Below are 57,671 nucleotides of genomic sequence, written 5' to 3'. Positions count from 1 at the left end.
GCCAATGAACCGATATCGCCACCGGGGAAAAAGAGCGGTGAGATGACATGGCCATCCACGCTCATGACCATGCTTCCTGCAGAGACATCGAAGGCTGCCTGGTCGTTGCCTTGCCTCAGCAGCTCATTATCGAAGTGTTTGAGAAACAGCTCTTCGATCAGCTGTGCCATGGCCCGACCGCCGCTGCCATGCGTCATATCGATCCTGGCACCGCGTGTGTCGAGGCGAAGGGGAAAGCGTTTTACCACAGCATTCATCGTACCACTCCGTATTAAGTCTGTATAAATGCGGTCCGCAAATGAACGCTAATAAACGCAAATTCATTGGTAATATATTTATGTTCGTTAAGGTTCATTGGCGATCTCATTCCTAATAATTCCTATTAGTTCCCATGCTTTTGCGTGGGAACCAGGAACCCCGGGCGGTGCGGCAAGCCGCACCCTACATCTCTTTTTAAACATTTGCGTTTATTCGCGGACTGATAACGCCTAATGGCATATTCAACATCATGCGCTCTTTTTATTGGATTGACGGAAACGGCCGTAACTCCAATAGGCGGCGCAGGCACCCTCGGATGAGACCATGCAGGAACCCATGGGGTTGTCCGGGGTACAGACCGTACCGAACAATTTGCAGTCGGTGGGTCGCTTGGCACCGCGCAGGATCGCCGGACATTCACAACCCTTGACATCCTTAGCCTGGGAGACGGGTATGGAGAAGCGCCGCTCAGCATCGAGCGAGGCATAGTCCTGTTTGATCTTCAGGGCGCTGTAGGGTACTTGACCCAATCCCCGCCACTCGAAACTTCTGCGCAGCTCGAATGTCTCTGCTACCAGTTGCTGGGCCTTGCAGTTGCCCTCGCGACTGACCACTCTTGTGTATTCGTTCTCCACCACATAACGTCCTTCGTTAAGCTGGCGGATCAGCATCAGGGCCGATTGCATGACATCCAGCGGCTCGAAGCCGGCGATCACCACCGGACGCTGGAACTCCTGGGCAAAATACTCGTAGGGCCGGCTGCCGATGATGGAGCTGACATGGGAGGGCCCGAAGAAGCCGTGGATGGAGACCGATCCCAACTCCCGCACTTCGGGGGATTCGAGGATGTTCTGGATGGCCGCGGGGGTCAGCACATGATTACAGAACAGGCTGAAGTTGCTCAGACCCTCCGCCTTTGCCTGACGCAGCGCCACCGCGCTGGGAGGCGTGGTGGTCTCGAAGCCGATGGCGAAGAAGACCACCTCCCGGTCCGGATTCTCACGGGCGATTCTAAGTGCGTCCTGGGTGGAATAGACCATCCGCACATCACCCCCCGCCGCCTTGACCCGGATCAGGCTCTTACGCCCACTGGCCGGAACCCGCAGCAGATCGCCATAGGTACAGAGAATCACATCATGGGCCTCCACCAGATGGATGGCCTCATCGATACGGCCGATTGGCAGCACACAGACCGGACATCCCGGACCATGTACAAACCTCACATTGTCGGGCATCAGATCCTGCACACCATAACGAAAAATGGCATGGGTATGGCCACCGCAAAACTCCATCAGATGATATTCGCGCCCCCTGTCCGCCTCGTGGCGTATCGCATCCGCCAGCTGCCTGGCCAGTTTTTGCTGGCGGAATTCGTCAACATATTTCATGGCGTCACTCCCGCTTGAGCAAATAACCGGAGGGTCTTCTCGGCCTCCTCTTCGCTCACCTTGTTGAGTGCGTAGCCCACATGGATCAGCACAAAGTCATCCACTGAGACATCGTCGACCAGCGCCAGGGAGACCTCTTTCTTCACCTCACCCAACATCACGGTGGCGTTCTCGCCCAGCTCGTCGATGGCGACCACTTTTGCGGGTATAGCCAAGCACATGTTCGGTCACTCCTCAGTCATTTTGTCATTGCAAATAAAGCGTAATGGATGTTTTTTATCCTGCATCCTGCCGCAAATGAACGCGAATCACCGCAAATTTTCGCTAATTCTTGATCCTATATACTGTCATTACGATGTTACTGCGTCTCAACGACACCCAGATAATATTCGCGTTCATTTGCGGTGATTCGCGTCTATTTGCGGCTAGTCATCTAAGCCGGCACCGCCGGATTTCCGACCTGCGCCATCTGCCGGCTGGCGGCAATCCACTGATACCAGTTCTGCATCCCCTCACCGGTGGTGGCGGAAAGCTGCAATACCTTAATCTTGGGGTTGATGCGTTGGGCATACTCGATACAACGCTGCACATCGAAATCGAGATAGGGCAGCAGATCGATCTTGTTCAGCAACATCAGATCGGCGGCATGAAACATATCGGGATATTTGATCGGCTTGTCCTCACCCTCGGTCACGGAGAGAATCGCCACCTTATGCGCCTCACCCAGATCGAAGGCGGCCGGACAGACCAGGTTACCCACATTCTCGATAAACAGCAGACTCCCCTGATCCGGTTTCAGCGTCTCCAGGGCATGGCCTACCATGTGACCATCCAGGTGGCATCCTTTACCGGTATTGATCTGTAATGCCTTTGCCCCGGTAGCGCGTATCCGCTCCGCATCATTCGCTGTCTGTTGATCACCCTCGATAACACTGATGGCGTACTCCGCCCGCAGATCGCCGATGGTACGGGTCAATAGGGTCGTCTTGCCCGATCCCGGGCTTGAGACCAGATTGAGACTCAATATGCCGTGCTGCTGAAAGTAGTTCCGGTTGGTAGCGGCATACTGATTGTTCTTACTGAGTATGTCCTGCTCGATCTGCACCATTCTCGATTGAGAGAGTCCCGGCGCATGGGCATGGGCCGGTCCCTGACCGTAATCATGGGTATGCCCCTGACTTTCATTCTCATCATGATGATGGTGGTGGTGACCATGATCGTGTTGATGATCCTGACCCTCGATCTGTGTCTCACCTTCACCACAACCGCAAACCGTACACATAATAAACACCTCGAATAAAGAGTTTTGAGTTTTGAGTTCTTGGTTTTTAGTTAAGCGCACGCACCAAACCCTGCTACCTTCCAACTCAAAACTAAAAACTAAACACTAAAAACTAATAACTAAAAACTGGTAACTCTATGAGTTACTCGACTTCCAGCTCCTTGATCCGCATCTCGTCACCGCCGGTCACCTGCAACTGATAACTGCCGCACTCCGGACAGGCCTCATAGCGGGCCGCTACCTGAACCGGCTTACTGCACTGCATACACCAGGCCTCGCCAGGCAGATGGATTATCTCCAGTCGGGCACTGTCGGCAAGCGTGCCTTTCATCACCGCGTCGAAACCGAAACGCATTGCCTCGGGCTCCACACCCGATAGGGCACCGATCTCCAGCCAGACCCGCTTGACCATGCTGTATCCTTGCGTCACGGCTTGCTCCTCCAGCACCTGAAGCACACCCTCACACAGGGACATCTCGTGCATCAGACGATCTCAAGCCGATAACCGACACAGGGATCGACTGCGTTGATGAAAAGGTCGGCATGCCGTTTCAATGTATCGATCTCCCGTGCAGGGAGGCTCAGCAATCCTCTGGCGACCACCCCTCGGGGATGAAAATTCCACTCCGTGGGCGCCACTATCTGATATCCGGAAATCATACCCTTATCCAGTACGGCACGGTGTATCAACCGCCCGCGTGCCGCTTCCACCTGACCCAAGCCCTCATCCGCTCCCGATCCGGCCATCGGGGCGCCGCCATCAATGCGATCTTCGATCAATGCCTGCATCTGTCCGTTCAGCCTTGCCGGTATGGAAGCCAACTCCAATAACCGGGCCACCAGGCGTGTCATCAGGCCAAAGCCATACAGCTTCGTCAGTTGTCGCAACAGTGGATGGGGGGCCATTCGGGTCATTGGTGTCGTCTCGAAGACAGCGCCTTTCCACTCGGGGGCAGCAATAAATTGGTCGGCATCTTCCTCGGACAGACGCTGACATATCGCCTGCGGATCGATAGGGGGTAAAGGGTAGGAGCCACCATCCGCCAGTCGTGCCGATTGTTCGTCCCTTATCCGCCGCAACAGAGTTGATGTGGGTGTCGCTGTCTGTTCGAGCCAAACATCGAAATCCTCGATATCAGCATATGCATACCAGTCAGCAGGCGCTAGTGCAAAGACCGAATCGGCAGCTGTTTTCGCGATCTGTTCAATGACTGTGGAGAACCTTTCCTGATCCACCACCAGACGTGGCTGCAGTGTGAACAGGTCACTGTCATTGAAGCACGCATGTTTTGCCATCGGCAGCAGATTTGAGAGGGATGCGACCAAGGCGCGATCGACCGCTTTCTCGACAAAATTGGACCAGTCGATGAGGATACGCCATAAATGTTCCCGGGCGGTCTCCACCGTGACTAGCATACTCTCCGCCAACTCGATCCGGGCATTCCCATGTATACCCATCGCCTGGCGGCATGCCTGAGCCGCCGCCGATGCCTGGGCGGTGGCGCAAACACTGTAGAGCATGGGAAGCATGCTCAGCAGCTCCTTCACCGATTTACCTTCGAACAGATGGGTTAACTGCAATGGACGAGTCGAGCTAATGGCGACTTTTTCTATTCGCGCCTGCCGGCGATATAGCTTAATGTGGAGTTCACCCTCAACGTTCATGCATCTGCATCCAGGTTCTGTTTCGCCCCGCCGCGCAACAAATCACGACGACTCAGCGGTTGTTCCAGGCGCTGGCTGATCGTCGGTCTTTCCTCTTGCACTGAACCGTCTTGCCCGTCAACCGCCTGCTCATCGGGCTCACCCTTCCAGAATCGTTCGATTTCGCTTTCACGTGTTGAAATCGTATCACGATGCTCAACCCGCATAAGGGCATCCATTACAGCCTCTGCCGTGGCTACTGCCGTGGCCTGGTCGGCAAACTCGAAGACGGGTGAAAAGAGAGAACACATCTGGTAGCGGCCGATCCCCTCCTCTTCGCAAACAATAAACTCGTAGGGACCGGAGGGCATTTGGTAGAGTTGTTTATCGCCAACCTTCGTGGCTTTCCAGCTGTCCCCTTCCGGCGGCAACAACATCAGGTTCATGAACCAAGGGGTGACCAAGACACCGAGACAGAGGCCGTTCCATTCACGAAATCCCACTGCCTCCACGCGCAGGGCCGGATTGAGCAACGGTAATCCTTCCATGCGTTCCTGCTGAATCTGCCGAAACTGTTTCTCCAGGCCTTGAATGAGATAGTCGGGACAGATCACGATGTATCCCTCACTACCATGAAGTCGCGTTTGTTGCCGTCGCAATTCGGACAACTCCAGTGTGGGGGCAACTGAGAGAAAGGTGTCCCGGGTGGTATTTGCCAATAGGTATCGCCCTCGGCGGGATCGTAGATATACCAACAGATCTTGCACTCCAACCGGCTGTCATCATGGAGCTTTTGGGCATTTCCACCGTAGGAACCGGCAAAGAAGGCATCGCTCACCGGTAGGCCTCCATAATCTCATTCAGGCGCCGGGCACTCTCCTGAATGTCTTCGTTGGCGGCGGCAGCGACTGCCGGCACGTCACCGATCTCCAGGGTATTGAGAATGTTTTTATCCTGAGAGTTGAAATATTGCACCCACCAGACATTTTGCACTGCTGTGCTGGTGATGCGGCAGTTGCCGTAACCACGAGAGAGTATGGTGAGCGATCCCTCGCCCAAACGCTCAATCAGGAATGCCAGATCCTGTTCTGTCTGTGGCAACAACGTAAGATTTATGACATGACTCTCCTTACCGGGTCGATACTCAGAGACCTTGTCATTGATCTCAGCAAGCAGCGGGGGCGCATTCAAGACCCCCTCGGGTATCGACTTGAGTTGGCTATCGGCCCGATGCGCTGCCTGACTGAAGACATGGCGTCGACACAATCTGGGTACCCGCGCCACTTCAATCGTGTCTACGGTGGTTTCTTCCTGCTGATTGTAATATCTGATGCGCCAGATTCCCGCCATAACCGATTCCTGTATTCTGGCGCTGGTATCGGCACTCCGGTAGACCATGCTCACCTCGCCCTCACCGAGAACCTGATCGACCAGACTGCTGTTCTCCCTGTCCAGGTGTGTGATATCGACAACCTCAGGCTTGATGTCCCTCACTTTTGCCTGGTGTTGCAATACCTCATCCAGCTCGGTCAATGCCGCCATGCCGCTATCGAGATCCTGCACCTGATCGGGTTCCGGCATCTCAGGCATGGAGAAGGTAGACATCTCATCGGGGAGTTGCAGGATGTCGAGTGACGCCCCATCATTTTCCGCCGGCTGCGAACCCGGACCAGTGACACTCACAGGTATGTCGATTTCATTCATGGTGAATGTCACTCCAGTTAATGGCAATGCCCAACGGCACTAACGACAGGAATTCTGAAACCCGGTGTGGCAGAGGGTTGGGTGTTCAGCAGGCGTTCGATCTCAGTGAGGTAGACATCCCAGTCCTGCATGCGGGAAATCGCACCGACATAAGCACCCTCACGCAACATTACCAACGCAGGCCAGCTATCGAAGGGAAAGCGTGCATGCAATTGATGTTCACTGTCACGTTCGACGATGGCCACCTGAAAACGGTCACCGAATGTCTCCATCAGCAACGGCAACACCACTGCCACATCATTGCTTTCGGGAAACTGTACCGGATTCTCGGTGAAGAAGAGCAGACACTGTTTATGCGCTTTGACAAAATCCCCAAGCGAACGCTCATTAATCGTGGCGATACCTTTTTGCTCGATGAGGTCATTGATCAGCGGTGACGGCATAGTTCTCTCCTGCTATTTATCCAACCGAAGATGTTCCGGCAGTTGCGGTTCGCGATTCACCAGATCATCAAACAGATATTCAATCTCTGTTTCACCCTGGATGGCCAGCTCAAGAGCCTGTAATGCCTGTTTTATCTCCCTTGCCCTGGCCGGACTCAACACCTCGCGGGCGGTATCGAGAAATACCAATAACCAGGTACCAACCTGCTGCTCACCTACCAGCAAGGTATCCACCCTGCGCTGTTCACCCAACCCCTCACATACCGCTTGACCCGGTAGTGTGGAGAGGACCCGCATCGGTATACCGATACACATCACAGATCCACCTTGCTACGGTATTTATCGAGATGCGCATCCACATCCACATGAATGGCGTCCCGTTCAAGCCGAACAGGACGATAGGCCAGATCAAATTGCGATGATGTCAGAACCCTTGCATCACCGACCCGGCAGGCATGCTGTGCCGAGGGTCGTTCATTCTCATAGCGCCGGATGTCGGAAATCGCACCCTGTAAACCTATGTCCGGTGATAATGGTGTTTCTCGTCGTTGGGCCTCGACGCCGAATCCCTGAAGATAGTCCAGAACCATTGCGATCGCTGGTTCTATCTGAGCGCGTACAGGTTCCCGTAAACTGCCGCCGTAGTCCTCCAGTTCAACAGGCTGTACACCTATCAGGAGAAGATGCCTGGGATAATCACCGAGCATCTCCGCCATGGCGAGCACCTCTTGAAACCCGGTCTGATGCAGGCTCACCTTCTTGGCGCCCATAAATTTGGGTACCTCACCATCCTCCACTCGCTTGAGGCTGCCGCCGGGCAGACCGTAGTCCACCGCATCGAAGACCACCAGTATCTCCGCCTCGCGGATATGATGAACCAGATAGATACCTTGGGTGCCCCCGTCCAGGAGACGGACATTGTCAGAAAATCGATAATGACGCTGAAGTGATTCCAATGCACGGACACCGAAGCCCTCATCGGCCCAGAGCAGGTTTCCTATACCGAGGATCAGCACATTGGGAGGATTGGACATTTCAGACTCCAACAGGGATCAGTGAAACCACTATCTGCAAACCACGCGCCAAACTCATCCGCATGGATTACCTATTGTTTTCGTTGAGAATTTACCGGATGTGGGGGGTAATATAGCCTATAGCAATGGATAATTGCTTATCAGTTTAGATGATTTTTGAAATATAACTATCCAATCTTCAGGTGCAGCAAACTGAAGTTAGTGTATATTTACACAAAATAATTGAGGGTAATCTGCCAATCCGCCCCTCGATAGGTAAGCAGCTTTACACATCGCATACACCCGTTCGGTGTTTAGAATTCGACTGCGCCGGATAGATAACCCCGGGACCATTACAGAATTTCACGGGAATTTAAGGTGATTTCTTTCAGAATGTCCCATAATTTGGCAGAGTTGTTGATGTATTTAAACAAGTTTGTGGAAAGAGCATCGGTTAACAGGGCGTATTGGATTAGTGTTAACAGGCCCTAGCACAAAAAATCATGCAATAGAGAGAACAATATGCCGATCGTTACATGGAGCGAAGAATTCAGTGCCAACGTCAGAATAATAGACGACCAACATCAGGAAATGCTCAATATTGTTAATAGCCTCCACACCTCTGTGGAAAAGTGTGCTGATAAAGAGACTCTGCAAAAACTGCTGGTTGAGCTGTATGAACACACAAAAACTCACTTCTCCACCGAAGATGAGTTGATGAAAAAGCATAACTATCCGGGGTATGAGCAGCATCTACACGAGCACCATGTATTACTGCAGCATCTGAATAATCTGGTTGAGGGTGTCACTGGCGGAAAAAGCCCGACCTTTCGCTCTGATTACGATGTCTCATCCGACTGGGTGCTTATCCACATTTTTAAAAGCGATAAAGAACTCGGCACCTTTCTCAATGCACAAGGCGTCTACTGAATACAGCGGATGGTTTCACGACTGGACGATCACTCATTATGACCCGGAACATCAGCTTGAAACCAAAATATACATTTGGCATATCGGCGGCTTTTGAATCCGATCCGGGATCAAACGGAAACTAAAAAGGCGGGAGAGCAACGCTCCCCCGCCCCATCTTCTACGCAAGACCGAAGTTATCGTACTTTCACATACAGATTGATTTCGAATCCAAATCGCATGTTTTGAAACATCGGTTTTGACCATTTTTGCATCGTTGTTCTCACTCCTATCTGCTTTTTGAGGTTTATGAAAGTGTCACCCTGAATACCACCAGAGGCAACAATGATCGACTTTCAAGATACATACCAACAAAACTCCTGCAACATCCAACCATAATTTCTACAGTGATTTACCTATAAATGCCTAAATTACAGATATATAAATCTTGGGTTATCGCCTGATCCATAAACACCGTCAAAGCAACACCCACCTAAGATGTGCAGTTTCTGAACAGAAACGCGTGAAATCTGTACACTCAGGAAATCAATATCGATTTTTCTGCCGTTGCGAGCATATCCAACAGTAGTCGTTCGGATGGCGCGTCTGGCACAACAGTTCACTGTCTTGACGAACCCATGCCCGCAGGTGGCTCCATCTGCCTAGGTACCCCTTTGGTATCGAGAGAGAGTATCCACTCTATCAGCTTGACACCATCCTCTCTTTTCAAGGCCACATTCGGTGGCATATAGAGCATATTGACGTTTTGCCATATTTTTTGGTTACCCTGGGTGCCCTGCAGTATTGATTCCAGCAATCTGTCCTTATTGCCCGGTCGATCCTGGTAGTGCGCGGCCACCTCCCTGAATGATGGTGCGAGTGGAATAACACGCGACACATTGACAGGATCCATTCGATGACAGATCGTACAACCGCTTACGGTGGAGAGAGTAAGCATTCTGTCGTGATGCATAAGCCTCTTCGCCATCTGTGGATCAATATCCAGCTTAAGTATCCAGTGAACAAGCGAGGATGCATCTTCTCGTGAGACATTCACATTCGGCGGCATGAACCGCATCCCGATCTCACCCTCCCATACCTGATCCTGATAGACCGTGCCATGCAGCACCCGATCCAGTAAACGGCTGAAAGCATCTTTGTCACCTCGGTAGCGTAACGCGATCTCCTGATAACTCGGCGCGAGCGGCAGTTCATCGCTAGCTGCGTCAGGCGCTATCTTGTGACAGATAAAACAACCTGAAGCATTGGCCAGAGCCAACATTTGCTGATCCTTTGCATGCGCGGCAGAAAGCGGAAAAATCACTACGACCGCAAATAGTGTGGCTAAAGAGAACTTCAACCTTGCCATTGTTAGAATCTCCCCTGGTTGGTATGACACCGATATTTAATGAATTTGAATGAGTTAAGTAATAGCAACATTTGTGCCTGCTCTCTATAGTCATCGACATACAAGGCATCGGCTGAAAAGCCAACATCGGCAATACATCCATATCTAACGAGGCCTCACAACGACGATTGTTCAAAAAATGTCGACAATGCTCAATATATGAACACCTTTATCAGCCACACCCATGTGACAATTGATGATGAGTGACATGGGTGCAATGGAGGGAAATGGCACGGAGCATGCTTTTCATCTATACAACATGAAGCAGGATTCGATTCAACAGCGGGTACCTTGAAGTGCGACATGCCAAAACACCCTATACCTTAGTTTTACAATGGCTACTGTTATTCGGCATCTTGTCGTTCATCAGTTGGTTGTTTTGGGATCAAGGTCTGCTGCAATCCGCTTTACTGTCAGATCCCAGCCACATCACACTGATCATCCTGCTGTTGTTTGTGCTGGCGACCACTCACTGCGCTACAAGGGCACTGTTTTTATCGCATGAAAACAGTGCACTCGACCAGATCATTCAGTTCACAACCGCGAATCCACCCGGCCCGGGCAGTAATCGTTGGTGGATAGAAAACAAGCTACCCGTAAAGGATTCCCTCTCCGGTCAGTTTATTGCCGGGATAGCCGCAATGCGCGGTTCGTTGCAAGTGCATCAACCAAACCAGGACAGCCACCTGCTGGCGCAGGTGATGGCAGAGCGTTTGAGAGGTCAGCACGAAGTTGGCTGGTTCATCTGCGGACTGCTCGTAAAACTCGGCCTGCTCGGTACTGTGATCGGATTTGTCATGATGCTGGCGCCAGTGGCTGAATTGAAATCATTTGACCTGTCCGACATACAGGGCCTTCTGCAACGGATGACGACCGGCATGGGGGTGGCTCTGAACACCACCCTAATGGGACTCAGCTGCAGCATGTTGCTCGGGATGCAGTACCTGATGCTGGATCGAGCCGCCGATCGCCTGGTGGCAGAGGCCGTAGAGTTCAGCGAAACACGCTTGCTCAAAGTGGCTGACAAGGAGCAGTGATTCAGTAGCGATGTTTCGCAACAGCCGTCAGTTCGATGCGGACCCATTCACCGATCTGCTGTTCAACGCACTGCTTGCATTCACCTTTCTTTTTCTTGTCGCCTTGATGTTTTTAAATCCGCCGGCCAAGACCGGCACCATCAATCCCAAGGCCGACTTTCTGATCTCGGTAACCTGGACCGATAACAGTCCGGACGATATCGACACCTGGGTTGAGGGGCCAAACGGTGACCTGGTCTGGTTCAAGAATCCCCAGGCCAGTCTTATGCACCTGGATAGAGACGACCGAGGCATGGCCAATGATACGCTGCTGATTGACGGTAAAACGATAATAAATCCCCTCAACCAGGAGATAGTGACCATACGCGGCCGTCCACCTGGGGAGTATGTCATCAATATTCACTACTACAACAGCAAATCCCTGCAACCTGTTCCGGTAACCGTCTATCTTGCTGAGGTCAATCCCGCGCTTAAAGTTTTGCACTACGCAACCCTGATACTTGAACGGGTTGGCGAAGAGAAGACGGCGATACGCTTCACTATCGGCACTGACGGTCAAGTCAGCAATATCAACACCCTTGAAAAATCGATTGTCCAGGTAGGTAAGATATGAGTGAATCGGTACTATTGCTACTGCTCGCTTACGTGGCATTGGCCGCGCTGGTGGCCGCGGCGCTGATTGCAAGCAGTTTCCACACCCTGATAAGACTGTTTATCGTTGTATTTGCAACGGTACTCTATTTCATCAGTTATCAGGCATGGCAATCAGTGCAGGGCTGGCCTGCATGGATTGAGGTTCCGGAACGGTTTCTGCTGCATGCATCGGTGGTTGATGAACCCGATAAAACGACAGGATCGCCCGGAACCATCACTATCTGGGCCACCGACCTCAGCAGTGGTGAGCCGGCGCATGATCCGCGTGCCTACAAGCTGGAGTACAGTAAGGCACTTCACGCCGATCTGGAAGAAGCGCTGCGCAATATGCGCAACGGCATTATTCAGCTTGGCAGAAGAGCCGCAGTTACCAAAAAACCGGGACAACCACTCGACTTCACCCGTATGGGTGAACAGCGGGAGAGGATTGAAATCTACTCCCTTCCCGATCCGGCGCTACCGGAAAAATGAGATACATCCCCGTTCTTGGCCTGTTCGTCCTGGCCCTTCAATCCTGCTCGAATCAATCGCTGGACAGCTCGAGCTATTTTCCCTTGCAGGAGGGACTGCAATGGGACTATCTGGTTACCACCAGCGTCGGGGACTCAATCCGACACTCCGATTTTTCCATCCGCATGGGAGAGCAGGAGCCGATCAACAGTCGGCCCCATGCAGTACGCATAACCAGTGACGGCACCCGCTATTATATCGCCGAGAACAGCGGCGGTATCTACCGCACCGCAAAACGCACCCTGACCGAAAGTAAACCTGCTATCGATAACTCACCCCACTGGGTTCTCAAATATCCGCTCAGGAACGGTACTCAATGGAGCAATCCCACATATCCGTTCGTACTGCGTCGCGTCTATCCCTATGAAGAGCGTCTGACCCGCGGAATGAATCTCAAGATGACCTTCCAGATCATGGGCGATGATGAAACCGTGGTGGTACCTGCCGGTCGTTTCGACAACTGCATCCGGGTTCAGGGCGAGGCAAATCTCACCCTCTACGCAGACGCCCGCAGCGGATACGAGGAGATACTGATCAACACCACCGAATGGTACGCACCCGGTGTTGGCCTGGTGAAGTTGCTACGGGAAGAGCCGTTGTCGAATGATGTGTTTGCCGGTGGCGAAGTGGTTTACGAATTGAGATCTCTACGGCGCTGAATCAAGGGCTGCTACAAAAAAAAAAAAAAAACGATTGCAGCATTAACCCTTGTCACCTGAAGTTTCCGGTTAAAAGATAGGCACCAGCTTGTGTCCCTGTGTCTGCCAGCCGATGAGCGAGATGAAGCCATCCCCCACCACATCCATTTCCGGCAGAATGGTAGCGTTGTCCACCTCGAAGACACGGTTGGCGACGGCGCAGACCTCCATTCGCACCCCTTTTGCCTTCAGGGCCTTGGCACTATCCGCAATGGAATCAAGCTGCTTGCCATATTCCATGGCTAGAACGTCGTCAGGTTCGGTTGAAAGATAACGCACCGTCTCACCGATGAAGACCAAAACCATGTTTGGCGTTACGCCCTGTCTCACCAGACCCTCGTGGGTACCGCGGATGATTTCGAGATAGAATGCGGTCTTGCGCGGATTGGTGAAGTCGATGAGAAAAACACTGCGGGTCTCCTTCACACCATTCAGTGCCGCCGCGTCATCGATCATATCCGCTGCGCTGGCTAAACCCATGCTGAACAGTAGGAGACCCATCAGCAAACCACTCCACCCTCTTTTTTGTACCGACTTATCTATCATCATATGCACCTGTGATTTGATCAAATTGAACTCTGACACCATTCAGCCACAGACTGGAGTCCACAAAAAATCAGTCAAGCTTTCTTGATTCCGGCTGTAGGGTCTGCAGCTGATGCAGCAGTACTGCATCGTCCCACTCCCGCTCGCCGACCGCCCGGTAGACGATTTCACCTCGCTGATTCAGCACCAAGGTCGTCGGCAGTCCCCGAACCTGCCAGCGCTGGCTGATCCGTCCCCGGTGATCCAGCAACACGGGAAAATCGATGGGGAAGTCATAGAGGAATTCCTTGACCGCCTCCGCATCGTCCCCCAGGTTGATCGCCAGCATGGCAATCCCTTTGGGCCTCAACGCTGTCCAGGCCCGGTTCATCGACGGCAGTTCACGACGGCAGGGCACACACCAGCTGGCCCAGAAATTAACTATCAACACCCTGCCCCTGTAATCAAGAAGTTGATGGTTTCTCCCTTCCAGATCCTGCAGGCGGAAAGTGGGCGCGGGTTGCGGCCTGACTGCAGCAAGCAGGCCCTCAGCGGCCGATGCCTTCAATGCAACTGACATGAATAATGCAAACAACAGGATCGACCAGGTTAAACCGGTCAGACTGTGCCCGAGGTAGCTGAAAGGACTCGTAACCTGTGCAGCTTGCCCACAGCCATCGACCGTCCAACCCGTATGGTCGAACCGGGACAGAGAATTGAATGAATGTTCATTTCTGTCAACCATTTCACCCAGCATTTTTCTGGCTTGGTGAATCATATCAGCCACTTTCAGCCAATAACCCTCGTACCAGATCGAGAATATGCTTCGGCGGCATACCGTAGGGCACTACTGCGGTGAGCTTTCCTTTGCCGTCAATCAGGTAGAGGTTGGCCGAATGGTCGATGCTATAGCCGCCATCCTCTCTTTCGTGCCTTTTGTAATTGACACGGTATTGCCGGGCCACCTGCGCCACTTCGTCCTCGCTCCCGGTCAGCCCGACCAACCCTTTATTGAAATAGTGGACATAGTCCCGCATCACTTCGGGGGAGTCGCGCCCGGGATCGAGGGATACAAACAACCCCTGCACCCGATCCCCCTGATCATCCAGCTCATTGAGTACCGCAGCCACATTCGCCAGCTCGGTGGGGCAGATATCGGGGCAGTAGGTGTAGCCGAAAAAGAGTAGTACCAGCTTGCCCTGAAGCTGACGCAGTTCAAAGGGATTGTTGTTATGATCGGTCAGGCTGAATTCGCCACCCAGCTCCTCGGTATTGGCCCAGGTCACCGTGATCGAGAGTGCGCTGAAGATCAGTAGAAACAGCACGTGCTTAGCGGGTACCACCATTCAGCGCACCTCTACATCCGTTCCATGCACCCAGCTTGGGTCACCCTTTCCCACATCACCTACAGGCGCGGCAAAGGCATCGGCCACCAGGGTGTCCACATTGCCGCCGGTGAGGGATTGCATAAAGGTGACCAGATCCTGTTTCTCAGATTCATTTAATCCCAACGGCCTGATCAAGGGATCGAGCAACTCGTTTGCGACGCCCCCGTTGTCGTAAAACTCAACGACTTCACGCAGGGTACTGAAGGAACCGTTATGCATGTATGGTGCCGTGAGCGCTACGTTGCGCAGACTGGGTGTCTTGTACTTCCAGCGGTCGTTGGGATTTTGCGTCACCTCATAGAGGCCCACGTCAGTGGGGGCCGGTTCGCCCACCTGCTCGATGACAGATCGATCGATCTGCAGGGTCACTCCCGGCGCCACCGTCACCGGCTGCGTCTCGGGCACTATACCCATCGACTCCCTGTAACCTATGCCGGTGTTGTGCAATGCGTTGTCACTGAAAAGGGCATGTTTGTCGCCTATGTGGTGGCAAGCCACGCATCCTGCCTTGCCGACAAACAGCTCAAAACCCCGCTGCGCTGAAGCGGGGAGTGCCTGTTTATCGTCCCCATAGTACCAATGATCGAAGGGTGAGCTACCGGAAACAAGGGCGCGTTCATAACTGGCGATGGCCATGCCGAGCGTCTCCATACTCACTCCCCTGCCATCGAAAGCAGCCTCGAAGCTACCCTCATAGTCGTCGATCTTGCGGATCTTCTCCAGAACATAGCCGATCGATGGATTGGCCATCTCGTTCCTGGCCAGCAACGGGCCCCAGACCTGTTGTTCCAGCGTCTGCTCGCGCCCATCGTGAAACAGCAGGGCCGCATAGGCCGAATTGTAGATGGTAGGCGAGTTGCGCCGCACGCTGCGCCCCTCTATGCCCACCGCCATGGCCAGTTCGTTGCTGGTGAATCCCTGCTCAGGGACATGGCACATGGCACAAGAGAAGGTGTCGTTGAGCGAGAGCCTGCGGTCATAGAAGAGCTTTCTGCCGAGCTCGATCTTTTCCCGGCTGATGGGATTGTTTCCGGGCACCGGCACCGGGGGCAGCCCCAGAGGTGGCTTCTCGATAAACGATATCAGATCTGCCGCCTGACCCTGTCTCAACTCCAGATCGAGAGATCGAGTAACATAGCTCTCCTGTTCGTACCCCTGCTTATCATCCCCCGGTTTGGATAATTTTGAAGACTCAGGAAGGCTGAGGGCAGCCTTCAACAACCGACCCTGATTCTGTGCCTGCATCAGCAGTGTCTTCACATCGTTGATGATCAGATCGTGATGGAGAAAATCGACACTGTAGATATTGCGTATACGCTTTTGCGGATCGATGAGAAAGACCCGCAGCACATGGCTGTAGCCCACACTGGCCTTTCCGCTGCTGTCGACCTCCCGCTGAATCACCTGATTGTAGGATTGCAGTATGGGTTGCAGTGCCTGATGCGAAGCGGTTGTGATGAACTGCCACTCCCCCGCACTCCCGGCATAACGGAAATTGTTGGCATAGAGTTTCATCACCTCCGGCGTGTCGACTTCAGGATCGAAACTCAGACTGATCAGCTTCAGTCTGTCGGCCAACTCCGCATCCCGCTTCATCGCCGATTTGATCTTATAGAAGACATGGGAAGAGAGCGGGCATCCGTTAACGTCGCTGCAAGTACTGTAGATAAACGCCAGTAGGGCATAACGATCATTGAAGAGGTCGTGGAGACTCTGCTGTTTCCCGTCACCGTTGAGCACAGTACCATTCCCTGCCTCACCCAGAGCCGGCAGGGAATAACTGCCGATCGCCGGCAGCGTGTAACCCAACTCACCATAGCCCGGCGCCGAATCGGATAACAGATCAGCCGACGCCGACGAAATCAGGACGGCGGCAAGCCATATGGATCGTAAAAGTACATTATGCATAGGTATTCTCAGGCAGCGGCAACCCCGGCAGAGGTCTGACGTCCGACAGGGTTGCCTTCCCGCGGATGCCTGTTAGGCATCCGGGATTGCCTATATCATTTACTGATGGGCTCCAGGCTGGCCACGGAGACCTCCCTCTCCTCAGGCCTGACTGCGCCGTAGAGGGAGTAAGCGCCGAAACGCATCTGGTGGGCGCGGCCGAGTTTCTCCTTATTGAAGTCGATAGCGAACTTCTCCACCAGCTTGCTGCCGTCCCAGACATAGCTTTTGAAGAATTGTTCATTATCCTCGCCCTTCTTATCCCAGTTGGCCAACAGCGAAGAGGTGTAATAGATACGGGTACTGTCCCAGCTGGAGGAGGCCATATTGACCTGGCGGCCGATCTTCTTCTCGTAGACCTGTTTGGGATTGTGCGGATCGGTCATGTCGAAGAGCCGTGTCTTGCCGTCCATGAAGGTGTTGACCCAGAGCCGGCTGTCGTCGGAACTGATGGAGATATCCACCGGCAACGGCACCTTGGAAGGATCACCGATATCGGCCACGGCCTTGGCCTGCCACTCGCCGTTCTCATCCTCATAGATCAGGTGCAGCTTGGAGGTGAGTGCCGTGGAGGTGACACACCAGTTATGGTTCGGCTGCCAGGCACAACGGATCTCCAGCGGCGCACCGGGTACGTCGAAGACCTTTTTCGGTTTCTTGCTGTGCAGGTTCCACAAGACTACGGTGTTACCGAAGCGTTTCATCGCTTCCTTGTCCTGCAGCATCTTACCGAAGTCCATCATGTAGTTGGACCAGCCTGTGAACGAGGAGGTGAGCATGATGTTACGCCGCGGCAATACGCGCACATCATAGTTGTAACCGTCGGCGTATTTGCCGGTCTTCTCCGCGCCACGCAGGTTCTGATCCGTGGGCATCCAGTGGGTTGCCACATACTCACCCTCGTTGGTGTATTCAACCAGGGCGGTGCGGCCGCCGTGATCCTTGTTGTTGGAAAGACCGGTGATCATGATACGTCCCGGCAGGGCATAGGTGGTATGGGGACCGACCACGCCGCCACTCTTCTCCACAAAATCGGTTATGACCTTATGCAGCTTGGGCTTGGCCGGATCGCTGTGCACATCGAATATGAAGAGTTTATTGGTATCGAGACCGCCTGCCCAGAGATAGTGCCGGTCATCGGTGAAGCCGGAGTGATGGGCCTCGTTGCGACCACCCACCGACAGGCTGTGGACCACCTTGCCGTAGTTGGATGATTTCGGATTGACGTCAATGGTCACCAGCTTGTCCTGTCCGTCGCCCAATCCCTCGATGCCAAGGGTCCAGACATAGACGAAATCCTCCTGGCCGACAATCTTGGCCATGTAGGGTGACTGGCATGTTTCATCGGCTTGCAGGGGCAGAACCGCACCGAATAGGGTGGTCCCGAGAGCCAGGGCGGATGCCAAGGCAATGGATTTGGCGGGCTTTTTATTGAATGGCCTCATAATTTCAACCTCCGTTGGTATTAATTATTACTGCTATCGTGCGTTACCTCAGCCCTCCTCCTGCAGTTGGCCTAAAATGACCGTGCGCTACTCTGCACAGTCTGGAAATACTACTCATTACGCTTATTTGCCGATGATCCTCCGGCATGAAAACCGTCTTCACTCTCCCTAGTCCCGCTGCGCTACAGCAGGCAGTGAGGTACGCGGCTAAAAGGAAAAATAGAATGAATATTCATTCTTGTCAAATTTTTTACTATGCTGGGTATAATTGCCGACAAAATATACCGATAGGAACCCACATGCCGCATCTTAAAAAAATCACCCCGGCCAACGCCCCTGTGGACTGCCGTATTTTGAGCACAGCCCTCGACCTCTTTGTCGAAAGGGGCTTTCACAACGTCTCGATACACGACATCCAGAAACAGGCCAACGTCAGTATCGGCTCTATCTACAACCATTTCGGCGGTAAAGAGGGCGTTGCCAAGGCGCTCTTCTACCATCTGATCAGGGAGATGGAGGAGTTGGTGGAGGATGTCATCGCTGAGGATCTGAGTTTTCGGGAGAGCTGCAACCGTATCATCTACCTGCTCTTTGAATACACCGAAACAAAACGCAATATCGTCTCCTACGTACTACATGCCAAACACCATGAGTTCCTGCCCGATGAACCCCCGATCTGCAGCTCCACCCCTTTCAAGACAATGCGGGACATCGTGCAGAAGGGGATAGAGTCGGGCGAGATCCGGCGAGGTGATCCTTGGGTCGTCGCCTCCAACATCTTCGGCGGCGCCATCCGCTTGATCCATCTGCGTCTTGACGGTGTGCTTAAGGAACCTCTGCCCAATCTGTATGACGAACTGATCGACTGTATGTGGCACGGCATGATGCCGACCTCGGTGAGCGAGATAGTGGCAATAAGACCTACGGGTTGTGCCTGAAATTCACCACTCGTCATAGCTCGTGATTCATTTGGCATAATCGCCCCCACTCACGCGCCGCGATTTGCGCTTTTTTTAAGGCAACAGGACCAATAGGATTAGTGTTTACAGGCCCTAGGAATTACCCGTCATTTTTCACTCAATTTGAAAGGGACCGGAACGCCGGGGACGAGTTTCAATCCCGCCTCATGCCATCCGTCACTGCCTTCCGGATACCAATAGAGATTTCGATAGCCCAGGGCATCTGCCCGCTTTACGGCGTTCCAGGACATCCAACAGTCGACCACACAATAGAAGACCAGCGCTCTATCCCTGTCACCCAGGGTGAGGCGTTCAAGGTTGTTTTGCATATAGGCATGCATGCGTGAATCGAGATAGCCATATCCCACATTCGGCAACCAGGTACTTCCCGGTATATGCCATCTCTGCCTGCTCGGTAGCCAGGCGATACCGAACTCCTCCGTCTCCGGACGCAGGGTGATTGCCTGGACATCCAGTAACAACGGATTCTGCCGACGTATCAATTCGACAAGCAACCGGGTATCGAGGCGTTTTCCGGCGGGCGGCACCTCGGGCAGAGGTGCGCGATAACGGGCAATGCGGTAACCGTCCGGTGAAAAGAGCGGACTATCGGTCGCAAGCGTGACGGCAGGCTGTAACGAAAGAATGGCGCATAGGATTGTCTCGGCAAAGGTGCGCATTCTCATGCCGGGTCACTCTTGCACCACCCTGCCCCGCTCCAGCACCTTCGCCTCAATCTCCGGAAACAGATGGACGACCGAGCGTTGATACTCCTCGTGAAAGACGGCCAGTTCCTTAATCGATGGGGGTGCATCAGGTTGCAGTACTTCGGCCATGCTCATCCCCTGTTCCGCAGCCTTGTTCAGACGGGTTGTCAACCATTGCAGGTAATTTCGCGTCTGTGCGATTGCCCCGGCATCCGTGACTACACTGCCGTGTCCAGGCACCAGCAGCTTGAAATCAAGCCCGGCTATCGTATCAAGTGCCTGTAACCATTGTCCCACATCGGCATGGGGCGTGGTGGGTGTACGCCCATGAAAGACAACATCCGCGGCAAACAACACCCCGGTCGCATGATCGAGAATCACCAGGTCGGCATGGGAGTGACCAGCAAGCTCAATCAATTCAAGACGGTGGCCTCCGATCTCTACAAAACCAGGTTTAACGATTTCGGTCGGTACCACAACCCGGGTACCCGCCATCCAGGCGCCCGCCAGACGGTACATACTGTCGTTGAACAGTTCACCCTGTTCACGGATACCCTCAACGGTACCCGCCAGGGCGGCTATGGGGACATCCTCGAAGGCCTGATTACCGAGGATATGATCCGGGTGCAGGTGGGTATTGAAGAGCTTCAAAATCGGTCGATCCGTAATCCTGCCAATGGCTGCGCGCAACTGTTCACCATAGAAGCGGGATGGCCCGCTATCGATCACGATCACGCCATCGTCCGTTACGATAAAACCGACATTGACGATATTACCCCCGTTACTGAAATTGAAATGTTCATTTACACCCAGCAGCACGTAGGTACCGGGTGCGATCTCAAGTGGTTTCAAGCCATATTCCTTGGCTCCCCATGCCGGAGCGAGGAAACATAAGCAGTATAGGATTATCACAATACGCAGCGGCAACACTATTTTTCCACCTCATGCTTACCAGGCAAAAACCGTGCATTGACTGGATTACCGTTATTATCCGCCCCCACTACGGTTACTGAATCACGCCTCGGCAGATCGAGTGTGAGAACGGGATTTTCAGAGACCGGTTCATGCAGGGACAGGCGGGAGAGTATCTCCCCGTTCGCATCGTGAAATTCCAAATGGTCGATGTAGAATGCCGGTATACCCGGCACTAATCCGGTATCCATGGGATGCATGACGCGCATTCGCAGGCGCGTGGAATCTTGATTTGACCAGAGTCTGCCGGCAACCTCTCCCATGCGGCTGGCCCAATCACTGTTTTCACTACCGATACTGGGCAGGGTGCAACCACCGCCAGCCGCATCGACGATCCGTCCACCTACATACCATCGACCGTCACCAGCAAGCGCCGCTGCCCGGACCGGCGTGGCCTGCTGCACTTTGATGCGAAATCCGATAATAGGCTTGGCCTGAAGCGGTTCCAATTCAAGCACCTTATGGATGGGATTGAGTTCCGCGAACACCACGATCTTCGAGACCTCACCCAATGCCGACGCATCCACCAGGACCGGTACATTCATCGAATCTTCCGCATCGACGGGCGCCAATACCTGAACCCTGTCATCAAAAACCACTGCGGCACCGCCCAATAGGGATCGGCGCATATCCTCCCACATCGGCGAATTCAACGGATCGGTTTGACCCTGTTGCGCGTAGCTTGGATTTACAAGGCAGCAGAGGAAGACACAGGAGAGAAATAAATGTTGGCCTATCGACTTCACATTATGGCCCCTTAGGATCCGACCGGTTCGATTATGATGCGACGCAACCAATGCTTATCGGACGGTTCGTACAAGGCATCCGGATCGATGGGACGAAGATCACCCTCTTCCGGGGGAGCCTGCAACACATTCAGATCGGTCTCTCTCAGCTCGCCGGCGAATCCATTCCGGTCGCGTTGAAATTTGAAGTAGAGTCCGTTCCAGGCATTGATGCCGTATTCCTGGGGAGTCTTATGCAGAAACAGCATGTCATACTCCAGATCGGTAAGGTCATCGTTGTCAATCTTGCGCTCGATTTCATATGGATAAGGCAGATGGCATATTAACTGGACCGGGTGTGGGAGACACTTGAATGGACGCATGGAGAGGAAGTGATTTTCAAACTGCGCCTCATCCCATTCGATGCGATAGTCTTGACCATTTGCGCTATCCACCAATATTAATGCTCCAAGCGGTATCAACTCCTTGTGCTGATTTTCAGCACTTATGCGGTAGTGCTCTTCGACGGCTTCCACCGTCCCTACTTCTGCGATCCCAGACAGTAGAATGATAATGAACCAGCTGTGCCAACCCCGACTGTTAATCGCGCTGACTGATGCGCCCATCAGGTTCAACCCTTACCAGCCTGGTTCGGCTTGGTAATTGATAGGTGGAGCGATACTGCGTAAATATCTTACTCAATGAACTACTCTGGCGTAGTTGAGACATTGCCTTTTCCACTGCGTCAGCCAAGGCACCGTTACCCTGTTTCACCGCGGCACCCAAATCCCATCCGGAAGTACTCAAGCCAGGCATCTGTATCGGTCCCACAGCATAATTGGCCGCCTGATCCCCCAGGGCGAACTCAATCTCACTGCGTGGACCGGCAACACCGGCAACCTCACCGTTTTTCAGGGCGTTAACCGCTTTACCTATATTAGAAAAGTGGACAACCTGATTGCGGATTTTGCCATTGTAAGCAGACAAGAGATAGAAATCTGTCAGGGTATCCAGCTCAACGCCCACCTTTTCGTGACTGAAATAGTCCAATGGATCGAGATTGGCCCCGACTCCTTTCTCAACCGCCACCACGACCTGTTCCCGGTAATAGGGCGCAACGAAGATGACACGATCATTCTCTTCGGCAAACGCAGCATCGTAGGGAACATGCAGCATCACATCGGCTACGCCTCCGCCTAGATAATGTCCCTTCCAAACGTTATTACGCAGGTCGTCTTCCATCGATTCATCAGCACCCACCGCCCTTATTGCTGCCGCCACACCCAATGATTTGGCAAGTGCATGGGCGATGTCCGCATCTATTCCGACAATCCTGCCCCGTTCATCACGATAGGAAAAAGGCGGGAAATCATTGTATACCGCAACCTCCAGGACGCCACGCTCTCTGATGCGATCCAATGCAGAGGGTTCATCCTCGGCTATTGCAGAACTCGCCAGCACAAGAGAGGCAACTGCAGCTGCAAAGATTAAAATGTCTTTGATCCTATACATATCACTCTCTCACTGTTACGTCTCGATGACTACTCGTCAACCGGCAGGGTCACCAGCCAGGCCCTGATCGACCAGAGCGCCTCCTGTGAAAGGATGCCCTCAAACTTTGGCATATAGGTAATTCCGTTACGTACGGCGCCGTTGCGGGCACGATACATAAACCACTCATCACCCTCATCTTCGGGTGGCAGTAAACGCAGATCAGGGGCGATACCACCGGATACGGCACCCAGGCCATGACATCGTGCGCAGTTTTGATTATAGGCGGACGCCCCAGTCTTTGCGGCATCCGCATTGTCTCTGTATGGATTAACCTCGAGCCATTCCTCACCCAACTGAGGCAGGTGTTTGGTATCAACGGCCTGAGGCGCCACATCGCCGTGCGCTAAAGCCTTACCCACAATGATAGCCGATAATATCAGACCGAGTCCGACTTTAATTGGTGTTGAGATTTGCATGTGGAGATACTCCAGGTAATCAAACAGAAAGCCTGAGAATGATCATCATGCCTGATAACCATTCGGCAGATTTCTCTTTCGCTATTTATCTGTCAGTGTCGGATTGTAAATTGGTTGGTCAGCACTGCTGAGCGCGGATCAGGATCGGATATCAAACTCGATATCCGATCCTTCCATCCCGCTAATCAGACATCAGACAACTTGAAGACCCAGAGTGATCCACCCTGGTTCAGGTACTTGACCTTCTTGGCCACATCGCCTCCCCACAATGGGACTGCGCCGCCCCAGCCGGAGGGTACGGCGATGTATTGCTCACCATCCTGCTCCCAGGTAACCGGACAACCAACCACACCGGAACCGGTCTGGAATTTCCACAACTCATCTCCGGTTTTGGCATCGAACGCCTTCAGATAACCTTCTGGCGTGCCGGTAAACACCAATCCGCCGGCCGTCGTCATCACGCCACCCCACAGAGGTGCGTTGTTTTTGTATTCCCATACGATTTTTCCAGTCTTTGGATTGACCGCACGCAATGCACCGATGTAGTCATCATTGAGGGGTTTGATGGTAAACCCGGCACCCAGGTAGGCTGCACCTTTTTTGTAGGTAATGGGTTCATTCCAGAGATCCATGCCCCACTCATTGGCCGGTACATAGAAGAGTTCGGTATCCGGACTGTAAGCCATTGGCATCCAGTTTTTCGCGCCAAGGAAAGAGGGTGCGACAAATACAACATCACCTTTTTTGCCATCTTTGCTCTTGGTGGGATCACCCGGACGCACACCGGTTTCGAGTGGACGGCCTGTCTTCAGGTCAACCCCTTTCGCCCAATCGATCCTGTTCACAAAAGGAAAAGCGTTTTTCAATTTGCCGTTGGTACGATCCAGGACATAGAAAAAGCCGTTCCGATCAGCATGACCCGCCAGCTTGTCGCTGCCACTATTAAACGAAACGAGCTCGTTGACACCATCATAATCCCAACCGTCATTGGGTGTGTATTGATAGTGCCACACGATCTTCCCGGTATCGGGATCGATAGCCAGGGTCGACGTCGAATAGAGATTGTCGCCAGGCCTCAGATGCGCATTCCACGGTGCGGGATTACCCGTACCGTAAAAGATCAGATCGGTTTCATGATCATAGGTACCACCCTGCCAGGTTGCGGCGCCACCGGTTTTCCACATATCGCCGGGCCAGGTGGCATTGGTCTTACCGGTGATACCGTTCTCCATCTTCTTGTCACCTTTCCAGATATGCCCCATATGACCTTCGACCGACGGACGGATCCAACGCAGTTTACCGGTTTTTGCATCACGTGCCTCTACACGTCCTATAACACCAAATTCACCTCCAGAGACACCCGTGATAACCATGTCCTTGACAATCAGAGGCGCTGCCGTGAAAGAGTAACCCGCCTTATAATCATCGATCTTCGCACGCCAGACGACCTTTCCGGTATCTTGGTGGAGAGCGATAATCCGCGCATCCAAGGTTCCGAAAATCACCAGATCGTCATACAGCGCCGCGCCTCGGTTGACCACGTCGCAACAAGGCAGGATGCCGTCAGGGAGACGATGATCATATTGCCACAGCTCTTGACCTGTCTTAGTGTCAATTGCATAAAGACGGGAATATGATGCCGTGACAAACATCTTTCCATCCTTGATAACCGGTTGCGCCTCCTGTCCACGCTGCTTCTCTCCACCAAATGAGAAACTCCATGCGGGTACCAGTTTCTTAACGTTGTCTGTATTGATTTTCTTAAGCGGGCTGTAACGCTGGCCTTGTTGGCCCATACCCCAGCTTAGAACATCTTGTGTACTGGCTGCATCACCATCTATTTCAGCCTGTGTCGTGCGTGCATTTGCCGTACCGGTAAAGGTAACCGCGGCACTGATGCCGGATATTGCAACCGCTTTGAGCAAAACCCTTTTTCGATGCAGGGAAATCATCATTTCTTCTCCTCCAAGTTCAATGGATTGCTCTGTTCCCGTAACAATTTGTAGGATACATCCCATTCCTCGTTACAGGTTTTCAGCAAGAACCAGGCCAAACATTGCGTTTAACGATTGGTTATTGATAAATGCTTATTTTTATTAAAAAAACTAAAGATACTTCGGTAGACAAAAGAAATAATCATCAATTATGAACACCCACCCTGAGTTGTCATGTTTTGAGACAGTGATTCAAGACTCAACACATTTGTTGTATTCGATGGGCGATCAATAAGAATAGATTAGGTTCAGAATAGCGCCTAGTTGTTACTGATGTCCGCTTGAGAAAGTGCATGATACGCCTCGCCAAGCCGGCATGGATCATCCATGAGCCTTTTTTTCCATTCTTTAAGCGGAGTATGCGCATGAATCAATCTGGGTAATTGCTGCAGGCACTCGGTATTCCCGATGCAAGATCCGCCGACAAGTTTATCCTCATTAAACTGAAGGTTAAGATATGTGTAGTTGCCGGACAGGGAATAGGTAACACTCTCCCCTCCCTCAACACCGTTCCAGGCACCGAAGGAACTGGATACCAACCCCAGCGTATCAAGCACATTCATGGTGATGCTTCCTGAATATCTGGCTTTAAATCCACACATATTCGCAGCCGCTATACGCCCATGTTCACTGGCGGTTAGTTGCACAGCCTGAACTCTTCGACCGCCGGTGGAAAAACCAAGACCTTGACAGGCATCGCCAGCAGCAAAGACATTCGGCATATTGGTATTGAGACGTTCATCCACTAATACACCATGATCAAATGCAATCTCAGATCCTTCGAGAAATTTTGTATTGATCTTCGTACCTGTTGTAAAAATCACCATGTCTGCATTGAGTGTATCACCATTGTCCAATAACACACTGAGATGCGAACCTGACCCCGCATAACCACTGGTTGCGCATCTTCTTTCAATCGCTTCGATGTCAACACATGTTTTCACCTCGATACCTTTCTTATCACACCACGATTGGATTAAACGACTTGCTTCATCGTTCATTAAATGAGGGAGGATACGGTTTCCCTTTTCAATCACATCAATGTGCGCGCCGGTACGTGCAAGCGCATCGATAATAACAAAGCCGATAAAACCTCCGCCAACCACAATCAATCGACTGTTGATGCCTAAATTACAAACAATCTTTCTTGCATCCTCGAGAGTCCAACAGTTCACAACACCAGGAAGCTCTCTACCGGGAATCGCCGGCTTTTCAGGCCGGCAGCCGGTGGCAATCAATAAACGGTCATACTCCAAGCGCGTGCCATCCGCCAGATTCACCGAATCGTTACGGCTATCCACCTTGACAACGCATCCCCTGCGTACATCAATGGACTGGGAGGCGAAATAGTCCTGCCCGCATCTGAGATAGGTATCCTTTTCAGCAATGATTCCTTGCAGAAACCGTGGTATCGCAAGGCGCGAGTAGGGTCTTTCAGATTCATTACTGACTAATGTGACAGTACTGGATTTATCGAACTTTCTGATTGATTCGGCTGCAACCACACCTGCCGGGCCTGCACCGATAATCACATGCTGCATAGTGTCTCTCTCCACTCCCTGTGTGTTGAACATTGAAGGATCCGCGCAGATCCCGGTTGCACAACAACTGCTCCGAACCCCTCCCGGACCTGGCATGAAGCCTTTGTTCCGGGTATTCCTGTTGCGTTTGAAATGTTCAAAATTCGAGGAACTCCCCACATACAATTACCCACCTGAACCTGCGTCAACAACCCGGAATCCAGCCACCTCGTTCACACAAACCCGGTCTCTTTCTGAATCCTCCGCAGTGTTTCGATCGAGAAATGCATATCTGAAATAAGCGCTCGCAAAAAACGCGCCATCATGTTGGTACAGAAATTGATGTTATTTAATAGCGTTATCGGCTGATACCCATGCTGTTGCATTTGTACAGCACCTGAACGGTTGCTAAAGGCCTTGATGTCTCAGGCGGTCAAATCGCAGCCCGCAGGCGACAGGCAATAATGTAGACGAACATTATCTACTTGAAATCCAGGGTATTTAATCGATCCTACAAGCTGGCGGATTTGAGCTGCAAACCGATCTTTTTACTTGTAAATCACGCTTATGGCTTATAGGAGCGGTAAAACAGGCCTGACTGCCTGGCTCATTTTAAAACAGTCCACTGTATCGTTTCTGAACAGTTCGCATATAAAAATGGCTGAATAGAGACTACAGTTTGTTGTTGTAAATAATAATTAAAGCAGACTCACTGCAACTTTGACCGGATGGAGTGGAAATGACCCATAATCAGAAGTTTCGGCAACATGCCGAACGAATCTCTTCTGTGGCTTCATTGAATGATGGAGTTGAGTTTCTCGGTATTGAACGTGAGATTATCAGATCCTGGCAGCGTTGCCTGAGCGATGATCACCTGGACCCGTTCAAGCCGCGCAGTCCCAATGTTCTTGAACCTCAATCCCTGCATGAACTCAGATCCCGCTTCGAAGCCTTCATCAGATTGTCCGAACCCGAACTGGCCAACCTGGCGTCGGCCCTGTCCGGTAGCGGCTATGCGGTTATCTTGACCGATAACAAGGGTCTCATACTCCACCATCAAGTCGAGGACAATCTGGCTGACGAGTTCAGAAAGGCCGGCCTGTGGCAGGGTGCGGATTGGGGAGAAGAACATGTCGGCACCAATGGAATAGGTACTTGTATATCGGAAATGCGGCCTGTCACTGTACATAGGGATGAACATTTTCTCAGACAGAATATCGACCTCTCATGCTCGGCTTCACCGATACTCGATCCTCACGGCAATCTGCTTACTGTGCTGGATGCCTCTTGTTGTGGAACTGAAGACTCCCGTGCCTCTCAGATTCATACGCGCGCATTGGTGGTCAGTTATGCTCGATTGATCGAAGGCCGTTATTTTCTCCGTGAATTCCGTAACCAGCGGGTGTTGCGCTTCCACAGTCGTGTCGAATGTGTTGCTCTGCCCAATGAAGCGATGCTGGCCCTGAGCGAGGATAACCGCATACTCGCAGCCAACATCGTTGCGCTGCAGCTGCTGGGTATTCAGGACCGAAACATGCTGGTTGGCATGAGCCTCTCCGATCTTGTGGGTAATGATCTCGACAGTCTGCTCTTCGCTTCCAAGTCTAATGAGGGTACTGTACTACCGTTCCGCCATCAGGAGAGCGGTGCGCGCTTTTTCGGCTTTATTTACAAGTACAAGGAACCTGCACCGCTACGCGGTCTTACGATCAAGCCCGCCACCCAGAGCCCGGATGAGTGTCGCGGTGAGCTCTGCAACCTGAACAAGCTTGCAGGCGAGGACCCTCAGATGCTTGAAGCAGCCAAACGCGCTCTACGGGTAGTTGATAAGCGCATCCCTATTCTATTGCAGGGAGAAACCGGAACCGGTAAGGATCTTTTCTCTCAAGCAATGCATAAGGCAAGCAAACGCAAGGATAAACCCTTCGTTGCCTTAAACTGTGCCTCGATCCCGGAATCGCTCATCGAAAGTGAACTGTTCGGTTACAAGCATGGCGCCTTTACCGGCGCGCGCAAGGAAGGACGCCGCGGAAAGCTGATAGAGTCAAGCGGTGGAACTCTTTTCCTGGATGAAATTGGCGATATGCCGCTCAATATGCAATCAAGACTGTTACGGGTGCTCGAAACTGAGGAAGTGGTCCCTCTTGGTGCGGAACAACTCATCAAGGTTGATCTCAATATCGTAGCTGCGACTCATCGCGATCTTATACAACTGATCAATGAGGGCGCTTTTCGCGAGGACCTCTACTATCGGCTCAACGGCATTACACTCTACTTACCACCCCTCAGAGAGCGCCAGGACCTGCGTAATATCATTCTCAAGGTCCTTGAAGCGGAAAACGACACCGGCAAAAAGCTGCAAATCACACCGGAAGCCATTTCGCATCTATTGAAATACCCCTGGCCAGGCAATCTGCGTCAACTGCGCAATGTTATAAGAACAGCTGTCGCCTTATGTGATGGAGATGTCATCGATGTTTCCCATATCAATCTGCCAACCCTGGTTGGGCGCAACCAGAATCATGCCCATACCTGTTCCACGGACAGCAGCGCATCCAAGCCGAAAAACGAAGACCTGCCTCCTGTTGAAGCGGTTTCGGACAATCCCCTCAGGTCTGCTGAGCATACGGTTATTCTGAATGCGTTGAAAACCTACAACTGGAATATAACACGCACTGCAGAAGCACTTGACATGAGCAGAAACACACTCTATCGCAAGATACAAAAGCACAACATCAAGCAAGACAATTAGGATCTGATCACATGTTGCCTGCATGCCGTTTCATCGAACTGGCACTCGTGCAGCAGCAATTAATTGTCAGCGCTGCATTCTTATTGACCAGGCATCATATTAGGCAGTGTCCCCGACTGTTAACACCCAACCAATCGACCCTCTTAAATATATAAGCCACATCGGACATCAAGGAAATTATGCGCATATTTACCGTGATTAGCGTTCTTTTGCGGCTTGTGCTTGATCGATTTGATCTACAGCAACACCGGACAGGATCCCTGGTTGACGTTTCAGCAGGGCTTTAGCCAGATTATCCGAGTCGCGTTCAACAGTGGGATCGATACGTGACGGCTGCAACGCTTCCTGATGGATAATACTGGCCGGCCCCTTTGACAGGAAAAGTATTTGGTCAGCCAGTTCCAGCGCCTCATTGAGATTGTGCGTCACGAGTATCACCGCACTGGAGTGGTCACGCCAGAGATCGAGCACCATCTCCCGTAACGATGCCGCAGTGGGTGCGTCCAGTGACGAAAAGGGTTCATCCAACAGCAATATATCCGGCTTTATGGCCATCGCTCTCGCAAGCGCCACGCGCCTCTGCATGCCACCTGAGAGTTGGCCCGGAAATGCATCTGCCCTTTCGTCGAGCTCGACCAAATGCAACAGGTGATCAACCCATGAACTATCCTTTTTAGCGTCATTCATGACCAGTTCGACGTTTTCTCTTACCGTCAGCCAGGGCATCAAACGGGGATCCTGAAAAACGTAACTGACACACCCGGGACCGCCATCCACCCACTCCAGGCTACCATCAAAGTTACCGTCCAAACCGCTGAGTATATTCAACAGGGTACTCTTTCCGGCGCCTGAAGGACCCACCAGGCTGATAAAAGCATCGGTTACAATCTCGAACTCGAGATTCTTAATCACCGACATATCACCAAATGATTTGTGGTTTATCCTCACTCGGCAACCGTTCACGATCGCCACCGACTTAAATAGTTCTCCAAGGGACGCATCAGCAGCGACTCGATACTATAGATCACAAATACAAATGCCAGCGTATAGGCAAGGATGCTTGTGATGTCGAAAAACTGAAAAAATGTGCTCAGCTGAAAACCAACGCCATCACTGCGTCCAAGCAGCTCGACCACCAGTACAATCTTCCAGATCAAGGAAAGGCCGGAACGGGCGGCTGTAATAAGGTAGGGATAGAGTTGCGGCATATAGATATGAAAAAGTGATCGAAGAAGAGGCACTCGAAACACCTCACCTACCTGAAGCAGTTGATGGTCAATCGCCCGTACGCCTTCGCGCACGGTCACCGCCACCAAAGGCATTTTATTGATTGCAACCGCAGCCACTGCCGCAGCTTCGACCAGCCCGAACCAGACATAGCAGAGAATGATGATAACCAGCGCCGGTATGTTTAACCCCATGATCAAGACACCATCCAGAATCGTATCGACCAGGGGAAAACGCCCCATCAGAAACCCCACCACGATCCCTACCAACATGGCCAGGGTAAAGGCCAGCACAACGCGTCGCAGTGTGACAATAATACTGATCAGCAGATCACCTTCGGTCAGGTGATACCAGAGTGACTGCATGACCTCCCATGGACCTGGCAGCTGATCACTCTCAAGCAAATGCGCGGCGATCTGCCAGATAAGAAGGAAAACAGAGAGAAAAAGCCACCTTCCCCAGTTACTGCCTTGCAACATTGTTTTTGATCAACTCCTCGCTGTCCAGAACCTGCCAGAAGGTTCCGTCCTGTATCTGCATCGCTTCACCGACCAGTTTTTTCCCCCCTTCCCTGGCCAACGTTTCAAATACTCGGGATGCAACGTTCATTCCATTTTTCTTCAAACCATGGGGTATGCCTTTTCTGTAACCCTCTTTTAGATTGTTGAGTGTGGTTGTATCCTTTGCCTTGGTCAATGGCGCGACAATCTTCCACTCCTCATCACTTTCGCCCAATATCCGTTTCGCGGCATATGAGGCATTTAACAACCCCTCAATCAAATGCTGATGGTTATCCGCCCACTGGGACGAGAAGACCCAACCCAGCATGGGAACGGGTTCCATGATATCCAAACCATCAAGCATCGCTCTGACATCGACCAGCGGTAACATACCTGCAGCCTCAAGGCGCGCACCGTAATGCCAGAAATTCAATACGGCGGACAGATCACCTTTGAGCATCAGTTGATTAAGTAGCGGTGGGGCGGCAAAAGCGGGTTCGACAGAAGTGGATATATCCAATCCCCGCTTACGACTATAGGCTTGCAACAACAACCAGCTTTTATCGACCGGACCTCCGGCAACACCCAGTTTACGGTCCTTTAAATCCGATATCTGCCGAATACCGGAATCGGGGCGAACATACAATCCACCGACTGTAAGTGAGTATGGGAAGAAGGTATAGTCTTTTCCCGCCGCTCTCTGTCTATTGACCCATATCCAATCACTGACAATCACATCGACTGCACCTCCCTGCAAGGCAACGCTGTTTGCATTCTTGGAACTCAATGGGATGACTTTGATAGCCAAGCCGTTTTTATTATCGAGTTGATGGCGGATTATTACATCCATTTCCCAATTAACTGTGCCGAACTGAAGCACGCCAACCCGCAACTGCTCCACAGCCATTACGGGGAAACATACAATGAGGAAAAGCATGTAAGTTATGATTCTAAACATGTGCTTCTCTTAGGGGATAAAGGTTAGCGGGGAGCATATTCATAGCAAGTGAAAATTATGCGGTTCGCCAAAAGAATAACAGACTGGGGTGGACAGACAAACTTCTAGCAATATATATCAATTTACCAAAATAGTGACAGACTATATGCTGCATGTTTTCGATTGTCTTGGGGACCAATCCAGTGTTCAACGTTTCTGCTGTGTGTTTATACCGAAATCCTATTCAGCATAATTTGATCTGGGATACAATTGCTTCGACAAAATGAAATGTAAAATAGCTTCCCTTACCATGAAAAACGTGTATCTACTCTGGGGTAGCGATTTGACAATGCGGCGGCACAAAATACCCACCATGTGGCATGCAACACTCTACTATTGGGTCCTACACTAGGGCCTGTTAACACTAATCCAATCGGCCCTGCTGGGACTATTTTTTTGTCCAGCAAGGCAGAATGAGCGAGGTGTAGTTATGCTACATGAGCGAATGATAACGCCGCTGGGCGGAAAAATAGCCCCAGCCCTACGGGTTGCGCCTGAAAAAGCGCCACTCGGCGTTGCTCGTCGTTCATTTGGAATCACCAAACCTCTCTCCTCGCGCCCCGAAGGAAGTGCCCTTGGGGTGCGCCTTGATCGGCGCTTTTTCAGGCGCAACAGGGCCAATTGGATTAGTGTTAACAGGCCCTAGTATTTCACAATTGGGCGATACGACTCAGTGACATCAAGAGAACATCTTGTTGAGTACATCAATATCAATGCATATTGCAACAATCAAGAAAGATTACTGTCTATACAAACCCATCACAGTTCTTTCAGCTGTCCCACATTAGCACAGCTGATCATCGATTATTGTCTTAAAAGAGGGACACTGCGTCACATATAATTTCTGACGCATTGTTCCACTGCCCTCCTATCTTACTGTTATTCCTATCAATAATCATAGTGGCATAGTGATTGCAAATTTGCCCGAATAGAGTGCTGTGTAATTGTTTCGATGCAAATAACGATTCTAGTCGTAACGACGATGGCGGCCTTCACTGGCCGTCAAATTAAACAAAAGAGAGGAGCCCAACCCGATATGAACACATCCAAACTCGTAATGACAATGCTAGGAGGAGCTTGTCTGGCTGGCGCAAGCACTGCCCAGGCAGTCAACTGGCAGGCCGGTGACTGGACATTAGGACTGGGAGGCAACATCAACGCCTTTTATACAGTGACATCATGCGATACCGGCGACCTTAATTCGGGAGGTACGACACTGGCGGGACTCGCATGCGGCTCAACGGATGACGACGCACACTCTGTATCAAATGGGTTGCTGCCTGCCTCACTCAATTTCAGCGCCACAACCAACCAAAACGGTTATGACCTGGCCGCCCATGTCAATGTCTATTACGGTATTGCATCTCAAGGCGGCGGTTCGAGTGATGCTTTGGCCTTTTCCACAGTCGACGCCCGTCAAGTCTATCTGACATTTGGCAATGACAGTATGGGCACAGTGCTGATGGGACGTAATTTCGGTCTGTTCGGCCTGGACGCAATTCTGAATGATATCAGCCTCGTCGGCAGCGGCCCGACCTTTACCGCCGACAATCCCGGACATACCACCCTGGGCGGTCTCGGCTATGGCTATGTCTATGTTGATCGTCTCGCGCAAATCAACTGGACAACGCCGGCGATGGGTGGTTTCTCCGCCACCATCGGTATCTTCAATCCTATGAATGGTAATGCAAACGGCAGCACCTCGCAGGGACAAGACTCACCCGGCATACATGGTAAGGCCAGCTATAAGTGGGATGGTGATATCAACGGCCTGGTCTCCGCGACCTTCATTACACAGGATGTCGATCTGGCGGGTGGCTCTGAAAGTACTATGAGAGGCTGGGATCTGTTCGGTAAACTTGGTTTCGGTGATGTGGGACTCACAGCCTATGTCTACGATGGCGAAGGCATGTCCACCCTGGCCCTTGGCGGATTGGTGCTACCCGGTTTCGATGCCGCAACAGGCGATGCTGAAGAAACCAGTGGCTACTATCTGCAAGGTACCTACAAGATTGGCAACACCAAACTCGGTTTAAACTGGAGCGAAAGCGAGCAGGAAAAAATCACTGAGGTTGAGAATACCCGGATCACTTTGGGTGTCTACCATAATCTGACACCGGCGTTAACGTTGATGGCGGAGTATTCCGACATGGAGAGTGAAACTTCAGTCGGCTCTGATGATACAAATGCCCTGAACGTGGGAGCGATTCTATTCTTCTGATTGTTATCTTCGCCCATATTAGAACAATAACTTTTCTCTGAGTTGATGGGAATTGACAGGCCGGGTGACTTATCCCGGCCTTTTCTTTATCATTATTCGATATATAGGGGTGAGACATATGATCAAACGCGGAATGTCAGGGTTAAAGATCTCTCTTGCAACCTTCGCACTGGTCTTTTTCGGGCAATTAGAAGCCGCTCTCTTTTTCAGTTCCAGTCTGACAGAAATCTATTCGGTTGCTACTGAAGATGAGGCCCGCAACGCACACCCGGTTCATGGAGTGGATCAGCTCTCACTGGCAAAACTGTTTGCCTCCATCCGGATCGAATCGGCTGCGGAAGATGCGACCATCTATCTGATGAGTGAACTGAATGCAGAGCGACTGGCTGAGCAGGTCTTATTGTCGCTGAAACGCCTGCGTACCGATCAGGACATGCATCTGGTCATCTATCGCACGGTGGGCGGGTCGATATCCAGTAAACGGTACTCGACAGGCATCCGTGTTTTTGTCGATGCTTCAGGCCTGAATCTGATATTCGGCCAATTGGACACATTCCAGGATGACTTTCGAGGACCTGACAGAAAAATCGCACCTGCCGGCTCACGCAACACAGTTCGCCTTAAAGGGGGCTCAATTGTTTCCGCTGATTGGTTCAGGTTTAAGGATGATCGAACGGATTGGATGATCTACCCTCTGCCGAAGCAACCCAAATTGAGGCTTCGTATGTGATGATCCGATCACGATCAGGATAGAATATCCTCCAGCTCCAGTTTGGTATAACCCGCCTTGTCACCAAAAGCGTCTCTCAGGTCCTGGTCTGCCAATGCTCTTGCCGTCTCCTTGTCCCGACCGTCCTCCATATAGTACTCGTATCTATTACGCAGAAAACCGTGTTGCTTCCATGCCTCTTTCTGTACGACGCCGATTCGGGTCGACTGTTGGGCTCGCAGTAATCTGGCTGCGCCACCCCCTCCCTTCGGTTTCTTCTCTTTTTTGCCTTTTTTCCCGCTTTTGCTCTCTGCCTTTTTCAAACGTTTTTGCAAACGGCCAATGACATCATCGCGCTCTTCGAGCTCAGCTTTGAGCTTCTGAATCTTTTGCGTTAACGTCTGGATTGCAGAATCATCCGAGACAACATCGGCAGGTTTCAGTTTTCCCTTGCCTTGCTTGAGTTTTTTCTTCAGTTTCTTATCTTTTTTTTCGCCATAAAACACCCCACACTCAGAATGATTTCAAAATAATATCTGCAATATCAGTAATTCAGCTCGGTATCTTCACAAGGGTACGGCCACGCACATTCCCTGCCAGTATCTCTTCTGCCGCAGCCGGTAAATCGCTGAAGGGAAGCTCCACAGTCATCGCTTCCAGCTGAGCTAGATCCAGATCCCTTGCCAATCTGTTCCATGCCAGTTGGCGCTTTTCAATGGATGCCATCACAGAGTCGATACCATACAGTGTCACGCCCCGTAGAATAAAGGGTGCTACTGAGGTGGGAAGATCCATCGATTCCGCCAATCCGCAGGCAGCAACAGCACCGCCATAATTGATCTGGCTCAGGACATTTGCCAGAGTATTGCCACCCGCCACATCGATTGCCGCTGCCCAACGCTCCTTTGCAAGGGGTTTGACCTTGCCGTTGAATTCACTGCGATCGATAACCTCCTGAGCACCCAAACCGATCAGGTATTCCCTTTGCGACGCTCTTCCGCTCGATCCTGTCACCTGATAACCGAGGCGCGAAAGGAGCGAGACAGCCACACTGCCGACGCCACCGGCCGCGCCGGTAACCAAAATATCTCCGCTATCCGGGGTCAATCCATGCTGTTCCAATGCCAATACGCACAACATGGCGGTATAACCGGCTGTACCTACGGCCATGGCCTGTCGTGGTGTAAATCCGTTCGGCAACGCGACCAGCCAATCGCCTTTCACCCGTGCCATGCCGGCATAACCGCCTGAATGAACCTCTCCCACGCCGAAGCCGTTCAATACAACCTTGTCGCCCTGCTTGAATCCCGGATGTTCTGAGCTGACGACACTACCCGCAAAGTCGATCCCGGGAACCAGGGGAAAACGCCTCACAACCGGCGCCCTGCCGGTCAAGGCAAGGCCATCCTTGTAATTGAGGGTTGAATACTCCACCTTCACAGTGACATCACCATCCATCAACTCATCGAGCGTAATATCTTTCAATTCAGTGATTTGACCATTATCGGTTTTCGAGATCAGGTAGGCGGGAAAGTTTTCAGGCATGACATCCTCTCAAGGTTGTTGTTTATTCAATCACAATTAACTCGTTATAGCCTGTGACTCATGAAAAAAAAAGCGCGGGAAATCCGCGCTTACTCAAAATTGGCGTATAAAACCTTCCCTGGTGACGCCAGAGGGCATGAGTTGCTGAATCAGGGTCTGTCGTCCTTGAACATACGCCAACCACTGATCATGGTACTGATCAGACTCTGGCGTGAGACGATATCCTCCCGGATCGCCACATAGACATGGATAATGACGAAGACGACGATGATCCACATACCCCAGTGGTGCCACAGGCGCACATCCTGGCTCTGACCCACCAAGGGGATCAACCAACCGAACAGCTGGTCCTGCCAACTGCCCAGCCCGGTCTGCTCTGCATAGAGGGAGAAGCCCGTCAGTACCATCGCGATACTGCCCACGGTAATGATCGCGACCATGGTAAGATGGGCCAATGGGTTGTGGCCCTCGTATTTCTTCGGTTCCTTTTCCATGAAGGCATACCAGCGCACCTCGTGTATCAGCTCTTTCCAGAATGATAGGCGGTAGAACGGCAGGCGAAACAACTCCTTTGCGTGTTCATTGCCGACAAATGCCCAGTAGATCCGGCCGATAAAACCCACGGTGAATATATATGCCGCGGCGAAGTGCGCGAAGCGCATGTAGCCCATGAGAAAGTGATCGCTCGCCTCCCCCGGCATGGTGGGCAGAGGATTGGCTATGAAGTAACCCGTTATCGCGAGTACCGTGATTGCCAATGCATTGACCCAGTGCCACAACCTGACCGGGGCTTCATAGACATAAACAGCGGTGCGTTTGATGGTTGTCTGCATTTGCGTGACTCCTGAACGTCAATCAGGGACAGAGTGGCGATGGCTCAACGGCAGGTTAAGCGCGTCAGAATGAGACCGACCACTACAACACCCGATAGAGCCAACAGGTAGCCGTGGTCCACCAGCAGATGGGTCATATCGGCCAGGAAACCCACCGACCCATGCTCACCTACATGAGCCGACAGCGGGCCGCTTATTGTCAGGAAGGATGCACTGACGAATCCAACTACAATCTTTTTCATTTCATATCCTCTGCATACGTATCAAAACTAAAAACTCATATCTCAAAACTTGCGCCATCACCGTACCTTCACCTTCGCCAACTCCCTTCCCTCATCACTCATCACATGGGTGGAACAGGCAAGACAGGGATCGAAACTGTGCAAGGTACGCAGGATCTCCACCGGTTCCTCTGCTCTGGCTACCTTGGTATTCATCAACGAGGCCTCGAAGGCACCGATATTGCCCTCACTGTCGCGTGGTGATCCGTTCCAGGTAGTGGGGACCACACACTGATAGTTGTCGATGCGGGTATCCTTGATGCGGATCCAGTGACCAAGTGCGCCCCGCGGCGCTTCACTGATACCGACCCCCTTGGCCTCCTTGGGCCAGGTGGCGGGATCCCAGTTGTCCACGTTGGCCGTACTTGAGTCGCCCGCCTTGATATTGGCGATCATCTTGTCCATGAAGTAGCGCATCTTATCGCCGGCCCAGTCTGCCTCCAGGGCACGCGCCGCGGTGCGGCCGAGAGTGGAGAAGAGCGCAGTGACCGGTACATCGAGGGTTTTGAGCACGAAATTGATCTGCTCGGTGATCTCCTCGTGGCCCTTGGCGTAACCGATCACGTAACGGGCCAGCGGTCCCACCTCCATGGCGTGACCGCGCCAACGCGGTGCCTTGATCCAGGAGTATTTGGCATTCTCGTCGATCTGCTCGATGTCGGTCTTGGTTCCCTTGGTATTGGGCCCAAGCTGGAAGTTATCCTCGGTGATACCATCCCAGGGATGCAGGCCTTTGACACCGTCCGGATAGTTGTACCAGGAGTGGGGTACGAACTCCTGGATCTCATCCGGATTACGCAGGTCGACCTCATGCACCTCCTTCAGATTACCGTCGATAATGGCGCCGCTGGGCATCAGCAGATTGCCTGGGGAGTAGTCGTTGGCCCGATCGGGAATGTCGCCATAGGCCAGTACGCTGGTGCCTGAGATGCCGCCGCCATAGAGCCATCCCTTATAGAACTGCCCCACCGCCAGGATGTCCGGAATATAGACGTTTTTCACGAATTCACGAGTGCTGTCGATGATCGATGAGATCTGGTTCAGTGACACCATGTTGAGCGCACCCACCGAACCTACACCGTCCACATTGATGGGACAGGGCACGCCCCCCACCAGCCAGTTGGGATGGGGATCCTTACCGCCCAGGATAGTGCGGATCTTCATGATCTCTTTCTGAAAGTCGAGGGCCTCCAGATAGTGGGTTACCGCCATCAGATCGGCCTCCGGCGGCAACAGATAGGCCGGATTGGTCCAGTAGCCGTTTTTGAAGGGCCCCAGCTGACCGCTCTCTATGAATTTCTTCAGGCGATTCTGAATATCGCGAAAATACCCGGGGGACGATTTGGCGTGCTTTGGTGAAACCTTCTGCTGCAGTTCTGAAGTCGCCTTCGGATTTGCCTTCAGGGCATTCACCGGATTGACCCAGTCCAATGCGTGCAGATGGTAGAAGTGGACCAGGTGATCGTGAGCCTGCAGGGTCAACTGCATGATATTACGAATCGAGTTGGCATTTTCCGGAATCTCGATCTTCAGCGCATCCTCGACCGCACGCACGGATGTCAATGCATGGGTACCGGTACAGACGCCACAGATACGCTGTGTAAAGGCCCAGGCATCTCTGGGGTCACGTCCCTTGAGAATCACCTCAAGCCCGCGCCACATGGTGCCGGTGGAAACCGCATTGCGAATGATATTCTCCTCATCCACGTTAACCTCGCAGCGCATATGGCCCTCGATGCGGGTCACCGGATCGACGACGACGCGCTGACCGGAGTCGTCCAGGGTATAACCGTTGGGAGTGGTCTTGGTACTCATTGATCCTGATCTCCTTTCTTCTGCGCATTCTTGATCGCGGTAACGGCTGCGTGGGCGGCGGCCGTGGCGCCGACGATCCCGGCAGCGGCCAGGCCGACCTTATCGGCATTGGCCTCGACCCCGAATTGATGGGTATCGGTTACGTGCTGATAGAAACTACCCTTGTCCCAGAAACCGTCTTCGGAACAACCGATACAGCCATGGCCTGCCTGGATCGGAAAGGAGAGCCCGCCGTTCCAACGAACAGTTGAGCAAGCGTTATAGGTGGTCGGCCCTTTACAACCCATTTTGTAGAGGCAGTATCCCTTCCTGGCGGAGTCGTCATCCCAGGCCTCGACAAACTGTCCCGCATCGAAATGGGGTCGACGATAACATTTGTCGTGGATCCGCTGACTGTAGAACATCTTGGGTCTGCCCTGACGATCCAACTCGGGGAATTTCTCGAAGGTCAGGATGTAGGTCACCACGGCTGTCATGACTTCGGCGATGGGAGGGCAACCGGGCACCTTGATGATCGGCTTATTGGCCAGACCCGGCACCTTATGCACCGGCGTGGCACGAGTCGGATTGGGACGTGCGGCCTGAACGCATCCCCATGAGGCACAGGAACCCCAGGAGATGATCGCCTTGCAGTGTTCGGCGGTCATCTTCAACTGATCGACGAATGGCTTGCCGCCGATGATGCAGTACATGCCATCCTCGTCCAGTGGCGGATTACCCTCCACCGCAAGGATGAAGTTGCCGTCATACTTTTCAATGGTCTCTTCCACAATCGCTTCCGCCTGATGGCCGGCAGCGGCCATGATGGTGTCGTCGTAGTCAAGTGAGATCATCGACAGCACCACGTCTTTCGCCAATGGATGCGCCGAGCGGATGAACGATTCGGAACAGCAGGTACATTCCAGACCATGCAGCCATAACACCGGAATGCGTGGCTTGCTCTCCATCGCCTCGGCGATACGCGGTACCACTGCGGGCCCAAGCCCGAGCGCAGAGGCCGTCAGGCTGCAGAATTTCAGAAAACTACGGCGAGTGATTCCTTGCCGCCGCATCACATCATAAAATGTCTCGGTCATTATCCTCTGCCTCCGAATCAACAAACCAGATATGCAATGTTAAATCTGCAACACTTATGCCATTCATTTTTTTATTTTTATTTCAGTATGTTAGTGAGGCTTACAATATCTGCGCTATCAATCGGATGGAATTGATTCTTTACTTCTGAGGAGATAACTGGAAAGCAGGTTACCAGTAGTTTAGAAAGGTGGGGGGATTGATGGATCTTATACTGATGTGGAGATGCGAATCAGACTATGCATCTTCATTCATCTCGCTGTCGACCTCGATATCATGGTCTGAGATTAAGTCATATTGACGGATCAAGCGGCGCAACCGCGGCCTCGAAATCCCGAGTATTTCGCAAGCTTGGCCCTTGTGCCATCCGGTTGCATCCAGGACGCGTTTTACATGTATCCTCTCGATATCCTCAAGGCTTTGTTCAGTCAGCGGCCTGGCTTCACGGGGATGACCCGAGAATTGTGTGTTGTCCATCCTCAATGGTTCAGGGAGCTGATCCCTGGTCAATGCGTCACCTTGAGACAAGGCGATACTCTTCATCAGGATATTCTCCAGTTCACGTACATTACCGGGCCACTCATAGCGTTCAAATGCCTCCAACACTTCCTTGTTGATATGTGTAACATTTCTATGCAACTCTTTATTGATCCGACCCAGGAGTGTTTGGATCAGATCCATCAGATCTTCTTTACGCTCACGTAGCGGCGGCAGATGAATATTGACAACCTGCAACCGATAGTACAGATCCTCGCGAAAGCTCTTCTCGCTGACCTTTTCAGCCAGGTCGACATTCGTCGCGGTAATCACTCTGGCATTGGTTGTTTGCGATTCCTTGGCGCCCAATGGCGTAAATTCCTTATATTGCAGCACCCGCAGCAGCTTGGCCTGCATGCCAGGTGACAATTCCCCCACCTCATCGAGAAAAATCGTCCCGCCGCGCGCCAATGAGAACTTGCCCTCTTGCCTCACCACGGCACCGGTAAACGCACCTTTTTCATGGCCGAACATATCTGACTCGAGCAATGTTTCCACCAGCGCCGCGCAGTTGACCGCAACGAACGGACCATTGGGATTTTGACTGGACCGGTGGATGGCCCTCGCCACCAACTCCTTGCCGGTCCCCGACTCCCCGGTGATCAACACCGATGCCGGGCTTTTTGCCACCAGACCGATGGTCTTGAATATCTCTTTCATGGCGCGGCTGCGCCCGACCATGCTCAAGGCATCCCCGATATTCTCTGGTGAGGTAGGGATCAGCAGGTTGTCGGTATCCCCCTTTTTGGTCAACAGACGTGCAATGGAGGTATCCAGCTCGTCGATGTCGATCGGTTTGTGGATATAGTCCTCGGCACCTTGCTGCATGGCTTCGATTGTGCTTTCCATATCATGAAATGCCGTAATCATAATTACATGGACACTAGGCAGTAACTTTATAAAGTCCGGTAACCCTTCCAGACCCGATCGTCCCGGCATTCTAATATCCAATATAATCAAGTCAGGATGATATGAGTCTGCAACAGCCAATCCCTCATCGACGCTGCCTGTGATTTCGACACTATGATTCTGACTACGCAAATGAAACTGAAGTGTTCTGCAGCTGGCTTCGTCATCATCGACAATCAGTATCCTGCTCATGTGACTTTCTCCTGTATATTCACGGCGCTTTCATCACTGATCACTTGATGCCTGACAGGTATCACAACGGTGACGCAACTTCCACAAGGGGTATTATCTGTCACTGATATATTGGCCTGGTGCTGATCAAGAATCCGTTTGACAATCGCCAGTCCTAAACCTGTACCCTTTGCCCTGGTAGTAAAGAAAGGTTCGAAAATTTTCTCCCTTTCATGCTTGTCGATACCACAACCGTTATCACAAATCTCTATGCGGATTGCGGTTCCTTCCAAACCAAGTTCGAGCATGACATCGATAACCACCATCGGATCGTTACTGGACTCGGTGGATTGTGCGGCATTGGAAATCAGGTTGGAAAAGACCTGTCTGAGCTTGGTGGCATCTGCATACAGGGTTGGCAAACCCGGATGGTAGTTGATGACCAATTTGATCCTGTTTTCATCGATTCTACGCTGCGAAAGGCTGATCGCCATATCGATGATCTTATCGATCGTCAACCATTCCAGCTTCAGTGCGTCAGGCAGAGAATAGGTGAGCATGTCTGACAGAATCTCTTCCATGTACCTGATCTGCTCAAGAGAAGTGTTGCAAAGTTCCCGGACCTCTGAATCCCTGTTCACATCCAATTGTTTACTTAAAATCTGCAGCGTCATTTTTACCGACGAGAGCGGATTACGCAGATCATGGGCGATCATACTCGCCATCCTGCCCATTGCCGCCAACACTTCAGACCTGGCAAGATCCCTGTGCTGCTTCTCAACTTCCGCTTCAAGCCGCTTCCTTTCCGATATATCTTCTTTAACCGCCAAAAAATGAGTTATCTTACCCTCTGAATTCCTTATGCCGGATATGATGGCTCCTTCCCAGTAGAGCTCACCGTTTTTTCGCCGGTTATGAAATTCGCCGCGCCACTCTCTCCCGTTTATCACTGTATTCCATAGATCCTTATACTCCTCCTGACTTGTTTCTCCCGACTTGAGAATACGTGGATTTTGACCCAAGACCTCTGCCGGCTCATAACCGGACACTTCGGTAAATTTCGGGTTTACATATTCAATCAGGCCCTGGTCATTCGTGATAATAACAACGCTTGGGCTCTGTTCTACCGCCTGGGAGAGTTTTAATATATCGGTTTCCGCTTTTCGCTTATCCGTTATATCCTCACCAATACCGGTAGCACCGATGACATGGTTGTCGGCATCGAAAGAGAGCGTGTTGTTCCAGGTAATTAACCGATGCTCACCATTTTTACATTTGACTTCGCTCTCGTAGCGAAGAGGAAAAATGTCCGGATCGGGCATACGCCGAATGATCCCATCGATTTCCGACACCAACTCATCAGGCACGAATTGCTGCAACCAATTCCTGCCAATGACATCATGCTTATTCCAGCCGGTTATCTTGAGAAAATAATCATTGCAGAATGTCACCTCGCCTTTAAGGTTGAGGGTCACTGCCGCCAGTTCAATATTTTCGAGTGTATAGCGGAAGCGTTGTTCATAATCTCTCTGCGCCATTGCCGCCCTGTGATGTTGTTGTGAATAGGCAAGCAGCCACGCCACTCCCATCACCAATAAAAGCATTGCAAAATAGAGTGCGGAGTGATTCTGGATAAAAAGCGGCAATGTCGCCGACAGTTCCCGGGATGATAGGCGGGAGACTATTTTCCAGTAATACCCAGTCCCCTCATATATCTCTGTAATCTCCTGTACGGACGCGGTATCTCTGATCGTGGTAACGAAAGGGTGAATAGTGGTGTAGGTAAATAGTCCGCTTTCGGTCTGTATTTGGCCCTTATTATTTTCAGTGATTATCCGCCACGCATCGGCATTGTTCTTTTGAAAACGGGCTTCATGGCCGAGCATGAAACCCCACTCATCTTCCTGCCTCGGGCTGCTCAGCCAATAGCCATCGTTGTTTACCAGTTCGATATGGTCGGCGATATTCGCCGCAGCGCGGGTGAAATTCTGAATCAACCGGTCGCCTAAATAGTTCAACAGCACAATCCCGCGCTTCTCCCCATGACTATCGAATACCGGTGTACCGAAGCGGATCACCGGTTTCAGGGGAAATTCGATCTCCCCCTCTTCCATGTTCAGATCAAATGGTGATAGATAGATATAGCCACGATCCAAGGCCAGCCCTTCCTTGAAATAGTAACGGCTGCTTTTATTTTGCAGTTTAGACTCCGGTACAACCCGGCTCTCGCCATTTGAGTAGTTGATACGCACCACTTCCATGCCGGTATTGTCGATGTAGCGAATCTGATCGTAGAACCCTTTATTTTTCGCGAAGATCTTGAACTCTTCGGAGATTTGCTGTTCTCTTGACCAGGGCAATGCTTCAGGCAGTCCCCGACGCTCAATGTGCTCCGCCAGAAACAGCAAGTCACTGACAACATCGGCGATATCCTTCTCGATCATCCGTTTTGCCAGGTCCACATTGAGCAGCTCACGAGACTCGATAGAAGATCGTTCGGTGGTATAGAAGGTGTAGTAATGCATAGCTCCGATAATCATCAACACCAGGCACATGGGTATGAAGATGGCCATGAAGCCCTTCAACAGCCCGAGGCGTGTAACCGGTGGTGGCGGATGCGTTATCGGCATTGTTTATCGATATGCTGTTGCAGTCTCAAGATATAATCATTTTGCTTTTCGTCATTGTGGCGCGGCACAAGAAACATCAACCTGGCAGCGATTATGTAGGGTTTGCGATCACCCTCACCGGCAGGTTCTTTCTCGTTCAAAACCTGCCTAACGCGCCCGATCACATCACCGGGATATTGACAATATCGAGGCATGGTGACGTTCTCGCCATACCACTGCGCCGCCATGGAGATCGAGAACAGAATCAACAGAATGATCAGGATCAATCTGACGGGGTGAAACGGTGCTGCATCTGCCGTCTGTGGAGCCTCATGCCTTGCCATTTGCCGCGTCCGTCATCTCGCCAGAACAAACGACGGCTCCCGGCTGAACAATCGCTCTCCTGTGTTCAGTTTAACAGCTATTTTTTGCGCCAGCCGGTGGCCTTGGTACAGCCGTTCTCTGACAGAGACGCCGTGTTGGTAGTTACCGTTGAGATAGAGACCAGGCAGACTATCCAAGCGATGTTCTATCTTTTCCAGGCGTGCCTGGTATTGACCGTGATAGAGAGGTAACCCCCTGCGGTGACGGTCAACCCTGACGTATTCGGCTGAAGCCGTGATACCGAGCAAAGGCTTTAATTCGGAGAGAACAACCGTTGCCAACTGTTCATCGCTCAGGTCAACCTGCTGCGGGTGACGGACACCACCCAGATAGGTGGTCAACAGCGTTCTGTCAGTTGGCGTTCTTTCCGGAAACAGCCGGCTCATCCAGAGATTGCCATTGAATGCCAAACCGTTCTCGCGAGACACAAGAAAACCGGTGCCGTCCAGCGGGTGTTTGATCCCACTGCTCGGCAGACCGATGTGCAATACCGCCACCGGCGCATACGCTATCTGCGCCAGCAGCCGCCCCAGAACCGTATCTGTCTGCATCAGCAGGTCAGCGCTGATATCGGCCGGGGTGCTCAACACCAAGCGGGGTACCCACTTCTGATACTGTACCCCCGCTTGATCTGCTTTTACCTGCCAACAGTCTCCTTTTCTGATCACGGATTCGACACGCATGCCGCAGCGCAGGGTCACACCGGGTGTTGCCGCCAGTGCCTCGATCAGTGCCGACATACCCCCCGAAAATGAGAACGTATCCGCCTTGTTCGCCCGACGACGTTTCAGCACACGATTGATCATCATGCCCAAGATCAGGCTGCCGTAGCGCCTTTCCAGTGCCTTGAGCCTGGGGAGTACCGACCTGGCCTCGGCCAGATCCGGATCGGAGGCCAGGGTCCCCGAGACAAATGGGTCCATCGCTGTGTCGAGTATTTCCCGACCCAAGCGACGCCTTATGAATGTAGAGACCGACTCATCGTCCCTGCGGCCCCTCGGTATCAGGATTTCAGCCATTAGCCGCAGTTTGGCCGGAAGGCTCCACAGCGGCGAAGCCAGCAGTGCCGGCATCAACATGGGCACTTCGACCAAATCACCCCGGTGCACCAGATACCGCTTCAGTGACTCGTCTCGCAGTCGTTTTCTCCGCATCAGCCCTGTCTGAAGTATCACCTGGTCGACTTCCTTCCTGAAGTTCACCACCAGGCCGGCTGCACGCTCACTGGTATAGCCCGCCTCCCGGGTTGTCCGTATCAAGCCGCCCGGTTGATCGTCCGCCTCCCAGATCTCAACCCCAATCCCTTGTTGCGCCAACCACCAGGCCGTAGAAAGCCCGGATATACCACCGCCGATGATCAGTACGGAGGCGCTGCTCATTTGCGTCTTAACTCCGCCTTCATCTTTTCAAGCAAATCCCTGTCCAACAGACCGAGCCCGCTCCCGTCGGGGGCCTGTTTAGATTCCACATAGCGCTTGATCTCGGCAAAACGTTTTTCAGCCTGAAGATTTTCCTTCAAACGCGGTACGCGCTGTTTAGCGATGGTAAAGGCATCGAAATTCAACTCCTGCATACCAAATCCTTTCATACGGCGCACCGCTTTCATCATTGCCCGGTTGCGAAAGCGGGTCAGATCCTCGGACGTAATTACTGAAAGCCCCTCACGACGGGCACCGAATTCCGCAGCCTTCTTGATACCGCCGCGGACAAACTCAGGCGCCGATTCCACACGCTCGAGCGCCTCTTGCTCCCATTCCACACCCGCAAGCCCTGTCTCTATGATCCTTGCGACATCATCGGCCGAAACAACTATCGCATGGCGGCGCTTGGCCTCCCGTTCGGCAGCAGCTTCCACGCTGGGTTGAACAAACATTTTGACTTGGGGTGGTCGATCAGCCAGATTCCTCGACAACAGCGTTTCAGCGGCGACTTCCCAAGGGAGTTTGCGACCTGGCGTATCCTCTTCCTCCAAGCGCTGCAGGAGTTTGATATTCACTTCCAGACGACCCTCTTCGCGCGCAACATCCTCCGCAACGGCGAAGACCCCTTCGCGCAGAAAACCCGGTAGTGCATCCAGGTAGGCTCTGGCCTCCTGGGTCCAGGCAAAGCCGCTGGTGGAAAACTCCGCGAATGTCTCCGCATGGTCACTGCTGGCGTGGGGGGGACGTTTGGCTGGAAATTTGTCGCCGAAGCGTTTCGCCGCCAAAACAGCCATATGCTCCGTGGTGACAATTTTCTCACCCAGTTCGCTGACATAGGACTCGGCACGTTTGCGTACCATTTTGCGCAGGAACCCCGGCACGTGTGACAGCCGCTGTTCAGCCTCACTGCTCCAGATCACCGAGCTGTCTTGCGATTCCCTCAGGGGTTCGATAACCGGCTCACCGGACGGATAGTGACCACACCAGGGGTCTGCATCCATCAATGTGCCGCCCATGGCAAGCGGCCGCGCCCGACAACCGCCGCACAGCTTTTGGTATTCGCACTTGCCGCACTTACCTTCCAGTTTGGGGTGACGCAGCAGGCCGAAAGTCGGCGTTTGATCCCAAATCTCCCAGAAGCTTCCGATTCGGATCGATCCCTCCTCATCAGGAATATAGGGACAAGCCGTGACCCCGCCCTCCGGTGTGATCCGGCAACAGTGAATACCAGCCAGACATCCACCCCCCTCATAGCCCTGAGCAAGGGTCATGCTGGATTCAGGATTCGACTGGTAGGCCACCCGTTTGAAATGCGGTGCGCAACGGGCACGCACGATCAGATCCTCTGTCTTTTCCTGGGCCTGTACCAGTTGCAACAAAACCTGTTCATATCGGGCCGGCGTGATATCCGACATTGACTCGCCCCGGCCGGTACAGATCAGAAAAAAGACATTCAACACATACGCACCCACGGCCTTGGCAAAGTCGATCATCGAATCGACTTCATGGGCATTCTGTTCCGTCACCGAAAAGTGGACTTGAAACGGAAGGTCATGCTGGCGGCAGAGATCCATGCCGGCAAGGGTTCTTTCCCAGCTGCCCGGACAGCCGCGAAAGTTGTCGTGGCTTTGAGCATCCAGGGAGTCCAGGCTGATCCCCATCCCCAATACGCCCGCCTGCTTCAGTGCCTTGACCCGATCTTCATTGAGCAACACCCCATTGGTACCGACGACCATAGACAGTCCAAGCCCGCTGCCGTGTGCAACCAATAACTCCAGATCCCGACGCAGCAACGGCTCACCACCGGTCAAGACCACCATGGTTTCTGTCGTTCGGGAGGCGATCTCATCGAGTAGTTGCGTGATTTCAACCGTACTCAACTCATCACTTCCACCACCCATGCGGGTATCGGCATCCATGTAACAGTGAGCACAAGCGAGGTTACAGCGGCGGGTCAGATTTACGGCCAGCAGAAACAGGTCGCTGTTGTTCATTGGAACCGACCCGGCTTGGATTCGTCCGTATCCGCTGCTGGGGATGAAGTCTCTGCACTGCCCTGCATCCGACTTCTGGGATCATTTGGGTCAAGGTGGAATACGCCCCGCTGCCGCCACTGCGCCTTAACCGCATCCACTGCTTCCAACCCAACCGAGGACCCACCCTCTCGGTCCACCCAGCCTTCGATCTCACGCACCAGCATGCCACGCACAAAATCGGGAACCTTTTGCAGTCGAAGTGTCGCCTCCTCACTCCAGGGCAGGCTTGTCTCAACAGCTGCCGATCCGTTTTTAATGGTATCCAGCACCTGGGAGAGAAAGCGGTCGTCCACCGTCTCAACACCCTGGTGACGGGCAATCGAATCAGCGGCGCTAACAGTCATATCACGGCAGAATCCGATCGGTACAGACTGTAGTTTCGCCTTGGCTTCGGCTGTCCATGAAGGGGTACCGGATGCTGATGTATTGTCCTTATTGGCCACTGCCATATCGGGTGCGGCGAATGGACAGGCGCCGGTGCGCTGAGCCCCCGTTGGATCGGGCTGCTTGTCACTCTGCATCCCTTGCATGGCCTTGCGGGCCTCAGCCAGCCCGGCTTCAGCTGTCTCGAGACTGATCTCTGAAATTCCCTGACGTTGCGCATACAACTCGATACGCTGTCTGGAACTGTCGCGCATGAATCCCTCAGGCACCCGCATCAGACGCGCCAGCGCTGCGGCATGCCACTGAAAATCAGGCGGGGAGATGCCCTTTTCATCCGGGTTGGATTCGGATGGTTGGGTCGTTACAACAGGCGCCTCCCCTTTTACTGCTATGCCCTCATCAAGAAAGCCTTGAATATGCACCGCTTCAACCTGAAGGCTGTCTGCGGCCCTGGCCTTTTTTTCGGCCCGCATACTGAGATTGCCGCGCAGACTGAGATCATCGATACTCAGCAGTAGTTTTGTCGCCGCCTCGCTCCAGCGTATTGCCGCCTTGGCGTCAGGCTTGTGATTCAGTTCGCCACGGTCATAGGCCCCGACGATCTCCGACATCGCCTGCTCGGCATGTCCCGGCATCAGCTGAGCAGTGGCCTCTTCAACAATCTTTTCGCTGATCACGGTATGTCCCTTCTCCTGGGCATATCTGAGAATCGCCATCCGCGCCATACTCCGAACAAAAGAGGGAACCCGCTGCATACGCTGTTCCGCTTCATGGGTCCAGGATGTCGATACGGAGGCAAGACGATCAACCTGAGGGCTGTACTTACGTTGGCTGAGCAGCACGGCACACTCGACATCGTTAAGCAGATACTCGCTGTTACCGCCGATATCCAGTTCACCATCGGCATGGATGCCCGTCGTCCCCAATATCAGCAGGGATGGCTTCACGCCAGCCAGGTAGCGATTGATGACTTCATGCGGTTTGCCATCCAGCAGCACCGTCTCGATCTCCATGCCATAATCGCCGGCGACAGCCCGGGCGACCGCCAGATGTCCCTGGTAGATTTTCGCCAACCCGGAATCGATGATCTCCTCATGGAGTTTTTCCTGCTCCTTGAACTTGAACACCTTGCCCGCCTCATCCGATAGCACACCGGCGATCCGGTTGAATGCCACATAGTGGTAATAGGGATCGAATGCGGAGACCGCTTTCACTTCGACCCCCCATGCCCTGGCCAGTGAAAGTGATGTCAACAGCCCGCCATATGACTTGGCAGATCCATCGATACCCACCACGATCGGCCCCTGTTCAAGCGATTGTGTGGGATTCTTGATAACCAGCGTATCGATGCGTGATCGGCGGGTGACACGCTGACAGACGGTACCCAGACGACTCCCTTTAACGGCCCCCAGCCCCAGGGCGCCCATTACCAGGAGATCATATTCGCCGCTGTTGGCCTCATTCGTCAGTTCGCGGTAGTTCTTTCCCTCCAGGGAGCGTCGCGCAACAGGGATGGCCTCATCTTCAACAGCCTGATCAACCTGATCCAGATAGGAGTCGGTAATGATCGAGAGTCCGCGGGTGATCAGATCGTCATGCACATCCCTTTGTCGTTCCAGCTCTTGCTCTGCGCGAAACTGTTCCGGCAACCCCCCCTCCATCTGACGAAAGCGCAGGTCGTGCAGCTTGGCTGCATAGACATGGGCGGCGGTAAGCCTGCTGTTGAATGCATCAACCAGTTTCACGGCTTCGAGGATGCCGCGGTTGGAGTGGTCGGAAGAGTCCACTGCCAATAAAATCGATTCATAACCGGGCAATGAATCAGACGCCTGTTTCTCCGAACGAACCTGTGCACTCATGATCGATGCCTCTCTCGATCTGTTGGGAGCGGAACTCAGACTACCCCCATATGTGTCGGATTACCGCATAAACCAGTAGCCAACGATAATACCGATTACCAACATGTTGATGATCGCGGCGATGATGGCCATCGTGTCCATCAGGCTTATGCGCCACTGCCGCTTATCGGTATTTGCAGGATTCGACAACATGGCTTATTTAAATGTGAAATCGACTGTGGCGGTTCCGCCGGCTTCCACCTTGACCTTAGCCTTCTTATTCTTGAGCATGCCATGCCAGACCTTGATCGTGTATGAACCGGGAGGCACGTCACCGATGCTGAAAGTGCCGTCTTCCGCAACTTTGGCGAAATAGGGATTCTTTGCCACAAAAACGAAACCATGCATGAAATCATGGGCGTCACATTCCACTTTGATCGCCGGTCCTCTTTTCATCTTGATGGTATTTGTGACCGTGCCCGGGTCAGGCTGACTGACATTCGTCAGCGTCTTCTTCGGCCCCTTGGCATCGCCTCGAATCAATTCGTAGGTATGGATATTGTGCAACACAGGATCGGAATTGACGGCTGACAGCTTGCTCTTGTTTTTCATAACCTGGAGAAATGGATTGAACTCACACCCCTTCTGATCGATGCTGGCATCACCCACATCTGCCGGGAAGGGTTTGCCCTCCTTGACTTTCTCAAGGTAGACCACGGTATCCATCAAGTGACCGTTGTTGACACGCACATAGTCTATTTTGCGCTGACCGGTTCCGCAGACATCATTATCCTTGGTGATGCTGTATACCTTCGGATCCTTATCCTTGCCGGCAAATTTCACACTGCCTGTAATCGTCCCGCCATTGCTCACCGCACCCTCTTTATAGGCGGCCGCATATCCAACATTCGATACTGCACAGAGGCCGGCCAAACTAATGCCAACAAGTAGTTGTTTCATGGATTATTCTCCTGGTTTCGATCCTGGTGTCAGGCAGCCTGATCCGGCTGCCGCCGGTCAGGTTTGAGTATCTCTTCAATCATTTCAATGAACACACTGCGTTTAACACTATCCTCGGCTGCCCTGAGTTGCACGAGCAGGGCTTTGTTAATCATTGATGTGTCAAATGCACGCAACGCCTGACCCACCTGACGTGCCTCCTCACCCGTAAATTCAATGACGCTGGCTATAATCCGATCAACGGCATGTTGCGTTAAGGTTTTGTCATCTGCGGCCGGCAGGATCTTCGCCAAGCCTCTGGTTGCTGCAACCCTAACCCCGATACTGTCGTCACCGAGACAAGCCAATAGTTTTCGCGCCACGCTGGTTGAAGGAAGATCTCTTACCACCATATGTTCCGCTTGCACCGGGTCCAGACTGTCACAACAGAGCCTGGCGAGGCTATGAATTGTTTCAACCCGCACATTGGCCTGCTGATCCTTCAGCGCCTCCGTCAACGGTACCAGCGCAGCTCGGTTGCCAAGCAGGCTTAAACTGCGGGCACAGGCGATTTTCTGCTCCAGATCACCCACTGCCAGTTGGGTGACCAGGGTACCCACTGCATCCATCAATTTAGGATTCTTACGATTACGTTGAGCCATTTCGCCAATCGCTTCAGCCGCTTCCCGGCGTATCAGGTCATCCTGATCGTTCAATGCCAAAATCAATGCTTCAATGGCCTCATCGTCATTCGCTACAGCCAGTGCCCGGGTGCCGAGACGTCTCACATCCTGGTCGGGAGTCATGCGTTTGCTGGCGCGGATTCTTCTCATCTCCGCCTTATTCGCCTCCACCACATCGAGGTATTCCCGAGTTGCCTCATCGATCTCAGGCGCTTCCCGTTGCGGCTTCTCCTGATCAAACATCGAATCGACATTGTCCATGGCGATGGCGTCCAAGGTGGACATGGCGAGCGACACCTCACCGGCCTCGACGATCTGTGCCGGGATATCCGGCAATTTGATCGTATCGGTGATCTCCTGGGGAACGGGCGGCTGATTCGGTAAGTCAGGATCCGCTGACGCATCAGTGAATGTATTCTCCAGGCTGGTATCAAATTCGACTACGACACCATTTTGAACCTCCGTTTCCGAAACCTCAGGCTGGTCCATCCCATCTTCTGCCTGTTCCTTGACCGTAGCATTTTTATCGGGGACGCGAATTGAGCCTTGGACCGCATCAATAACGATGGAAAGTGGACGTATCGTTGTCTGTTTCGGTTGTGACGACTCATCCGCCTCAACATGATGCGTGTCTAATGACATAAGCGTCGTCAACGCTGCCAGTCTGACCGCCTGTTGCGAATCACCCACGGCATTCATCAACACTTCGACAATCGCCTCGGTAACCTGACCAAACCGGCCAATCGACAGGATCGCGTCCCGGCGCACCATCGGGTGACCTTCCCGGTTTCGAGCATGTTCCAACAGTGTTGAAATCGCCTCGGGATCCCCGTTTTCACCAAGCAAACGACAAGCGGCGGCAGCGGATTCGGCATTGTCGTCAAAACTACCGGATACCACGATTTGATAATATTCATGTGAAAGCGGTTTGTTATGAACGCTGGGCATGAGTGCATTCATAACCGTCGCCCTGACCGGGCTGCTGGGATCGTTCAATATCGGCAACAACGTCTCCTGCAGAGCCTTAGATCCGCTGGCCCGTTGCGCCAAATGGGAAACCGCCTTGATTGCGGCGTCACGGACCTCTCCGTTTTGATCGCGTAACAACAATACCAGGGCACTGAGATAACGATCCGCATTCTGGCTTGCCAATGCATGGACGGCTTCGGCCCTCACTTCCGGATCCGGGTCCTGTAGCGAGCGGCCGAGGATCTTGGTGGCCTTTACCAACCGTGTATTTGCCAGAGCACGTGCCGCTCGACGCCGATGGAGTGATTTGATCGATGTGTCCTGCAAGCGTTCTATCACTCGATCGAGACCCATACCGGAAATCGAAACCAGTGCGTTCAAGACCTCGTTTTCGATATCCTGTTGAGCGTCGTCATCGATGAAAGCAACAAGTTCGTCAACCGCCTTCTCGTCACCGGCCATACCCAAGGCCTTCACGGCTTCAAGTTGAATATCCCACCAGGTATCCCAATCACCATCCCATTCCAGACCTTGTGGGCGTTGCGTAAGCACATCAAGCAGCACATCCACGCACTCGGCACTGGCGATTTTTCCCAGTGCAACCGCAACCGTGGAACAAACCTCGCCGCTGTTATCATTTCGCAGTGAATCGATCAGCGCGGGTACAGCGGAGTGATGACCGATCTTTCCAAGTGCTTCGGCTGCATCGACGCAGACGTCCACGTCTTCATCCTTGAGTCTTTCTATAAGGATGGAAACGGCACTGTCACTGCGAAGAACCCCCAGGGTACGCGCGGCATAGCAGCGGTCCGCCTCATCGCCCGATTCAAGCAGTTGACACAATAGATCGACCGTTTCGCTTTGAAGACTCATAGTTATCCAGTTTCTCTTGACCTAGCCTGGCTCCACCAGAGCAAGCAGAATCTGTACCAGCTTGAGAAAAAATGTTTTGCCCTAGTTCCAAGGCTTTACTCTGCCTTGCCGTAGCCATTATTGAATGAATCATTCAATACCGCGGTGATTTCCGGGAGCTGAGGAACGGATCGTTCAACAAGGGATAGATCAGGGAAACCATTCCGCACACTCAGATTCGAGCCGCTGCACCGCCACCGCACGTTGAATTGAACATTTAGTTTCTTGCGCAACGACGCTTTGAACGGATCGTTCAGGATTCACCGCTTATGCACGGGACTGAGGTTTGGCTTCAAGATTGGCGGGATGTCAGTCCCGATTCTGCAGAGTCATGGTAACTATGGAGAGCTACTGCAGTTTATTTGTTTCAGTGATTCATTACACGATCACTGTCAACCAACCGAGAGCCTACCCCGGAAAACGTGGCCCGCTTTTTGCCTTTCTTGCTGGATTAGATGCTTCATAACAAGACATCGGAAATAACATGAGGCAAACCGGAGAGGGGCATGAAAAAAAATTCCACCCACAGCGGTAGCAAATCCTCCGACCCTGACAGCGCTACCTGGGGACCTAAACTCTTCATCGCCGTTCTCATCGCACTTCTGGCTTTTTTTTATTGGCTGCTGATCTACTCGGGCGGTGTCTCCATCGATCATGGCTAGCGTTATAGGCGACTACTAATGCAGACAAACGATAACAACACTCTCCTCAACATGCTGGTTTCGGTCATTATCTCATTTGTCGCTGTACTGGCTTTTTTCTATGGTCTCGATCACCTCATCATGAGTATGCAGGGACTGCCGTTGAACCTCGACCTGTCACCTGCCGGCTGACCATTGAACGGGACCCACGGTCATGCATGATCAAACTCATTCACATCGTCTCGGTCGACTGATGGCATCAAGAAACCTGGGACTTATCTGGTTGCTGGTGGTAGTCGGGTTGTTGCTGTCGTCGGGGACGACTCTTGCCGCTGATGACGCCGACAGACTCAATCGTATCGCTCCGATCGGAATGGTGCAGGTTGCCGGTGAGCCACCCGTTAGCAGAAGTGACTCTACGGTAACGGATGTGGAGGCCGAGGAACAGATTGTAGCTCCGAGACTATCGCGGAGCGATTACCCCGATATCGGAGTCAGCAGTCGCGCCATTGTCTGGATACTGGCGCAATTGCATCTTTTTTTCGGCGCCCTGGTTCTGGCAGTCCCGCTGTTCGTATTGATTATTGAACTGCTGGGCGTTTACACCGGCGACGAACGCTATGACAACATGGCCTATGAGTTCATGAAGATCAGCCTCACCGGCTTCTCCATCACGGCGATTTTCGGCGGCTCACTGGCCCTGGCGTTGTTCCTGCTCTATCCCGATTTCATGAGTTACATGATGCATGTCTTCGGTGCGCAGGTATTGGTCTACGCCATCCTCTTCTTCCTCGAGAGCTTTTTCCTCTACACCTACTACTACGGATGGAACGCCTTCCGCTACGGCAATCGGAAGTGGGTTCATCTCTCCCTGGGGTTGATGTTGAACGCCTCCGGTCTGACGATCATGGTCGTCGCCAACTCCTGGGCCACCTTCATGATGGCACCGTCCGGCGTCAACGAGGTGGGCGCGGTGGTCGGCAATATCTGGGAGATTATGAAGGGGCCGCTGTGGAATCCGGTCAATCTGCATCGGTTTATCGCCAATATCGCTTTCGGCGGTGCCGTGGTCGGCGCTTACGCCGCATTCAAATTCCTCAGCACCAACGATCCCGAAAGACGGGCTCACTACGACTGGATGGGCTACACCTCCAACTTCATCGCCATCCTCGCCTTCCTGCCGCTGCCCTTCGCCGGTTACTGGCTGATGGCGGAGATCTACGCCTACTCCCAGCAGATGGGCATCACTGCCATGGGCGGCATTCTTGCCTGGTTATTCATCGTGCAGGCGGTATTGATCGGCACCATCCTGCTCGCCGGCAACTTCTATCTCTGGGCGGGCATGTCCCGTACCGAGGGCTCCGGCCGTTACAAGGGTCTGATCAAATTCATCGCTGTAGTGCTGGTGGTCTGCTTCCTCATCTGGGTGACGCCGCATACCTTGATCCTCTCCGCTTCAGAGATCTCTCTGCTGGGCGGCAGTCATCACCACATTCTCGGTCCGCTGGGCATCATGCCGGCGAAAAATATCGCCGTGAACCTCATGCTGGTGGTGACCTTCCTCTCTTTTCAGCTCTACCGGCGTTCCGACAAGGTGACCACCGTCGGATGGGCACCCATGGGCAACGCCTTGATGGTATCGATCTATGTGGTCGCGTTTATCAATATCATCTTCCTGGGTGTCTATTACGGTTACTTCACCAACACGGTCTATAAGGTCGGCTCATCGGTGGCGCAGGTCGCCACGACCCTGGTGGTCATCGTTGCGGGTATCGTGATCGACACCTTGATGTTCAAGAATGCCAAGACCCTGCCCTCACACTGGGGTCGAATTCCGGATCGTGCCCAATATGCACTGTTCGCACTGCCGATCGCCTTCACCTGGCTGATGGGACTGATGGGTTACGTACGCTCTTCGGTCAAGACCCACTGGCATGTCTATACGGTGATGAAAGACAACTCACCGGATAACTTCATACCCACCATCGCCTACGCCGGCAATATGATCACGGTGGTCACCATTCTGTTTCTGCTCTGCGTCCTGTTCATGTTCTGGGTGGCCAATCTCAGCACCACCAAGCAGGCCAAACCCACACCTGCCGTTGCCGGAGGTGTGGCGTGAGTGTGCTCTTAAAAACCCTGGGCTTCAGCCTGGGCCTGACGCTGCTCTTTACCCTGGTCACC

58 protein-coding genes (2 of these 58 running past the window's edge) are annotated in these 57,671 nt (G+C 52.6%); 13 read left to right on the top strand and 45 right to left on the bottom strand.

The window, feature by feature from the left end:
• The 12 genes from hypE to CODIS_RS01245 form a co-directional block, all read right to left on the bottom strand.
• On the bottom strand, positions 1-257 hold the 5' end (the start) of the coding sequence (gene hypE, locus CODIS_RS01300) for a hydrogenase expression/formation protein HypE (RefSeq protein WP_069120808.1). The gene continues 793 nt to the left of window position 1, outside the view; the window shows 257 of its 1,050 coding nt (coding positions 1-257); its start codon is at positions 255-257; its stop codon lies beyond the left edge, outside the window.
• A 249-nt stretch (positions 258-506) separates the two neighbouring features.
• Positions 507-1,646, bottom strand: a complete 1,140-nt coding sequence (gene hypD / locus CODIS_RS01295; RefSeq protein WP_069120804.1) for a hydrogenase formation protein HypD — start codon at positions 1,644-1,646, stop codon at positions 507-509.
• Positions 1,643-1,867 carry a HypC/HybG/HupF family hydrogenase formation chaperone gene (locus tag CODIS_RS01290; protein WP_069120801.1) on the bottom strand — a complete coding sequence of 75 codons (225 nt, stop codon included), beginning with the start codon at positions 1,865-1,867 and terminating at the stop codon, positions 1,643-1,645. Before CODIS_RS01290 ends, hypD begins: the two co-directional genes overlap by 4 nt.
• Before the next feature lie 212 nt (positions 1,868-2,079).
• The gene (hypB, locus tag CODIS_RS01285) at positions 2,080-2,928 is read right to left on the bottom strand and encodes a hydrogenase nickel incorporation protein HypB (RefSeq protein ID WP_069120799.1); all 849 of its coding nucleotides are present in this window, start codon (positions 2,926-2,928) and stop codon (positions 2,080-2,082) included.
• Between the two features lie 142 nt (positions 2,929-3,070).
• Positions 3,071-3,412, bottom strand: coding sequence for a hydrogenase maturation nickel metallochaperone HypA (gene hypA / locus CODIS_RS01280; RefSeq protein WP_069120796.1), 342 nt, complete (start codon positions 3,410-3,412; stop codon positions 3,071-3,073).
• Complete coding sequence (locus tag CODIS_RS01275) at positions 3,412-4,593, bottom strand: nickel-dependent hydrogenase large subunit (RefSeq protein ID WP_069120792.1); 1,182 nt, start codon at positions 4,591-4,593, stop codon at positions 3,412-3,414. Before CODIS_RS01275 ends, hypA begins: the two co-directional genes overlap by 1 nt.
• Positions 4,590-5,231 (bottom strand): [NiFe]-hydrogenase assembly chaperone HybE, encoded by a 642-nt coding sequence (gene hybE / locus CODIS_RS01270; RefSeq protein WP_154722963.1) that lies wholly within the window; start codon positions 5,229-5,231, stop codon positions 4,590-4,592. Before hybE ends, CODIS_RS01275 begins: the two co-directional genes overlap by 4 nt.
• Complete coding sequence (locus tag CODIS_RS01265; protein ID WP_069120786.1) at positions 5,183-5,410, bottom strand: rubredoxin; 228 nt, start codon at positions 5,408-5,410, stop codon at positions 5,183-5,185. The genes hybE and CODIS_RS01265 overlap by 49 nt, the downstream gene beginning before the upstream one ends.
• Entirely contained in the window at positions 5,407-6,276 is an 870-nt protein-coding gene (locus tag CODIS_RS01260) for a hydrogenase expression/formation protein (RefSeq protein WP_069120784.1), read from the bottom strand. Before CODIS_RS01260 ends, CODIS_RS01265 begins: the two co-directional genes overlap by 4 nt.
• A gap of 17 nt (positions 6,277-6,293) precedes the next feature.
• Positions 6,294-6,719 carry a thioredoxin domain-containing protein gene (locus CODIS_RS01255; protein WP_069120781.1) on the bottom strand — a complete coding sequence of 142 codons (426 nt, stop codon included), beginning with the start codon at positions 6,717-6,719 and terminating at the stop codon, positions 6,294-6,296.
• Positions 6,720-6,731: 12 nt separating this feature from the next.
• Complete coding sequence (locus CODIS_RS01250; protein ID WP_069120777.1) at positions 6,732-7,034, bottom strand: HypC/HybG/HupF family hydrogenase formation chaperone; 303 nt, start codon at positions 7,032-7,034, stop codon at positions 6,732-6,734.
• The gene (locus tag CODIS_RS01245; RefSeq protein WP_069120775.1) at positions 7,034-7,753 is read right to left on the bottom strand and encodes a HyaD/HybD family hydrogenase maturation endopeptidase; all 720 of its coding nucleotides are present in this window, start codon (positions 7,751-7,753) and stop codon (positions 7,034-7,036) included. Before CODIS_RS01245 ends, CODIS_RS01250 begins: the two co-directional genes overlap by 1 nt.
• Positions 7,754-8,254: 501 nt before the next feature.
• Between CODIS_RS01245 and CODIS_RS01240 the strand changes: the two genes are divergently transcribed.
• Positions 8,255-8,662 carry a bacteriohemerythrin gene (locus CODIS_RS01240; protein ID WP_069120769.1) on the top strand — a complete coding sequence of 136 codons (408 nt, stop codon included), beginning with the start codon at positions 8,255-8,257 and terminating at the stop codon, positions 8,660-8,662.
• A 176-nt stretch (positions 8,663-8,838) separates the two neighbouring features.
• Here CODIS_RS01240 and pqqA read toward each other — a convergent pair whose 3' ends face one another.
• Positions 8,839-8,916: a pyrroloquinoline quinone precursor peptide PqqA gene (gene pqqA / locus CODIS_RS21660; protein ID WP_154722968.1), complete on the bottom strand. Its 78-nt coding sequence runs from the start codon at positions 8,914-8,916 to the stop codon at positions 8,839-8,841.
• A gap of 344 nt (positions 8,917-9,260) precedes the next feature.
• A complete protein-coding gene (locus CODIS_RS01235; RefSeq protein ID WP_069120765.1) occupies positions 9,261-10,010 on the bottom strand; it encodes a c-type cytochrome in 750 nt (249 codons plus the stop codon).
• Positions 10,011-10,345: 335 nt separating this feature from the next.
• On the opposite strand from CODIS_RS01235, the gene CODIS_RS01230 reads away from it, so the two are divergent.
• The 4 genes from CODIS_RS01230 to CODIS_RS01215 are packed head-to-tail and all read left to right on the top strand — an operon-like array spanning position 10,346 to position 12,909.
• The gene (locus CODIS_RS01230) at positions 10,346-11,086 is read left to right on the top strand and encodes a MotA/TolQ/ExbB proton channel family protein (RefSeq protein ID WP_069120762.1); all 741 of its coding nucleotides are present in this window, start codon (positions 10,346-10,348) and stop codon (positions 11,084-11,086) included.
• Positions 11,087-11,096: 10 nt separating this feature from the next.
• A complete protein-coding gene (locus CODIS_RS01225; RefSeq protein WP_069120759.1) occupies positions 11,097-11,699 on the top strand; it encodes a hypothetical protein in 603 nt (200 codons plus the stop codon).
• On the top strand, positions 11,696-12,211 hold the full coding sequence (locus CODIS_RS01220) for a hypothetical protein (RefSeq protein ID WP_069120756.1): 516 nt from the start codon (positions 11,696-11,698) through the stop codon (positions 12,209-12,211). The genes CODIS_RS01225 and CODIS_RS01220 overlap by 4 nt, the downstream gene beginning before the upstream one ends.
• On the top strand, positions 12,208-12,909 hold the full coding sequence (locus CODIS_RS01215; protein WP_069120752.1) for a hypothetical protein: 702 nt from the start codon (positions 12,208-12,210) through the stop codon (positions 12,907-12,909). Before CODIS_RS01220 ends, CODIS_RS01215 begins: the two co-directional genes overlap by 4 nt.
• Positions 12,910-12,978: 69 nt before the next feature.
• On the opposite strand, the gene CODIS_RS01210 is transcribed toward CODIS_RS01215, so the two are convergent.
• From CODIS_RS01210 to mtoX, 5 genes are all read right to left on the bottom strand, one after another.
• The gene (locus CODIS_RS01210; protein WP_154722962.1) at positions 12,979-13,449 is read right to left on the bottom strand and encodes a DsrE family protein; all 471 of its coding nucleotides are present in this window, start codon (positions 13,447-13,449) and stop codon (positions 12,979-12,981) included.
• Between the two features lie 115 nt (positions 13,450-13,564).
• Positions 13,565-14,251, bottom strand: a complete 687-nt coding sequence (locus CODIS_RS01205) for a TlpA family protein disulfide reductase (protein ID WP_083220478.1) — start codon at positions 14,249-14,251, stop codon at positions 13,565-13,567.
• A gap of 1 nt (position 14,252) precedes the next feature.
• Entirely contained in the window at positions 14,253-14,819 is a 567-nt protein-coding gene (locus CODIS_RS01200; RefSeq protein ID WP_069120749.1) for an SCO family protein, read from the bottom strand.
• On the bottom strand, positions 14,820-16,769 hold the full coding sequence (locus CODIS_RS01195; RefSeq protein ID WP_069120747.1) for a cytochrome c peroxidase: 1,950 nt from the start codon (positions 16,767-16,769) through the stop codon (positions 14,820-14,822).
• Between the two features lie 95 nt (positions 16,770-16,864).
• Complete coding sequence (mtoX, locus tag CODIS_RS01190) at positions 16,865-18,253, bottom strand: methanethiol oxidase (protein WP_069120745.1); 1,389 nt, start codon at positions 18,251-18,253, stop codon at positions 16,865-16,867.
• A gap of 299 nt (positions 18,254-18,552) precedes the next feature.
• Here mtoX and CODIS_RS01185 point away from each other — a divergent pair, with 299 nt between their 5' ends.
• Positions 18,553-19,191, top strand: coding sequence for a TetR/AcrR family transcriptional regulator (locus tag CODIS_RS01185; protein WP_069120744.1), 639 nt, complete (start codon positions 18,553-18,555; stop codon positions 19,189-19,191).
• 128 nt (positions 19,192-19,319) lie between these two features.
• Here CODIS_RS01185 and CODIS_RS01180 read toward each other — a convergent pair whose 3' ends face one another.
• The 8 genes from CODIS_RS01180 to CODIS_RS01145 form a co-directional block, all read right to left on the bottom strand.
• Positions 19,320-19,898 (bottom strand): rhodanese-like domain-containing protein, encoded by a 579-nt coding sequence (locus tag CODIS_RS01180; RefSeq protein ID WP_235615098.1) that lies wholly within the window; start codon positions 19,896-19,898, stop codon positions 19,320-19,322.
• 6 nt (positions 19,899-19,904) lie between these two features.
• Positions 19,905-20,771 (bottom strand): quinoprotein relay system zinc metallohydrolase 1, encoded by an 867-nt coding sequence (locus CODIS_RS01175; RefSeq protein WP_235615097.1) that lies wholly within the window; start codon positions 20,769-20,771, stop codon positions 19,905-19,907.
• A 77-nt stretch (positions 20,772-20,848) separates the two neighbouring features.
• Positions 20,849-21,637, bottom strand: a complete 789-nt coding sequence (locus CODIS_RS01170) for a quinoprotein dehydrogenase-associated SoxYZ-like carrier (RefSeq protein ID WP_235615096.1) — start codon at positions 21,635-21,637, stop codon at positions 20,849-20,851.
• Between the two features lie 11 nt (positions 21,638-21,648).
• On the bottom strand, positions 21,649-22,242 hold the full coding sequence (locus CODIS_RS01165) for a hypothetical protein (RefSeq protein WP_069120741.1): 594 nt from the start codon (positions 22,240-22,242) through the stop codon (positions 21,649-21,651).
• Positions 22,217-23,128 (bottom strand): substrate-binding periplasmic protein, encoded by a 912-nt coding sequence (locus tag CODIS_RS01160; protein WP_069120738.1) that lies wholly within the window; start codon positions 23,126-23,128, stop codon positions 22,217-22,219. The genes CODIS_RS01165 and CODIS_RS01160 overlap by 26 nt, the downstream gene beginning before the upstream one ends.
• A 29-nt stretch (positions 23,129-23,157) precedes the next feature.
• The gene (gene pedF / locus CODIS_RS01155) at positions 23,158-23,586 is read right to left on the bottom strand and encodes a cytochrome c-550 PedF (RefSeq protein ID WP_083220476.1); all 429 of its coding nucleotides are present in this window, start codon (positions 23,584-23,586) and stop codon (positions 23,158-23,160) included.
• 185 nt (positions 23,587-23,771) lie between these two features.
• Positions 23,772-25,541 (bottom strand): methanol/ethanol family PQQ-dependent dehydrogenase, encoded by a 1,770-nt coding sequence (locus CODIS_RS01150; protein ID WP_305782070.1) that lies wholly within the window; start codon positions 25,539-25,541, stop codon positions 23,772-23,774.
• A gap of 299 nt (positions 25,542-25,840) precedes the next feature.
• Positions 25,841-27,121 (bottom strand): NAD(P)/FAD-dependent oxidoreductase, encoded by a 1,281-nt coding sequence (locus CODIS_RS01145; RefSeq protein WP_069120734.1) that lies wholly within the window; start codon positions 27,119-27,121, stop codon positions 25,841-25,843.
• Between the two features lie 718 nt (positions 27,122-27,839).
• Between CODIS_RS01145 and CODIS_RS01140 the strand changes: the two genes are divergently transcribed.
• Complete coding sequence (locus CODIS_RS01140; protein WP_069120731.1) at positions 27,840-29,852, top strand: sigma-54-dependent Fis family transcriptional regulator; 2,013 nt, start codon at positions 27,840-27,842, stop codon at positions 29,850-29,852.
• A 198-nt stretch (positions 29,853-30,050) separates the two neighbouring features.
• Here CODIS_RS01140 and CODIS_RS01135 read toward each other — a convergent pair whose 3' ends face one another.
• From CODIS_RS01135 to CODIS_RS01125, 3 genes are read right to left on the bottom strand one after another with little or no spacing between them, the layout of a single operon-like run.
• A complete protein-coding gene (locus tag CODIS_RS01135) occupies positions 30,051-30,764 on the bottom strand; it encodes an ABC transporter ATP-binding protein (protein WP_162420074.1) in 714 nt (237 codons plus the stop codon).
• A gap of 47 nt (positions 30,765-30,811) precedes the next feature.
• Positions 30,812-31,558 carry an ABC transporter permease gene (locus CODIS_RS01130; RefSeq protein ID WP_069120728.1) on the bottom strand — a complete coding sequence of 249 codons (747 nt, stop codon included), beginning with the start codon at positions 31,556-31,558 and terminating at the stop codon, positions 30,812-30,814.
• Positions 31,542-32,537, bottom strand: coding sequence for an ABC transporter substrate-binding protein (locus tag CODIS_RS01125; RefSeq protein WP_069120726.1), 996 nt, complete (start codon positions 32,535-32,537; stop codon positions 31,542-31,544). Before CODIS_RS01125 ends, CODIS_RS01130 begins: the two co-directional genes overlap by 17 nt.
• Positions 32,538-33,612: 1,075 nt before the next feature.
• Between CODIS_RS01125 and CODIS_RS01120 the strand changes: the two genes are divergently transcribed.
• On the top strand, positions 33,613-34,797 hold the full coding sequence (locus CODIS_RS01120) for a porin (RefSeq protein WP_162420072.1): 1,185 nt from the start codon (positions 33,613-33,615) through the stop codon (positions 34,795-34,797).
• Positions 34,798-34,915: 118 nt separating this feature from the next.
• Positions 34,916-35,527: a hypothetical protein gene (locus CODIS_RS01115; RefSeq protein ID WP_069120713.1), complete on the top strand. Its 612-nt coding sequence runs from the start codon at positions 34,916-34,918 to the stop codon at positions 35,525-35,527.
• A gap of 14 nt (positions 35,528-35,541) precedes the next feature.
• Here the strand turns inward: CODIS_RS01115 and CODIS_RS01110 are convergent, their stop codons facing one another.
• The 15 genes from CODIS_RS01110 to CODIS_RS01045 all read right to left on the bottom strand — a co-directional run bounded on the left by CODIS_RS01110 (position 35,542) and on the right by CODIS_RS01045 (position 54,807).
• Positions 35,542-36,012, bottom strand: a complete 471-nt coding sequence (locus CODIS_RS01110) for a hypothetical protein (RefSeq protein ID WP_069120709.1) — start codon at positions 36,010-36,012, stop codon at positions 35,542-35,544.
• Between the two features lie 46 nt (positions 36,013-36,058).
• Positions 36,059-37,051 (bottom strand): acrylyl-CoA reductase (NADPH), encoded by a 993-nt coding sequence (gene acuI / locus CODIS_RS01105; RefSeq protein WP_069120701.1) that lies wholly within the window; start codon positions 37,049-37,051, stop codon positions 36,059-36,061.
• 149 nt (positions 37,052-37,200) lie between these two features.
• A complete protein-coding gene (cybH, locus tag CODIS_RS01100; RefSeq protein WP_069120696.1) occupies positions 37,201-37,884 on the bottom strand; it encodes a Ni/Fe-hydrogenase, b-type cytochrome subunit in 684 nt (227 codons plus the stop codon).
• A 44-nt stretch (positions 37,885-37,928) separates the two neighbouring features.
• Positions 37,929-38,126, bottom strand: coding sequence for a hypothetical protein (locus tag CODIS_RS01095; RefSeq protein WP_069120693.1), 198 nt, complete (start codon positions 38,124-38,126; stop codon positions 37,929-37,931).
• A 57-nt stretch (positions 38,127-38,183) separates the two neighbouring features.
• Positions 38,184-39,980 carry a nickel-dependent hydrogenase large subunit gene (locus CODIS_RS01090; RefSeq protein WP_069120690.1) on the bottom strand — a complete coding sequence of 599 codons (1,797 nt, stop codon included), beginning with the start codon at positions 39,978-39,980 and terminating at the stop codon, positions 38,184-38,186.
• A complete protein-coding gene (locus tag CODIS_RS01085; RefSeq protein ID WP_069120686.1) occupies positions 39,977-41,056 on the bottom strand; it encodes a hydrogenase small subunit in 1,080 nt (359 codons plus the stop codon). Before CODIS_RS01085 ends, CODIS_RS01090 begins: the two co-directional genes overlap by 4 nt.
• A gap of 235 nt (positions 41,057-41,291) precedes the next feature.
• Positions 41,292-42,692: a sigma-54-dependent transcriptional regulator gene (locus CODIS_RS01080; protein WP_069120682.1), complete on the bottom strand. Its 1,401-nt coding sequence runs from the start codon at positions 42,690-42,692 to the stop codon at positions 41,292-41,294.
• A complete protein-coding gene (locus tag CODIS_RS01075) occupies positions 42,689-45,301 on the bottom strand; it encodes a PAS domain S-box protein (protein ID WP_069120679.1) in 2,613 nt (870 codons plus the stop codon). The genes CODIS_RS01080 and CODIS_RS01075 overlap by 4 nt, the downstream gene beginning before the upstream one ends.
• Complete coding sequence (locus CODIS_RS01070; protein ID WP_069120676.1) at positions 45,292-45,624, bottom strand: hypothetical protein; 333 nt, start codon at positions 45,622-45,624, stop codon at positions 45,292-45,294. The genes CODIS_RS01075 and CODIS_RS01070 overlap by 10 nt, the downstream gene beginning before the upstream one ends.
• 12 nt (positions 45,625-45,636) lie before the next feature.
• Positions 45,637-47,043, bottom strand: a complete 1,407-nt coding sequence (gene hemG / locus CODIS_RS01065; RefSeq protein ID WP_069120672.1) for a protoporphyrinogen oxidase — start codon at positions 47,041-47,043, stop codon at positions 45,637-45,639.
• Entirely contained in the window at positions 47,040-49,079 is a 2,040-nt protein-coding gene (locus CODIS_RS01060; protein ID WP_069120669.1) for a radical SAM/SPASM domain-containing protein, read from the bottom strand. Before CODIS_RS01060 ends, hemG begins: the two co-directional genes overlap by 4 nt.
• Positions 49,076-51,364, bottom strand: coding sequence for a universal stress protein (locus CODIS_RS01055; protein WP_083220472.1), 2,289 nt, complete (start codon positions 51,362-51,364; stop codon positions 49,076-49,078). The genes CODIS_RS01060 and CODIS_RS01055 overlap by 4 nt, the downstream gene beginning before the upstream one ends.
• Before the next feature lie 60 nt (positions 51,365-51,424).
• Positions 51,425-51,556, bottom strand: coding sequence for a hypothetical protein (locus CODIS_RS21480; RefSeq protein ID WP_268805685.1), 132 nt, complete (start codon positions 51,554-51,556; stop codon positions 51,425-51,427).
• Between the two features lie 3 nt (positions 51,557-51,559).
• On the bottom strand, positions 51,560-52,303 hold the full coding sequence (locus CODIS_RS01050) for a carboxypeptidase regulatory-like domain-containing protein (RefSeq protein WP_069120665.1): 744 nt from the start codon (positions 52,301-52,303) through the stop codon (positions 51,560-51,562).
• Positions 52,304-52,332: 29 nt separating this feature from the next.
• Positions 52,333-54,807: a HEAT repeat domain-containing protein gene (locus tag CODIS_RS01045; protein WP_069120662.1), complete on the bottom strand. Its 2,475-nt coding sequence runs from the start codon at positions 54,805-54,807 to the stop codon at positions 52,333-52,335.
• 545 nt (positions 54,808-55,352) lie between these two features.
• On the opposite strand from CODIS_RS01045, the gene CODIS_RS20765 reads away from it, so the two are divergent.
• The 4 genes in view from CODIS_RS20765 to CODIS_RS01035 are tightly spaced (at most 22 nt apart) and all read left to right on the top strand, a layout consistent with a single transcriptional unit that may run on beyond the window.
• Positions 55,353-55,508 carry a hypothetical protein gene (locus CODIS_RS20765; RefSeq protein WP_154722960.1) on the top strand — a complete coding sequence of 52 codons (156 nt, stop codon included), beginning with the start codon at positions 55,353-55,355 and terminating at the stop codon, positions 55,506-55,508.
• A gap of 18 nt (positions 55,509-55,526) precedes the next feature.
• On the top strand, positions 55,527-55,679 hold the full coding sequence (locus CODIS_RS20760; protein ID WP_154722959.1) for a hypothetical protein: 153 nt from the start codon (positions 55,527-55,529) through the stop codon (positions 55,677-55,679).
• 22 nt (positions 55,680-55,701) lie between these two features.
• Entirely contained in the window at positions 55,702-57,609 is a 1,908-nt protein-coding gene (locus CODIS_RS01040; RefSeq protein WP_069120656.1) for a cytochrome ubiquinol oxidase subunit I, read from the top strand.
• Positions 57,606-57,671, top strand: the start of a protein-coding gene (locus CODIS_RS01035) for a c-type cytochrome (protein ID WP_069120653.1). The gene runs 768 nt beyond the window's last position; only the first 66 of its 834 coding nucleotides appear in the window; the start codon lies at positions 57,606-57,608; its stop codon lies off the right edge, out of view. The genes CODIS_RS01040 and CODIS_RS01035 overlap by 4 nt, the downstream gene beginning before the upstream one ends.

The sequence above is a fragment of the Candidatus Thiodiazotropha endolucinida genome (assembly GCF_001715975.1).
GTDB classification, from domain to species: domain Bacteria; phylum Pseudomonadota; class Gammaproteobacteria; order Chromatiales; family Chromatiaceae; genus Thiodiazotropha; species Thiodiazotropha endolucinida.
Note: the sequence above shows the minus strand (reverse complement) of the source record. Positions and strands in the feature narration are given on the sequence as shown.

Excerpts from the sequence above, each read along its gene's own strand:
- CODIS_RS01250 (WP_069120777.1), bottom strand. The coding sequence starts at position 7,034 with ATGTGTATCGGTATACCGATGCGGGTCCTCTCCACACTACCGGGTCAA.
- mtoX (WP_069120745.1), bottom strand. The coding sequence starts at position 18,253 with ATGAGGCCATTCAATAAAAAGCCCGCCAAATCCATTGCCTTGGCATCC.
- CODIS_RS01115 (WP_069120713.1), top strand. The coding sequence starts at position 34,916 with ATGATCAAACGCGGAATGTCAGGGTTAAAGATCTCTCTTGCAACCTTC.
- CODIS_RS20765 (WP_154722960.1), top strand. The coding sequence starts at position 55,353 with ATGAAAAAAAATTCCACCCACAGCGGTAGCAAATCCTCCGACCCTGAC.
- CODIS_RS01225 (WP_069120759.1), top strand. The coding sequence starts at position 11,097 with ATGTTTCGCAACAGCCGTCAGTTCGATGCGGACCCATTCACCGATCTG.
- CODIS_RS01055 (WP_083220472.1), bottom strand. The coding sequence starts at position 51,364 with ATGAGTGCACAGGTTCGTTCGGAGAAACAGGCGTCTGATTCATTGCCC.
- CODIS_RS01245 (WP_069120775.1), bottom strand. The coding sequence starts at position 7,753 with ATGTCCAATCCTCCCAATGTGCTGATCCTCGGTATAGGAAACCTGCTC.
- CODIS_RS01200 (WP_069120749.1), bottom strand. The coding sequence starts at position 14,819 with ATGGTGGTACCCGCTAAGCACGTGCTGTTTCTACTGATCTTCAGCGCA.
- CODIS_RS01145 (WP_069120734.1), bottom strand. The coding sequence starts at position 27,121 with ATGCAGCATGTGATTATCGGTGCAGGCCCGGCAGGTGTGGTTGCAGCC.
- CODIS_RS01070 (WP_069120676.1), bottom strand. The coding sequence starts at position 45,624 with ATGGCAAGGCATGAGGCTCCACAGACGGCAGATGCAGCACCGTTTCAC.
- CODIS_RS01075 (WP_069120679.1), bottom strand. The coding sequence starts at position 45,301 with ATGCCGATAACGCATCCGCCACCACCGGTTACACGCCTCGGGCTGTTG.
- CODIS_RS21480 (WP_268805685.1), bottom strand. The coding sequence starts at position 51,556 with ATGTTGTCGAATCCTGCAAATACCGATAAGCGGCAGTGGCGCATAAGC.
- CODIS_RS01290 (WP_069120801.1), bottom strand. The coding sequence starts at position 1,867 with ATGTGCTTGGCTATACCCGCAAAAGTGGTCGCCATCGACGAGCTGGGC.
- CODIS_RS01120 (WP_162420072.1), top strand. The coding sequence starts at position 33,613 with ATGAACACATCCAAACTCGTAATGACAATGCTAGGAGGAGCTTGTCTG.
- CODIS_RS01210 (WP_154722962.1), bottom strand. The coding sequence starts at position 13,449 with ATGGGTCTCCTACTGTTCAGCATGGGTTTAGCCAGCGCAGCGGATATG.
- pedF (WP_083220476.1), bottom strand. The coding sequence starts at position 23,586 with ATGCAAATCTCAACACCAATTAAAGTCGGACTCGGTCTGATATTATCG.
- CODIS_RS01125 (WP_069120726.1), bottom strand. The coding sequence starts at position 32,537 with ATGTTTAGAATCATAACTTACATGCTTTTCCTCATTGTATGTTTCCCC.
- cybH (WP_069120696.1), bottom strand. The coding sequence starts at position 37,884 with ATGCAGACAACCATCAAACGCACCGCTGTTTATGTCTATGAAGCCCCG.
- CODIS_RS01220 (WP_069120756.1), top strand. The coding sequence starts at position 11,696 with ATGAGTGAATCGGTACTATTGCTACTGCTCGCTTACGTGGCATTGGCC.
- CODIS_RS01195 (WP_069120747.1), bottom strand. The coding sequence starts at position 16,769 with ATGCATAATGTACTTTTACGATCCATATGGCTTGCCGCCGTCCTGATT.
- CODIS_RS01090 (WP_069120690.1), bottom strand. The coding sequence starts at position 39,980 with ATGAGTACCAAGACCACTCCCAACGGTTATACCCTGGACGACTCCGGT.
- CODIS_RS01165 (WP_069120741.1), bottom strand. The coding sequence starts at position 22,242 with ATGGGCGCATCAGTCAGCGCGATTAACAGTCGGGGTTGGCACAGCTGG.
- CODIS_RS01255 (WP_069120781.1), bottom strand. The coding sequence starts at position 6,719 with ATGCCGTCACCGCTGATCAATGACCTCATCGAGCAAAAAGGTATCGCC.
- CODIS_RS01080 (WP_069120682.1), bottom strand. The coding sequence starts at position 42,692 with ATGAGCAGGATACTGATTGTCGATGATGACGAAGCCAGCTGCAGAACA.
- CODIS_RS01085 (WP_069120686.1), bottom strand. The coding sequence starts at position 41,056 with ATGACCGAGACATTTTATGATGTGATGCGGCGGCAAGGAATCACTCGC.
- CODIS_RS01275 (WP_069120792.1), bottom strand. The coding sequence starts at position 4,593 with ATGAACGTTGAGGGTGAACTCCACATTAAGCTATATCGCCGGCAGGCG.
- hypB (WP_069120799.1), bottom strand. The coding sequence starts at position 2,928 with ATGTGTACGGTTTGCGGTTGTGGTGAAGGTGAGACACAGATCGAGGGT.
- CODIS_RS01040 (WP_069120656.1), top strand. The coding sequence starts at position 55,702 with ATGCATGATCAAACTCATTCACATCGTCTCGGTCGACTGATGGCATCA.
- CODIS_RS01045 (WP_069120662.1), bottom strand. The coding sequence starts at position 54,807 with ATGAGTCTTCAAAGCGAAACGGTCGATCTATTGTGTCAACTGCTTGAA.
- hypD (WP_069120804.1), bottom strand. The coding sequence starts at position 1,646 with ATGAAATATGTTGACGAATTCCGCCAGCAAAAACTGGCCAGGCAGCTG.
- CODIS_RS01050 (WP_069120665.1), bottom strand. The coding sequence starts at position 52,303 with ATGAAACAACTACTTGTTGGCATTAGTTTGGCCGGCCTCTGTGCAGTA.
- acuI (WP_069120701.1), bottom strand. The coding sequence starts at position 37,051 with ATGCCTGAAAACTTTCCCGCCTACCTGATCTCGAAAACCGATAATGGT.
- CODIS_RS01180 (WP_235615098.1), bottom strand. The coding sequence starts at position 19,898 with ATGAGAATGCGCACCTTTGCCGAGACAATCCTATGCGCCATTCTTTCG.
- hemG (WP_069120672.1), bottom strand. The coding sequence starts at position 47,043 with ATGAGCAGCGCCTCCGTACTGATCATCGGCGGTGGTATATCCGGGCTT.
- CODIS_RS01150 (WP_305782070.1), bottom strand. The coding sequence starts at position 25,541 with ATGATGATTTCCCTGCATCGAAAAAGGGTTTTGCTCAAAGCGGTTGCA.
- CODIS_RS01260 (WP_069120784.1), bottom strand. The coding sequence starts at position 6,276 with ATGAATGAAATCGACATACCTGTGAGTGTCACTGGTCCGGGTTCGCAG.
- CODIS_RS01205 (WP_083220478.1), bottom strand. The coding sequence starts at position 14,251 with ATGATTCACCAAGCCAGAAAAATGCTGGGTGAAATGGTTGACAGAAAT.
- CODIS_RS01130 (WP_069120728.1), bottom strand. The coding sequence starts at position 31,558 with ATGTTGCAAGGCAGTAACTGGGGAAGGTGGCTTTTTCTCTCTGTTTTC.
- CODIS_RS01160 (WP_069120738.1), bottom strand. The coding sequence starts at position 23,128 with ATGTATAGGATCAAAGACATTTTAATCTTTGCAGCTGCAGTTGCCTCT.
- CODIS_RS01185 (WP_069120744.1), top strand. The coding sequence starts at position 18,553 with ATGCCGCATCTTAAAAAAATCACCCCGGCCAACGCCCCTGTGGACTGC.
- CODIS_RS01095 (WP_069120693.1), bottom strand. The coding sequence starts at position 38,126 with ATGAAAAAGATTGTAGTTGGATTCGTCAGTGCATCCTTCCTGACAATA.
- CODIS_RS01140 (WP_069120731.1), top strand. The coding sequence starts at position 27,840 with ATGACCCATAATCAGAAGTTTCGGCAACATGCCGAACGAATCTCTTCT.
- CODIS_RS20760 (WP_154722959.1), top strand. The coding sequence starts at position 55,527 with ATGCAGACAAACGATAACAACACTCTCCTCAACATGCTGGTTTCGGTC.
- CODIS_RS01215 (WP_069120752.1), top strand. The coding sequence starts at position 12,208 with ATGAGATACATCCCCGTTCTTGGCCTGTTCGTCCTGGCCCTTCAATCC.
- hypA (WP_069120796.1), bottom strand. The coding sequence starts at position 3,412 with ATGCACGAGATGTCCCTGTGTGAGGGTGTGCTTCAGGTGCTGGAGGAG.
- CODIS_RS01060 (WP_069120669.1), bottom strand. The coding sequence starts at position 49,079 with ATGAACAACAGCGACCTGTTTCTGCTGGCCGTAAATCTGACCCGCCGC.
- CODIS_RS01240 (WP_069120769.1), top strand. The coding sequence starts at position 8,255 with ATGCCGATCGTTACATGGAGCGAAGAATTCAGTGCCAACGTCAGAATA.
- CODIS_RS01235 (WP_069120765.1), bottom strand. The coding sequence starts at position 10,010 with ATGGCAAGGTTGAAGTTCTCTTTAGCCACACTATTTGCGGTCGTAGTG.
- pqqA (WP_154722968.1), bottom strand. The coding sequence starts at position 8,916 with ATGCAAAAATGGTCAAAACCGATGTTTCAAAACATGCGATTTGGATTC.